The organism is Streptococcus parasanguinis (assembly GCF_023109675.1).
In the GTDB taxonomy this organism is placed as follows: Bacteria; Bacillota; Bacilli; order Lactobacillales; family Streptococcaceae; genus Streptococcus; species Streptococcus parasanguinis_I.
In genome coordinates, this window is sequence record NZ_JALDUR010000011.1 from 1 (window position 1) to 57671 (window position 57671).

The following is a 57671-nucleotide window of genomic DNA, read 5'->3' on the forward strand; positions in this document are numbered from 1 at the left end:
CCGAACACAGCAGTTAAGCCCTAGAACGCCGGAAGTAGTTGGGGGTTGCCCCCTGTGAGATAAGGTAGTCGCTTAGCTTGATTCCGCCATAGCTCAGTTGGTAGTAGCGCATGACTGTTAATCATGATGTCGTAGGTTCGAGTCCTACTGGCGGAGTATAGAATAAAAGAGATCAAGTAATTGGTCTCTTTTTTTACTTTTGATTTTAATGTTAATTAAAGCTCCGTTTAGTTAACGGAGCTTTTCTCTATTTAGTTATTTGGGAAAAATGCTTGATATAAGGCTTTAATTGCTTTTTCTTCTTGATCTTTACTTACAACGAACATAATGGAAACTTCACTAGAACCTTGAGAGATCATTTGAATATTCACTTCATTCTCTGATAGTGCTTTGGCTGCAGTGGCAGTAACCCCTACCTGACTCTTCATTTTCTCCCCAACAATCATAATGATGGAAAGATCATGTTCAATTTCGGCTGTGTCAACTTCGAGTTTTTGCGTTAATTGTTTTAAAATTTCTTGTTCTTTGATTGGAGTCAGTTCACGTGAACGCAAAATGATGGACAAGTCATCGATTCCTGTTGGCATATGTTCCCAACTGATATTTAGATCTTCTAAAATTTGAAGGACTTTTCGACCAAAACCGACTTCACGGTTCATAAGGTATTTTGTAGTGTTAATACTAACGAATCCTGAATCACCTGCAATTCCTACAACAGTCACATGATCATTTGAATGTTCCAAAACAATGCGGGTTCCAGGGTGGTCTGGATTATTAGTATTTTTAATGACTAATGGAATTTTACCTCTGTATGCTGGAACGAGTGCTTCATCATGCAAGACTGAAAAACCAGCATAGGCCAATTCGCGCATTTCTTTGTAGGTTAATTCAGGAATAGAATGTGGGTGTTTAATAATACCTGGATGTGCCGCAAAAATACCATTTACGTCTGTAAAGTTTTCGTATAAGTCTGCTTTTACACCTGCTGCAATGATCGATCCTGTAATGTCAGATCCACCACGAGAAAATGTACAAATGTCACCATCTTGAGTAACACCAAAGAAACCTGGAATGACAATCACTTCACTTGAATCTTTTAGTTCTTCAATTTTATCGTAACTAGATGGTAAAATACGAGCGTTGGATGGTTCTGCAGTGACCGTAATTCCTGCCTCTTTTGGATGGATATATCTTGCTTCTAATCCATTTTGATTGAAATAAGCAGCAATGAGTTTAGCATTGTTATTTTCGCCTGCTGCTAAGAATGCATCGTATGTGAATGGATTCCCTTTTTTAGGTAAATTTGTTAAATCATAGATATCTTCAGCAATTTCTTGAATAATGGAATCTTTGAGACCCAATTCTTCTGTAATGGCACGATAACGTTCAATAATCCACTGTTGTGTTTGTGTGACATCCTTATCTGAAGTATATTCTTTATAATAGCGGATCAGAGCATCTGTTACTTTTGTGTCTTCAGCGTTGCGCTTACCTGGAGCTGATACAACTACAAATCTTCTTTCTGGATCATCTTTAATGATATCAAGTACTTTTTTTAATTGAGAAGCTGATGCTAGAGAACTTCCACCGAATTTAGTTACTTTCATATTTTCTCCTTAATAGTTTCATTAATACATTATACCAAAGTTCAGTTATTGATACAATGTATTTACAGATAGGGCATAAAATAATTGATTCTGTAGAGGAGAGAAATTGTAATTATTCAAATTTTACAATTTTGTTACATCTTATAGATATATTTTACTATTTTACTTTTTTGTGGTATGATATGTTATAATTCAAAAGTTTTAATATCAAAATATTTTATATTTAAACAAAAGGAGTCTGTGATGTTTGAAACAATTTTGTATTCTGTCGAAAACGACCTCGCGACAATCTCTTTAAATCGTCCTGAAGTATCCAATGGTTTTAACATTCCAATGTGTCAGGAAATTTTAGCTGCCCTGGAAGATGCAGAAAAAAATGAGGAAGTAAAATTCATTATTCTATCAGCAGAAGGGAAAATCTTTTCAGTTGGTGGAGATTTGAGCGAAATGAAACGCGCAGTCGATGCGGATGACATCGAGTCTCTTGTTTTAATTGCCGAATTAGTTAATACGATTTCAAAGAAAATCAAGCAATTGCCAAAACCGGTTATTATGGTGGCAGATGGAGCGGTTGCTGGAGCAGCTGCTAACATTGCAGTAGCTGTTGATTTTTGTATTATTAGTGATCGTACTAAATTTATCCAAGCCTTTGTTGGGGTTGGTTTAGCACCAGATGCGGGTGGGTTATTCTTGTTAGGAAAAGCCATTGGCATGTCTCGGGCTACTCATTTAGTAATGACGGGTGAAGCCTTGACTGCTGAAAAAGCATTTGATTATGGCCTAGCTTATCGTGTTTGTGAATCTGAAAAACTCGATAAAACCGTTGAGCAATTGCTTAAAAAATTAAGAAGAGGATCTTCAAATTCTTATGCTGCCATGAAAGAAATGGTTTGGGAAGCATTCTTGAAAGAATGGGACCAATATGCGGGTCTTGAATTGGATTTGCAAAAGAAACTAGCATTTACAGAAGATTTCAAGGAAGGGGTTATTGCCTACTCTGAGAAACGTCGGCCACAATTTAAAGGAAAATAAATTTGTAATTTTTCTATGTTTTGTGAAAAAATGCTTGCAAATTATTTTCATTTTTGATAAAATTTGACTATCAAAGTAAAATTAGGAGGTGGAGTTTTGAATTACCAATTAGTTAACGACTATTTAACATCCATCTTTAATAATGTTTTGGTTATTGAGGAGTCGAGCCTAAGAGCAAGTCGATTCAAAGATGTTTCTATTAAAGAAATGCATACGATCGATGTGATTGGTTCGACACCGAATGCAACCCCGAGTGATATTTCACGGGAGTTGATGGTGACTTTGGGGACTGTCACGACAAGTTTGAATAATCTTGAGCGCAAAGGGTATATCGAAAGAAGAAGATCGGAAGTTGATCGCCGGGTTGTACACTTGAGTTTAACGAAGAACGGTCGTCTACTTTATCGTCTTCATCAGCAATTCCATAAACGGATGGTCAACCAGATTATTGGAGATATGAGTCCCGAAGAGAAGAAAGTGATGCAAAAAGGATTGCAAAATCTGTATCGTTTCTTGGAGGAAATTAAATAATGGTCTTTGCTAAAATTAGTCAAGTTGCTCATTATGCACCTGACCAAGTCGTATCAAATGATGATTTGGCTGAGATCATGGATACAAGTGATGAATGGATCAGTAGTCGGACAGGTATCCTTCGGCGTCACATTTCAAAAGATGAGACGACAAGTGATCTAGCAACAATTGTTGCACAAAGATTATTAGCAAAAGCAAACTTAGATGCTGAGGAAATTGATTTCATCGTTGTTGCTACGATTACTCCAGACAGCTTAATGCCATCAACTGCAGCCCGGGTACAAGCTAATATTGGAGCTTCTCGAGCTTTTGCCTTTGATCTGACTGCAGCATGTAGCGGATTTGTATTTGCATTAGCCACTGCTGAAAAATACATTTCTTCAGGTATGTACCGGCGAGGAATTGTGATCGGTAGTGAGACGCTTTCAAAAGTATTAGACTGGTCAGACCGTTCCACTTCAGTCCTTTTTGGAGATGGAGCTGGTGGTGTCTTGCTTGAAGCAAGCGATCAAAAATCGTTTTTGGCTGAGAATCTTTTTACAGATGGTAGCCGAGGTGCTAGTCTTGAGTCTTGCTATTTGGGTTTGTCTTCTCCTTATTCAGATGAAGTTTCTGATCGAAGGTATCTGACAATGGATGGACGGGCAGTTTTTGATTTTGCCATTCGTGATGTCACGAAAAGTATTCAAAAAATTATAGCAGACGCCTCTATGGAAGCAGAAGAGATTGACTATTTTCTGTTACACCAGGCGAATGACCGAATGTTAGATAAGATGTCAAAAAAACTGGGTGTCTCTAGAGAGAAAATCCCAGCAAATATGATGGAATATGGGAACACTAGTGCTGCTAGTATCCCCATTCTATTATCGGAGTGTGTCGAGAATCATCGAATCAAGATGGATGGAAGTCAAAAAATTCTTCTGACAGGATTCGGTGGAGGTTTGACATGGGGCACACTTCTTGTTACAATCTAGTTAAATATGTGGAAACACATTTTAAAAATTTATATATTATTTTTTAAGGAGGCCTATCATGGCAGTATTTGAAAAAGTACAAGAAATTATCGTTGAAGAACTTGGTAAAGAACCATCAGAAGTAACTCTTGAATCTACATTCGAAGATTTAGAAGCAGATTCATTGGATTTGTTCCAAGTTATCTCTGAAATTGAAGATGCTTTTGACATCCAAATCGAAACTGAAGAAGGATTGTCTACAGTTGGTGACCTTGTCGCTTACGTAGAAGAAAAAACAAAATAATGATAGATGAGAGTATCGAAAGATATTCTCTCTTGTTTAGGTAATAGTTTGAGGCTCAAAGAAACAATCTTTTAAACTCAAACTATTACTTAAGCGAAAAAAGGGGTAGGTATAATGCAAACACGAATTACTGAACTATTGAATATTAAATATCCAATCTTCCAAGGTGGGATGGCATGGGTCGCTGATGGTGACTTGGCTGGTGCAGTATCAAATGCCGGTGGTCTTGGAATCATTGGTGGCGGGAACGCTCCAAAAGAAGTTGTAAAGGCTAACATTGATAAAGTGAAGTCTATTACAGATAAACCTTTTGGTGTAAATATCATGCTTTTGTCCCCATTCGCGGATGACATTGTTGACCTGGTGATTGAAGAAGGTGTAAAAGTTGTTACAACTGGTGCTGGAAATCCTGGGAAATACATGGATCGTTTCCATGAAGCAGGGATCACTGTCATTCCTGTTGTTCCATCTGTTGCCCTTGCAAAACGGATGGAAAAATTAGGTGCCGATGCAGTGATTGCAGAAGGGATGGAAGCTGGAGGTCACATTGGTAAATTGACGACTATGACCTTGGTTCGTCAAGTGGTTGAAGCTGTTTCTATTCCAGTAATTGGTGCTGGAGGTGTCGCTGATGGTGCCGGTGCTGCAGCTGTCTTTATGTTAGGTGCCGAAGCTGTTCAGGTGGGAACTCGTTTCGTGGTTGCTAAAGAATCTAATGCTCACCAAAACTTTAAGAATAAAATCTTGAAAGCGAAAGATATTGATACGGTAGTTTCAGCATCAGTTGTTGGACACCCTGTTCGTGCGATCAAGAATAAATTGGCTTCTGCCTATAACCAAGCTGAAAAAGATTTCTTGGCAGGTAAGAAGACTCAAGAAGAAATTGAAGAATTAGGAGCAGGTGCGCTTCGCAATGCTGTTGTTGATGGAGATGTTGACAATGGGTCTGTAATGGCAGGCCAAATTGCTGGTCTTGTGAGCAAGGAAGAAACTTGTGCTGAAATTCTAGAAGATATCTATTATGGTGCAGCCAAGGTGATTCAAAGAGAGGCTGCTCGTTGGGCAGATGTAAACGTCTAAAAACGTCGAAAGGATTAGGATAGTGACAAAACGTGCGTTCTTATTTGCTGGTCAAGGGGCTCAGAAATTGGGCATGGCGAGCGATTTGTATGCGGCTTATCCCGTTGTTAAAGAGACATTTGATACGGCTAGTCGTATTCTAGGCTATGATTTGCGTGAATTGATTGATTCTAACGAAGAAAAACTGAATCAGACACGCTATACTCAACCAGCTATTTTGACAACGTCAGTAGCCATTTATCGTCTCTTAGTAGAAAATGGTATCACTCCTGATATTGTTGCCGGCCTCTCTTTGGGGGAATATTCTGCCCTGGTTGCGGCTGGAGCTCTTTCGTTTGAAGATGCAGTAGCTTTGGTTGCGAAACGAGGTGAATTCATGGAAACGGCAGCTCCCGCTGGAAGTGGGAAAATGGTTGCTGTTATGAATACAGATCCAAGTTTGATCGAAGAGATTTGTCAACAAGCATCTGAAAAGGGTGTAGTGACACCAGCTAACTACAATACACCCGCACAAATTGTGATTGGTGGTGAGGTTGCAGCTGTGGACTATGCTGTGGAACTATTGCAGGAAGCAGGTGCCAAACGCTTGATCCCTTTGAATGTGTCAGGTCCATTCCACACAGCCTTACTGGAATCTGCTAGTCAAAAATTGGCGGCTGAACTAGAAAAAGTATCATTTAATGATTTTGATCTTCCTTTAGTTGGGAATACAGAAGCTACTATCATGAAGTCAGAAGATGTGAAAGCACTTTTGGCCCGTCAAGTAAAAGAACCGGTTCGTTTCTATGATTCAATTGCTACGATTCAAGACTTTGGTGTAGATGAAGTCATCGAGATCGGACCTGGAAAAGTCTTGTCAGGATTCTTGAAGAAAATTGATAAAACTCTTCCAACTCATAACGTCGAAGATAAGGCTAGTCTAGATGCACTTCTGAATGCTTAAAACGAGGTAAAGATGGAACTTAAAAATAAAAATGTTTTTGTAACAGGTTCAACACGCGGAATTGGATTGGCTGTGGCTCATAAATTTGCGAGTCTCGGTGCCAATGTTGTCCTAAATGGACGTTCTGAAATTTCTGAGGACTTGCTTGCACAGTTTGCTGACTATGGTGTGACTGTTGTTGGTATTTCTGGGGATATTTCGAATGGCGAAGATGCTCAACGTATGGTGGCTGAAGCAATTGAAAAGCTTGGGAGTGTTGATGTTTTGGTCAATAACGCTGGCATCACAAATGACAAGTTGATGTTGAAAATGACTGAAGAAGATTTTGAACGGGTCTTGAAAATCAACTTGACTGGTGCCTTCAATATGACACAAGCTGTCTTAAAACCAATGTCTAAGGCGCGTCAAGGTGCCATTATCAACATGTCCTCTGTTGTTGGTCTAATGGGGAATATTGGTCAAGCGAACTATGCAGCTTCAAAAGCTGGATTGATTGGTTTTACCAAATCCGTTGCGCGTGAAGTTGCGGCTCGTGGCGTTCGTGTGAATGCCATTGCACCTGGTTTCATTGAATCAGATATGACAGACGCTATTCCAGAGAAAATGAAAGATGCCATGCTAGCTCAAGTGCCAATGAAACGAATTGGTCAAGCTGAAGAAGTGGCAGAAGTTGCGGCTTTCTTGGCAGGTCAAGAATATTTAACTGGTCAAACAATTGCCATTGATGGCGGCATGACTATGCAATAATGAATGCTTACTGATCGAAAATCACTTACTTAAATATCCATCCGACAAAAGGAGAATATATATGTCTACAAATCGTGTTGTTGTTACAGGTTACGGTGTAACCTCACCAATCGGAAATACACCAGAGGAGTTCTGGAATAGCCTTCATGAAGGAAAAATTGGAATCAAGCCCATTACGAAATTTGATGCTTCTGAAATTCCAGTCTTTAATGCTGGTGAAATTCAAGATTTCCCATTCGATAAATATTTTGTGAAAAAAGATCAAAATCGTATGGATACTTACTCATTGTATGCAATCTATGCTGCGATGGAAGCTATTGAAAATTCAGGCTTGAATATGGAAGAAGAAGACCGTGATCGAGTAGGCGTGATTGTATCATCTGGTATCGGTGGTTTGCAAGAATTGGAAGATCAAATTATCCGGATGCATGAACGTGGGATGAAGAGAATCCAACCAATGTTTATTCCAAAAGCTCTTTCAAACATGGGTGCTGGAAACATCGCACTTAAGATTGGGGCTCAAGGGGTATGTAAATCCGTAACAACAGCTTGTGCTTCTGCTAATGATGCCATTGGTGAAGCTTTCCGTGAAATTAAATTTGGTATGCATGATGTTGTTTTGGCAGGTGGTGCTGAAGCTTCAATTACCAAGATTGGTATCGGTGGTTTTAATGCCCTTACGGCCCTTTCAACAACGGAAGATCCAGAACGTTCATCTATCCCATTTGACAAAGACCGTAATGGTTTTGTGATGGGTGAAGGTGCAGGGGTTCTTGTCATCGAAAGCTTGGAACATGCCCAAAAACGTGGTGCTAATATTTTAGCTGAAATTGTTGGTTACGGTTCGAACTGTGATGCCTACCATATGACAACACCGACACCAGATGGTTCAGGTGCTGCTAAAGCGATTAAATTAGCGATCAATGAAGCGGGTATCAAGCCTGAAGATGTCGATTATGTCAATGCGCATGGTACATCTACACCTGCTAATGAGAAAGGTGAAAGCGGAGCTATTGTTTCTGTCCTTGGTAAAGAAGTTCCTGTATCATCTACTAAATCATTTACAGGACACTTGTTAGGTGCTGCTGGTGCGGTTGAAGCGATTGCTACCATCGAAGCGATTCGTCACAGCTTTGTACCAAAAACTGCTGGTACTAAAGAATTGTCTGACTATATCGAAGCAAACGTTGTTTATGGTGAAGGTCAAGAAGCGGATATTCAGTACGCTATCTCAAATACCTTTGGTTTTGGAGGACACAATGCTGTTCTGGCCTTTAAACGTTGGGAGGGTTAATTCATGAATATTTCTGAAATCAAAGATTTGTTGGCTCAATTTGATGCGTCAACTTTGCGTGAATTCTCATATAAAAATAATGGCGAAGAATTGAATTTGAGTAAAAACCAAACGAGTTCAGTTGCGGCTACACCGGTTGCTCCTGCAGTTGAAGTGGTAGCAGCTCCTCAAACTCCTGTAGTAGCCCCTGTTGTTGAAGCATCAGCAACTCCAGCTGTAGCGGCTGAACCAGTTGCTGCTCCAGCTCAGGCTGCAGAAGGTGATGTGGTTGAAAGTCCATTGGTTGGGGTGGCTTACTTGTCGCCAGCACCGGATAAACCAGCCTTTGTATCTGTAGGAGACAAAGTTACTAAGGGTCAAACACTCTTGATTATCGAAGCCATGAAAGTGATGAATGAAGTCCCAGCACCAAAAGATGGGGTAGTCACTGAAATTTTGGTAACGAATGAAGAAATGGTTGAATTTGGAAAAGGATTGGTTCGAATCAAATGACAATTGATATTAATGCTATTCGTGAGGCTTTGCCGCATCGTTACCCAATGCTTTTGGTGGATCGCGTTATAGAAACAAGCGAAGATACGATTGTTGCCATTAAAAACGTGACAATTAATGAACCATTTTTTAATGGACATTTTCCACAATATCCTGTTATGCCAGGTGTTCTCATCATGGAAGCTTTGGCACAAACAGCAGGTGTATTAGAGTTGTCAAAACCTGAAAATAAAGGGAAATTAGTCTTTTATGCAGGGATGGACAAGGTGAAGTTTAAAAAACAAGTCGTTCCAGGAGATCAACTGGTGATGACAGCTACTTTTGTCAAACGTCGTGGAACCATTGCTGTTGTTGAAGCGAAAGCAGAGGTAGACGGTAAGCTTGCAGCTTCAGGAACACTTACTTTTGCAATTGGAAATTAAGAAAGGCCTATCTATGTTTCGTAAGATCTTAATCGCCAATCGTGGTGAGATTGCAGTGCGCATTATTCGTGCGGCTCGTGAACTTGGCATCGAGACGGTTGCGGTGTATTCTACTGCTGATAAAGAAGCCTTGCATACCTTACTAGCGGATGAAGCAGTCTGTATTGGCCCTGCTAAATCAACAGAATCTTATTTGAATATGAGTGCTGTCTTGTCTGCAGCTGTCTTAACAGGTGCAGAAGCTATCCACCCTGGTTTTGGATTTTTAAGTGAAAACTCAAAATTTGCAACCATGTGTGAGGAAGTGGGCATTAAATTTATTGGTCCTTCTGCTAAAGTCATGGATTTGATGGGGGATAAGATTAATGCTCGTAAACAGATGATCAAAGCAGGAGTGCCTGTTATTCCTGGATCAGATGGTGAAGTGTATACTGCTGAAGAAGCCCTCGAGATTGCAGAGCGTATTGGTTACCCTGTGATGTTGAAAGCATCTGCAGGAGGCGGTGGTAAGGGAATTCGGAAGGTTGAAAAACCAGAAGATTTGGTTGCTGCTTTTGAATCTGCTTCCTCAGAAGCTCAAGCTGCTTTTGGGAATGGTGCCATGTATATGGAGCGGGTAATTTATCCGGCACGCCACATTGAAGTACAGATTTTAGCGGATCAGCATGGACATGTCATTCACTTAGGTGAACGCGATTGCTCTCTTCAACGAAATAACCAAAAGGTTTTAGAAGAATCCCCTTCAATTGCTATCGGAAAAACTCTTCGTAATCAAATTGGTTCTGCTGCTGTTCGGGCTGCTGAATCAGTTGGGTATGAGAATGCTGGAACGATTGAATTCTTGTATGATGAAGGCAAGGGTGAGTTCTACTTTATGGAAATGAATACCCGTGTGCAAGTAGAGCATCCTGTCACGGAATTTGTAACAGGAGTTGATATCGTTAAGGAACAGATTAAAATCGCAGCTGGACAAGAATTATCCGTTACTCAAGAGGATATTGTCATTAAAGGTCATGCGATTGAATGCCGGATCAATGCGGAAAATCCTTCCTTTAACTTTGCACCAAGCCCAGGTAAGATCACTAATCTCTATCTTCCAAGTGGTGGGGTTGGCTTGCGTGTGGATTCTGCTGTGTATCCTGGTTATACGATTCCACCATACTATGATAGTATGATTGCCAAGATCATTGTCCATGGGGAAAATCGCTTTGATGCACTGATGAAAATGCAGCGTGCTCTTTATGAGTTGGAAATCGATGGTGTCACAACCAATAGCAGTTTCCAGTTGGATTTGATTTCAGATTCACATGTGATCGCTGGTGATTATGACACTGCATTTTTGATGGAACAATTCCTTCCAAATTATAATAAGGAATGATGAAAAAGCCTGGACTTGTGAGGGAAGTATGAACATCATCTTCACAGTTTCAGGCTTTTATAGTAATGCTTCAGATACTGTAGCATATTATAAGGAGTAAGTAATGGCATTATTTTCTAAAAAAGATAAATATATTCGGATCAATCCGAATAGGTCAGCCTGGAAGGAGCCTCAGCCAAAACCTGAAGTTCCTGATGAACTATTTTCACAATGCCCAGGTTGTAAACATACCATTTACCAAAAGGATTTAGGTAGTGAACGAGTATGCCCGAATTGTGGCTATACCTTCCGTATTTCTGCTAAAGAACGCTTGGCGCTGACAGTGGATCCAGCTAGCTTTGAAGAAATGTTTACAGGAATCGAAACAACAGATCCTTTGAATTTCCCAAATTATAAGAAGAAACTAGCAGCAGTTCGGGAAATGACAGGACTGGATGAAGCTGTCCTAACTGGCACTGCCTTGATTAAAGGGCAAAAAGTTGCGCTTGGGATCATGGATTCCAACTTTATCATGGCTTCAATGGGTTCTGTAGTAGGTGAAAAAATTACTCGTTTATTTGAATTTGCGACAAAAGAAAAATTGCCAGTTGTTCTCTTTACCGCTTCCGGTGGTGCTCGGATGCAAGAAGGAATCGTGAGTTTGATGCAAATGGCAAAGATTTCTGCGGCTGTTCAACATCATTCTAAAGAAAAATTATTCTATTTGACAGTATTGACAGATCCGACAACTGGTGGGGTGACAGCCTCATTTGCTATGGAAGGTGATATTATCATGGCAGAGAGTCAGGCCTTGGTCGGGTTTGCCGGTCGTCGCGTGATCGAATCAACTGTGCGTGAAAAAATGCCAGATGATTTCCAAAAAGCAGAATTTCTACAAGAACATGGATTTGTAGACTTGATCGTGGAGAGAAGCCAAATCCGAGCAACAGTTGGACAATTATTGGCCCTTCATGGAGGTAAACATGAGTAAAATAACACAGATTATTAAAGAAGCACGTGACCAAGGAAGATTGACTGCTCTTGATTTTGCTCAAGGAATTTTTGATGATTTTATCGAATTGCATGGAGATCGAAACTTCCGTGATGATGGTGCGGTGATTGGTGGGATTGGACGCTTAGGCGATCAAACGGTTACAGTCGTTGGGATCCAAAAAGGAAAAAATCTTCAGGATAATCTAAAACGTAATTTTGGACAACCACATCCAGAAGGCTATCGAAAAGCTTTGCGCCTCATGAAGCAAGCAGAGAAATTTGGCCGTCCAGTTGTGACCTTTATCAATACAGCGGGTGCTTATCCTGGTGTTGGTGCTGAAGAACGAGGACAAGGTGAAGCCATTGCCCGTAACCTTATGGAAATGAGTGATTTAAAAGTTCCAATTATCGCGATTATCATCGGAGAAGGTGGTTCTGGTGGTGCCTTAGCTCTTGCTGTAGCAGATAAGGTTTGGATGCTTGAGAACTCCATCTATGCAGTCTTGAGTCCAGAAGGTTTCGCCTCTATTCTTTGGAAAGATGGAAGTCGTGCTATGGAAGCAGCAGAGTTGATGAAGATTACTTCTCACGAATTATTAAATATGGAAATTGTCGATAAGGTGATTCCCGAGCATGGATTTTCAAATGGAGAACTACTGGCTCAAGTGAAGAAGGAATTACAGGAAGAGTTAAAGGTTTTACAAGCCTTACCTCTCGAAGAGCTTCTGGAGCAACGCTACCAACGTTTTCGTAAATATTAAAAAACTGAGCTTGCAAATTGCAAGACTCAGTTTTTTTAAACTTTATTTTGGTGCGATGACTTCTGCACCACCCATGTATGGACGAAGAACTTCAGGAATGGTTACAGAACCATCTTCGTTTTGATAGTTTTCAAGAATAGCAGCGACGGTACGTCCAACAGCTAACCCTGAACCGTTCAAAGTGTGAAGAAGTTTGACTTTACCATCTGCTTCGTCACGGTAGCGGATTTGCGCACGACGAGCTTGGAAATCTTCTGTATTGGAACAGCTTGAGATTTCACGGTAGGTATTTTGTGCTGGGATCCATACTTCTAAGTCGTAAGTCTTAGCAGCTGAGAAGCCCATGTCTCCTGTTGAGAGAGCTACTACACGGTATGGAAGATTCAGTTTTTGAAGGATATTTTCAGCATTGACAACCATTTTTTCCAATTCATCATATGATTCTTCTGGTTTAGCAAACTTCACCATTTCAACCTTATGGAATTGGTGCAAACGGATCAATCCACGAGTATCACGACCAGCTGAACCAGCTTCTGAACGGAATGATGGACTCATAGCGGTGAAATAGATTGGAAGGTCTTTCCCATCAAGAATTTCATCGCGGTAGTAGTTTGTCAAAGGAACTTCGGCTGTTGGAATGAGGACATAATTGGTATCGCTAAGTTCAAAAGTGTCTTCCTTGAATTTTGGATACTGACCAGTACCAAACATAGAATCATGGTTGACCATGTAAGGAGGGATGACTTCAGTGTAGCCTTCCTTGCCATGTTCGTCCAACATGAAGTTGTAGATAGCGCGTTCTAAGCGAGCTCCAAGTCCTTTGTAGAAGAGGAAACGAGCACCAGTGACTTTAGCCCCGCGTTCCCAGTCAAGGATATCAAGGTCTTCTCCTAAATCCCAGTGAGCTTTTGGTTCAAAGCCAAATTCGCGCGGTGTTCCCCAACGGCGAACCTCAACGTTGTCATCCTCATCTGCTCCAACAGGGACACTATCAGCTGGGATATTTGGAAGGGTAGTAGTGAATTCAGTTAATTTGGCATCGATTTCAGCCAATTCTGTATCCAATGCTTTGACTTCTGCAGAGAGGGTTTGCATGGCAGCAATCTTATCATCTGCATTTTCCTTGTTGCGTTTAGCTTGTGCGATTTCAGCAGATACGGTGTTACGCTCTGCTTTGAGATTTTCTACTTTGACTAAGATATCTCGACGTTTGGCATCGATTTCTTTCATTTCATTCAAAATAGCTGCATCTACGCCACGTGTTGCCAATTTTTTAGCAACCGCATCAAAGTCTGTACGAATCCGTTTAATATCTAACATAGCTTCTCCTTTAACAAAAAACACACCTATCAGAGTGTTGGAGTGGCAGAGCCACGGTTCCATCCAACTTCACAGGTGTGCACTTGATTCGATATTGTATTTTAAAGAAACGGTAGAATTTCAATTAAGATTTCTATCTGCTCGCAGCAACCGCAGACTTTCTGAAAGAACCTCTTAACTTACTTATCCGTTTGCGTCTATTATACAAGAAAAGATCCTATTTTGCAAATAGATTTTTAATTTTAGCCGTGATGATTTGGATCAACGTAGGAAGTTTGACAATTTTATCATTTCCTAGATGTTCCCGAGCAATTTTTAAAATTTTTCCAGAGTCTTTTGAAGCAAAGAGAAATTTTGATTCTCTGGTATAGATTTCAAAATGGCGGCTAATTTTACGTCCGGATACATTGGCTCCGATTCGCTCGATTTCTTGCCAGGGAATTTGGATGTAGTCTTCAACATTTGCATCCGCATAAAATTCAAAAGCGGCATTCCCGACTAGGATTTTTCCAACCTTTCCCCCCACTCCAAGGTAAGAAACCCCTGTAGTATGGAATTCAACGGTTTTATTCAATGATTGAGCCATGAGATCCTCCTGTATTGCTGTTCACTCCATTATATCATAATAAAAAGAAGGCCGAAACCTTCTTTTTAGTTGATCTTTGCTTACATCAAGCCAGCAACGTGTGCTAATACACCGATTACAAAGAGAGCGATGATGATAGTGATTGGAGATACTTTTTTCTTCAACAACCACATACAAGCAAAAGTAAGAAGCAATCCCATCAAACCAGGAATCAATGAATCCAAGTTTTGTTGGAAAGTTGTAACTTTTTCAGGTGTTTGAGATAGGCCTGAACCAACTTGAGCGAAGGCTTCTTGAATTCCTTTGAAACCTTCAGGAAGTTTATCCCAATGGATATAAGCTTTGTCGTCTAATTTGACAGAAGAAACATTGAAGACGAATTTAATAGATACCCAACGTTCTACCAAGACAGCGAGGATGAACATCCCAAGGATAGAAGCCCCTTTAGTGATGTCTTGCAAGATCCCACCAGACATATCTTTGGTAATTTCAGAACCTGCTTTATAGCCAAGTTCTTGCGTATACCACAAGAAGGCCATACGAATCGCATTCCATGCGATAAAGAAGATGAGTGGGCCAAGGATGTTACCAGACGCAGCAAGTGATGCACCAAGAGCCCCAAGAATTGGACGTACTGTAAACCAGAATACTGGATCTCCGATACCCGCCAAAGGACCCATCATACCAATTTTAACCCCTTGGATGGCAGCATCGTCAATCGCAGCACCGTTTGCTCTTTCTTCTTCAAGAGCAAGTGTTACCCCGATGATAGGAGCGGCAACGTATGGGTGAGTGTTGAAGAATTCCATGTGACGTTCAAGAGCAGCCGCTTGGTCTTCTTTCTTCGTGTAGAGTTTTTTGATAGCTGGGATCAATGAGTAAGCCCAACCCAAGTTTTGCATCCGTTCATAGTTCCAAGAACCTTGCAAGAAGGTTGAACGCCACCAAACTTTTTGACGATCTGATTTAGATAATTGTAATTTTTCAGTCATGATAGTGTCACACCTTTCTTAATAGTCTTCGAGAATGTCGCCGATTGGATCGTTAGAAGTAGCGGCTCCGCCACCTCCATTGCCACCTTTCTTAGAAAGAGTGAGGTAGATCAAGGCAAGGGCAACACCAATTGCTCCAAGAGCAATCAAGGTCAATTGGCTAACGGCAGCAAGGGCAAAACCGATGGCAAAGAATGGCCATACTTCACGACTCGCCATCATGTTGATAACCATGGCATAACCAACGGCTACAACCATACCACCACCGATTTGCATTCCATCAGAGAGCCATTTTGGCATTTGTTCAAGAGCAGTTTTGACAGTTTCAGCAGGAATCATCAACAAGAGGGCTGCAGGAATGGCGATACGAAGACCTTGAAGAAGAAGGGCCACAAAGTGAGCGCGTTCTACACCTTTGATATCCCCTTTTCTAGCAGCAGCGTCGGCAGTGTGAACCAAACCAACGGAAAGGGTACGGACGATCATGGTCAAGAAAAGACCAGCAACTGCAAGTGGAATAGCGACACCTTGAGCGACAGCGATTCCTTTTGTACTGAAGTCTCCCCCAAGTACCATGATGATGGCAGCAGCGACAGATGCAAGGGCAGCATCGGGTGCAACTGCGGCACCAATGTTTGCCCAGCCAAGTGCAATAAATTGAAGTGAACCACCAAGCATAATGCCAGCAGTCAAATTACCTGTTACCAAACCGATTAAGGTACAAGCAACAAGGGGTTGGTGGAATTGGAATTGGTCAAGGATACCTTCAAGACCTGCTAAGAAGGCAACAACGACCACTAATACCATAGAAATAATAGACATGTTTAAAATCCTTTCGTAAGTAATCGATTATTGAACGTTAGCTTTGTTAATTAAGTCAAACAAATCTTTCTTAGAGTCATTTGGCACTTTACGGACGTCAAATTCTACTCCAAGATCACGCATTTTTTCAAATGTAGCCACGTCATCTTTATCCATTGATAACACATTGTTCACCATGGTTTTACCAGTTGAGTGGGCCATTGAACCAACGTTCAAGGTTTTAATCGGAACACCACCTTCGATGGCGCGAAGAGCATCTTGAGGTGTTTCAAATAAGATCAAAGCATGGGTATTTCCAAAACGTGGATCTTTTGCAACGTCGATCAATTTTTGAATTGGGACAACGTTTGCTTTCACACCATTCGGTGCCGCTTGTTTGATCAATTCCTTACGGAGTTCATCTTTAGCAACAGAATCTGAAGCAACAATGATCCGATCGGCTTTTGAATCAGGTGTCCAAGCAGTTGCGACTTGTCCATGAAGAAGACGTGTATCTAAGCGGGCAAGGTTAATCTTGAGTTTTCCATCTCCGATAACCGTTCCTTCTGGAATAGCAGCTTGGGCTACAGGAGCAGCAGTGGCTGTACTAGCTTCTTCAACAGGATTCAATTCTTCTGGAAGGGCTTTGACACCGTCTTTTGCTTCCTTGATGATGTTTGCAGCGACTTGATCAACGCCGGCATTTGCATCCATCAAACGTTCTGTATAAGCTTGAATCAACATTGGAAGGTTCAATCCTGTGATGATCGCAAATTTACGATCTGGATTTTCTCCCATGACGCGACTTGCTTGGTTAAATGGAGAACCACTCCAAAGGTCAGCCAAAACCAAGACTTCATCTTCTGCATCAAATGCGGCAACAGCTGCATTAAATTTAGCATAGAGATCATCCGGGCCTTCACTTGGCATGAACGTAACCACTTGAACTTTCTCTTGATCCCCAAAGATCATCGAGCCGGATTGGTGGATTCCAGCTGCAAATTCACCGTGGCTAGCAATAATGATACCAATACTCATTATTGACATTCCTCCTTATAAAATTTGTTTGACTTTCAGTTTAAGAAAACTTTAAGCTACTTTATTATAAATCGTTTCCACACTTAAGTCAATTTTTCTATCAAAATCTCGATGTAAAAACATTGATTTATTATATTAAATTATCGTTAGATAGAAAAAGAATGCTCTTGAATGGCTCTTGTTTATTAGTTGATGATGGCAGAAGAAAGCAATGATATGTAGGTTTCATAGGATTTGAATTTCAATAAAAATATTCCAATAATCGATCTATATCCGCAAAAATAAAAAATAAATATATAACAAATTGTATATGAGAGTGATTGAGAGCACTCAAAAAGACTAGCCCAGTTGGGCTAGTCCTGTAGGTTCAGTTGTTTAGTTTGTAAAGTCAAGTACCATACGTCCTTGAATGGTTCCGGCTTCCATTTCGTCAAAGACTTTGACAGCATCTTCTACTGGACGTTTTTGAACGACAGGGACTACCAAGCCTTCTGCACCAAATTGGAAGGCTTCTTCCAAGTCTTTACGAGTTCCTACAAGAGAACCAATGACTTGGATACCATCTAATACCGTTTTCACAATGCTGAGGTCCATCATTTCAGAAGGAAGACCAACTGCGACCACGCGGCCACCTGCACGAACAGAATCTACTGCTTGGTTGAAAGCTACTTTAGAAACAGCTGTTACGACAGCAGAGTGAGCTCCACCATTTGTTTTTTCTTGGATCAATCCTGGAACATCTTCGACTTCACGACCGTTGATGACAAAATCTGCACCAACTTCTTTCGCCAATTCTAGTTTATCATTGTTGATATCGACAGCGATGACATGTGCGTTGAAGACTTTCTTAGCATATTGAACAGCCAAGTTTCCTAGTCCACCAGCTCCATAGATAACGATCCATTGTCCTGGTTCAGCTTTGGCTTCTTTGATAGCTTTGTAAGTGGTAACACCTGCACACGTAATAGAAGAAGCTTGGGCTGGATCTAATCCTTCAGGTACTTTCACTGCGTAATCTGCAGTAACGATACATTGTTCAGCCATTCCTCCATCAACAGAGTAACCAGCATTTTTTACAGTACGACAGAGAGTTTCACGACCAGTTGTACAGTATTCACAAGTTCCACATCCTTCGAAGAACCATGCGACACTGACACGATCCCCAACCTTTAGGCTCTTAACATCTGGAGCAACTTCTTTAACAATACCGATTCCTTCGTGTCCAAGAACACGGCCTGGAACTTTACCAAAGTCTCCGTGAGCAACGTGCAAGTCAGTGTGGCAGACACCACAGTATTCGATTTGAACAAGAGCTTCCCCTGTTTCAAGTGGACGCATGTCTTTGTTTGCAACGATTTCAACACCAGTACCTTCTGGATTTACAACAACAGCTTTCATTTTGTTCCTCCTTAAGTGAACGAGAAGCGGTTTAGAATTTTTGAAAGCGCTTCTTTAATAACTATGTTAATAATATCACAAACTAGATGGCAAGGCAATGAAAAAAATGAAAAAATAGGAGGGTATTGATTAACCGATTAAGTATTTAGGATAGAAAAAGACATGAGGGATAGCTCATGTCTGTTCCTATTATAAGAATAATTGAATGAGTTGGCGCGCGACACCGTCCTCATTATTGGTAAAATCTGTGACGGAATCCGCGTAAGGAAGTAGGACAGAGCTCGCGTTTTTCATGGCGTATCCATGACCAGCGAGAGCTAGCATGTCGGTATCGTTGTGCTCGTCTCCAAAGGCAATCAAATCCTTCTGATCCATATTGAGTTTATCTAGAAGGTAGGTCAGAGCAGAAGCTTTGGTCACATTTTTTGGATTGCATTCCAGAATATTTAAGGGACCACCCCAAGTATTGATAGACAGATTGTAATCATAATGGCGATTCATTTCATCTGCCAGAGCATATTTGTCTTCCGCTTTCGTTTGAAAGAGGATACAGTTTGGGTCGCTCGTTACCCGCTCGGGATTGAATTGATTTTCTGGTTGGAAAGATTCAATACCGAATAATTTAGGGTCTGCAACGTGCTCATTTGGATCGGTAATAAAGAATTTATTGCGGTATTCGCCAGCGATAAAGTCCGCTTGGATGGTGTCTCGGTTAGCGACCATATCTAGCAGGTATTTTTTATCTAAAGTCAAACATTGTTCATCCCCCCATTTTTTCTCAGGTAGATGCGTAAGGGAGCCGTTAAAATTGATCATTGGAGTATCTAGCTCTAGTTGTTTGTAGTAGGTGTGTGCCATACGATAGGGGCGGCCTGTTGTAATAATGACTTTATGGCCAAGAGCACTAATTTTTTTAATCGTATCAATGGTAAAGTCGCTCAATTTGCTTTCGGAATTTAAGAGGGTGCCGTCTAAATCTAGAGCGATCATCTTTTTATGCATAATTCGGTTCCTTTCGAGAAGAATGAGACCATTATATCAGAAAAATCGGAAAAGCGCTCAAAAATCAAGAAGAGAAGTAGGATTTCTTGAAAGACGAAAGATCTTTTGGTACAATAGAAATAACGTTCGCAAATTGATTGGGAGCGAGAATGATGAAAAAGGAGTTTATTCTGAAATGGATAAGTTTTTTAAACTTTCAGAACATGGAACCACTGTTCGAACAGAGGTTCTTGCTGGTTTGACAACCTTTTTTGCGATGAGTTATATTCTCTTCGTAAACCCTCAAATGTTGTCACAAACAGGTATGCCAGCTCAAGGGGTCTTCCTTGCAACGATTATTGGATCCGTTGTCGGAACCTTGATGATGGCTTTTTATGCCAATTTACCGTATGCACAAGCACCAGGAATGGGCTTGAATGCCTTCTTTACCTTTACCGTTGTATTTGGTATGGGCTACTCATGGCAGGAAGCTTTGGGGATGGTCTTCATTTGTGGAGTGATTTCATTGATTATCACATTGACAAATGTTCGGAAGATGATCATCGAATCGATTCCGACAGCTCTTCGCTCTGCTATTTCAGCGGGGATTGGGATTTTCTTGGCCTATGTTGGGATTAAGAATGCAGGATTTTTGAAATTCACGATTGACCCTCATACCTATACAGTGGTCGGGGAAGGAGCAGATAAGGCGAATGCAACGATCTCAGCCAATGCATCTGCTGTTCCTGGATTGGTTGATTTTAACAATCCGGCTGTCCTCTTGGCTCTTGTTGGTCTTGCGATTACTATTTTCTTTGTTGTCAAAGGGATTAAGGGAGGGATTATCCTTTCTATCTTAGCAACGACTGTGCTTGGAATTCTCATCCATGTGGTTGATATCACTAAAATTGACTTTGCAAGTAACCATCTAGGAGCTGCCTTTAATGATTTAGGCACGATCTTTGGTCAAGCTTTGGGATCAAAAGGATTGGGTTCTTTGATTTCCAATACGTCTCGTTTGCCTGAGACCTTAATGGCAATTTTAGCCTTCTCCTTGACTGATATTTTTGATACAATTGGAACTTTAATCGGTACGGGTGAAAAAGTTGGGATTGTTGCGACAAATGGGGAAAACCATCAATCAGCGAAATTAGATAAGGCCCTCTATTCAGACCTTGTAGCGACTTCAGTCGGAGCCATTGCAGGAACTTCAAACGTAACGACTTATGTTGAATCTGCAGCTGGTATTGGAGCTGGTGGACGCACTGGTTTGACAGCCTTGGTTGTGGTAATCTGTTTTGCTATTTCAAGTCTCTTTAGTCCTTTGTTGGCGATTGTACCGACCGCTGCTACAGCTCCAATTTTGATTGTTGTTGGGATCATGATGTTGAGTGGCTTGAAAAATATCCATTGGGAAGATATGTCAGAAGCAGTTCCTGCCTTCTTCACCTCTATCTTTATGGGCTTCAGCTACTCGATTACACAAGGGATCGCTGCTGGATTTATCACCTATAGCTTAGTGAAAGTGGTTAAAGGAGAAGCCAAAGAAGTGCACAGCATGATTTGGATCCTAGATGTTCTCTTTATTTTAAACTACGTTAGCATGGCCTTGAATTAAGTATCAGAAAAGTGCCAAAAAGGAATGGGAGTTGTCTCCCATTCCTTTTTAGATGGATCGAGGGAATTAATGGGGGAGTTTCCTGTTTTCTTTGATTCCTTTTTCTCAAAAACAAACCGGAGTCGAACAATTTCTAAAAGAAAGAGCAGATTTTTAAAAAGTTTGGTATAATAGAGAAATGATTAGTCACAATGAAACGGAGCTGATCGCTCTAGGAAAACAGCTAGGAAAACTCTTAGAAAAGCAAGACGTGATTATCTTATCAGGTGATCTAGGAGCAGGAAAAACGACCTTTACCAAAGGAATTGCAAAGGGGTTAGGGATTGATCAGATGATTAAAAGCCCGACCTATACCATTGTTCGTGAATACGAAGGTCGCTTGCCTTTATACCATTTGGATGTTTACCGGATTGGGAATGATCCAGATTCTATTGATTTAGATGATTTTCTATTTGGAGATGGGGCGACCATTATTGAATGGGGAGAGCTGATTGAGCCCAGTCTCTCGGATGCTTATCTAAAAATTTTTATCCGAAAATTAGAAGATGGGCGAGAGTTGGCTTTTGAAGCTCATGGAGCGCGTGCAGAAGCTTTACTGACATCCTTTGAGCAGGTGGAAAAAACGGATGACTAAGGAAAAGGAAGTGACAGTAGAAATTCGGCAAGCTGACAGTGCAGATGCGGCTCTTGTCGTTGTTTTCTTAAATCAAGTTGGGAAAGAGTCAGATTACATGACACTAGATGAAGCTGGAATTGGCATGTCTCCAGCAGACATGGAACAATTTCTGATGGTGCAAGAGATGGCGGAAAACCGGATTTGCCTCTTGTTATTTCTAGATCAGGAACTGGCAGCTTTGTTAAATATCACTGCAGCTTCTCAACGGTCCATTCAGCATATTGGTGATGTCTTTATTGTGGTTCAAAAAGCTTATTGGAATCAAGGACTTGGACAGATCTTGTTGGAAGAAGGAATTGAGTGGGCGCACTCGACCGGTGTTCTTAGGAAACTAGTCTTGAATGTCCAAGTGCGCAACGAACGAGCAGTTCACCTGTATAAAAAGTTAGGTTTTGAGATCGAAGGTTGCCAAGCTCGTGGAGCTTGTTCAGCTGAAGGAGAATTCTTAGATGTTTACCTTATGGGGAAACTGATAGATTAGAGAGAGATTCTATATGGTTAAAAAAATTATTTTAATGTTTTTGAGCTTATTGACGGTAACAGTGATTGGGATTGGGGCTTATGGCCTTACCATCCTAAACCAAACGACTGGGACTCTCAGTAAGACCTATAAAGGCTTTGGAAATGAGACCAATGTCATTGCAGAAAACAAGCCGATGACTATCCTTTTGATGGGGGTTGATACAGGTAGCGGTTCTCGGGAAGATCCTTGGGCCGGAAATAGTGATACCATGATTTTGGTGACTGTTAATCCTCAAACAAAAGAAACAACCATGACGAGTTTGGAAAGAGATATCCTAACCAATATTACTTCAGATGGCGAAACGGTCCAAGCAAAATTGAATTCGGCTTATGCTCAAGGTGGTGCCAAGTTAGCCATTAAGACCATTCAAGATCTTTTGAATATCCATATTGACCGCTATGTCATGATCAATATGAAGGGATTGGTTCAATTAGTGGATAAGGTTGGTGGTATCACGGTTAACAATCCATTCGACTTCGATATCTCGATCGAGGAAAATGAGCCAGAATATACGGCTAAGATCGCACCAGGACGTCAGGAGATTAATGGGGACCAAGCTCTCGTTTATTCACGCATGCGCTACCAAGACCCAGAAGGAGACTACGGACGTCAAAAACGCCAACGTGAAGTGATCAAAAAGATTGTTGAGAAAGTTTTAAGCCTCAATAGTTTGAGTCACTACAAAGGAATCATTGAGTCTGTTAGTGACAATATGCAAACCAACATAGCGCTTGACAGTAATAGCCTTCTTCAATTGCTAGGATATAAAGATGCCCTTTCAACGATTCATCAGTACCAGCTGAAAGGAGAAGATGCCACCTTAGCAGATGGCGGAAGTTATCAGATTGTCACTTCAAAACATCTCTTGAAAATTCAAAATATCATCCGCAAAGCTTTGGGACTAAAAGAAATCAAAACATTGAAAACCAATGCTTACCTATTAGATGGAGATGAAGAGTTGAAGAATGCTTCTTCTCAAAGTGATACGCCAGCGGCATCATCTGAGGAAGCACCTGTTTACCAAGAGTTTAACCAACTACCAGTTGTACCATCGACCCAGGATACGGGAGTGGTGACGCCTCAAAGTTCTGTTGCACCAGTGACACCAGTTGCTCCAGCAGCTACAGAGTCGAGCAGTGTGACACCTACGGTACCTTCAGAATAAGAAAAAAACGATTGAGTTTTCTCAATCGTTTTTATTTGGTTGCCAGATGTCTTGAATTTCTTTTAGAGAGGCTGTTGCTTGTTGACTAAATAGTTTGGTTTTGTATTGGAAATCCGTTACCAATTCTTGAAGATTGGTTTTTTGGTCTTGGATAATATCCAGATTGCGTTGGATTTTTGCTAGGTTATCTTGAATTCCCTTAACCAAATGGCTGGATTCAGTCACCTCTGTTTTGATTTCTTTGCGGTTTTTTACTAAGTGGTAGCTAATGCTAGCTCCTGTTGCAAACCAAAAGAGATTTTTGAGTTTCATATGGCCTCCTTTTTAACTGTTTTTGATGGTTTCTGCAAGAACTGCTAGTTGTTCAAAATTAGGCTCGTGTTCAGTAAATGAAATGGCAAGCTCATCTTGATCGGAATAGCGGGGGATAATGTGGACATGTGTGTGAAATACGGTTTGTCCAGAAACTTCTTCCATGTTGCTGATGATATTCATTCCCTTAGCTTGGGTAGCAGCTTCTACTTTTTTTGCAACTTTAGAAACACGTGCAAATAGTTGAGCTGTGGCGGTTTCGTCCATCTCTAAGAGGTTGCGAGCGTGTTTTTTTGGAACCATTAACGTATGACCTGGTGTAACCTGAGAGATGTCCAAAAATGCGAGGACTTCCTCGTCCTCATAGACTTTGGAGGAAGGAATGTCGCCAGCTATAATCTTACAAAAAATACAATCGTCAACCATAAATACACCTCTTTTAGACTAAATTTTGTTATAATATAAGAACATTATACCAGAAATCGGAGAAAATATGTTAGAAATCAACAAGTTGACAGGGGGCTATGTCAACATCCCTGTCCTGAAAGAGGTGAGTTTTTCAGTTCCGGATGGCCAACTGATTGGTTTGATTGGACTAAATGGAGCTGGGAAGTCAACCACGATTAATGAAATTATTGGTCTCCTGCATCCTTATGCTGGGGAAGTACGGATTGACGGCTTGAGTCTTCCAGAAGCTCCAACTGACTATCGTAAAAAAATTGGCTATATTCCAGAAACCCCTAGCCTATATGAAGAATTAACCTTGAGAGAGCATATCGAAACCGTAGCTATGGCCTATGATTTAGACATGGATCAGGTCATGGTGCGCGTCCAGCCTTTGTTGGAACGATTTCGTTTGGCTGAAAAATTAGATTGGTTCCCGACCCAGTTTTCAAAAGGGATGAAGCAAAAGGTCATGATTATTTGCGCCTATGCAGTGGATCCAAGTCTTTATATTGTCGATGAACCCTTTTTGGGATTGGATCCTGTTGCGATTGCAGATTTGATTCAGTTATTGGCAGATGAGAAAGCAAAAGGAAAATCGATTTTGATGAGTACCCACGTTCTGGATTCGGCTGAAAAGATGTGTGATGGTTTTGTGATCCTCCATAAGGGTCAGGTCCGAGCAAAAGGGACCTTGGACGAGCTGCGTTCAACTTTTGGGGATGAGAAAGCAAGTCTAAATGATATCTACATGACCTTGACAGAAGAGGAAACAGCATGAAAGAGTTGATGAAAAAACGGCAAGAAACGTTTCGAACTCAATGTGTAAAATATAGCCGCTATGTTCTCAATGATCATTTCGTTCTCTTTATGTTGATTTTCATAGGATTTTTGGCGGTTCAATACAGCCAATTCTTGCAAGATCTACCCAAAGATACAAGCCTGATCCGCTGGAGTCTCATGATTGGCTTGCTCCTCTTGGTTCCGATTGGCTCCATTGCGACCTACTTAGAGAAGCCCGATGCTTTATTCCTTTTGGTAAAGGAAGAGGAAGTGAAACGTTATGTCAAAGGGCAGGCCAAGAAGTCTTTTGTGTTTTGGTTTTTGATTCAAAGTTTTGTCCTTCTATTATTTGTGCCTCTTCTTCTGGCAACAGGGCTGGATAAACTTGCTATTGTAGCTTATATCCTTGTCTTAGGGGTGGCTAAAGGGGCTGTTTTTAGCTGGAAGGAAGCGCGTTTCTACCAGGATGAAAATTTAAATTGGCCCTTGGCTATTGCTCGTGAGAATGCAAGGAAACAATTGATTCTTCGCTTCTTTGCCTTGTTTACAACGGTGAAAGGTATTACTAACAGTGTCAAAAGAAGAGCGTACTTGGATGGTTTCTTAGGGCTTCTTCCCAAAACACATAGCAATACTTGGCTGCACTTATATATGCGCTCCTTCCTACGGAATGGAGATCTTTTCTCTATGACTCTACGACTCTTGGCTCTTTCCATTCTCGCTATCATCTTTATTCCCCAACCCCTCGTAGTGATTGCCCTTGTAGCCTTGCTCAATTACTTGGTTATTTTTCAATTACTGGGGCTTTACAGTGCTTTTGATTACCAACCCTTGACCCTCCTTTTCCCGATGAAAAAGGGCAGTAAAAAGGCAGGGTTGAACAAAACGATTCAGCTGGTCATGGGGATGATAACGGTGATAGAAGGGGGAATTGGCCTGGTCTTTATTTCAGATAAAGTCCTGTTGTTAGGCTTATTGGCTTATACAGTTGCTTTAATCCTACTCTATCTTCCATTTAAGATGGCGCGCTTGGTTGACGAAAGTCGTTAAAATTAGTAAAATAGATTGGAAACTTTTTACGGAGGAAAAGATGGACTCGAATGAAAAAGAGCTAAGCCTCACCCCAATTCCTGGGAAGAGTGGGAAGGCCTACATGGGGACCTACCCAGATGGTGGGCGCGTTTTTGTAAAAATGAATACGACCCCAATCCTTGCGGGTCTAGCAAAAGAACAGATTGCTCCTCAATTGTTATGGAGTCGACGATTGCCAGATGGAAATGTGATGAGTGCCCAAGAATGGTTGAATGGGGAAATTCTCACGCCAAATGGGATGTCGAAAAAACAAGTGGTCAATATTTTAACGAGATTGCACCGTTCTAGACCTTTGATGACCCAATTGAAAAAACTTGGCTATCCTGTGGAATCTCCATTAGAATTGCTCAATTCTTGGAGCAACCGGTTGCCAATTGCCCTACGTCAGAACCACTATATCCAATCAGTCGTAAAGAATTTACGGAAGACAGTGCCTGCCTTTCGGGAGGATTATGCGACGATCGTCCACGGGGATGTCCGTCATAGTAACTGGATTGAGACAGAGAGCGGCTTGATTTATCTAGTCGATTGGGACTCTGTTCGTTTGACAGACCGGATGTTGGATGTGGCGCATATCTTGAGTCACTATATCCCAGATTCTAATTGGCGCGATTGGTTAGGCTATTATGGCTACAAGTACAATCAAAAAGTATTTGATAAACTCTATTGGTTTGGTCAATACTCTTTCTTGTGCCAAATTGCTAAATACTATGAAAATAATGATTTAGAAAATGTCAATCGCGAGATCTATGCTCTGCGCAATTTCCGGTTGAAATATGGAAAGGAAATATGAGAGTTAGAAATCGCAAGGGAGCGACTGAATTATTAGAAGCGAATCCACAATATGTGGTCCTAAATCCAGAAGATGCTAAGGGAAAATGGCATGGGATTTTCGGAAATGACCACCCCATCCATATTGAAGTGGGAAGTGGAAAAGGAGCCTTTATTACTGGGATGGCTAAGGCCAATCCAGAGATCAACTACATCGGAATTGATATTCAAAAATCGGTCTTGAGCTATGCTTTAGATAAGGTCTTAGAAGCTGATGTTCCTAACATTAAATTGCTTTGGGTAGATGGGGATAGCTTGACCAACTATTTTGAAGATGGTGAAATTGATCAACTCTATCTGAATTTTTCAGATCCATGGCCAAAGAAACGTCATGAAAAACGTCGCTTGACTTACAAGACCTTCCTAGACACCTTTAAACAAATTCTTCCAGAACATGGGGAGATTCACTTTAAAACAGACAACCGAGGTTTGTTTGAATACAGTTTGGTGAGCTTTTCGCAATATGGAATGACTTTGAAGGGAGTCTGGTTGGACCTTCATGCTAGTGATTTCGAGGGGAATGTCATGACCGAATATGAGAAGAAGTTCTCAAGTAAAGGTCAGCTCATTTACCGTGTAGAAGCACAGTTTTAGCATATTCCTTGCAATCGTTGGGGAATCGTGCTATAATACACTAAATGAATAGAAAAGGAGAGGCGGGGAAATATCTTCGCCTCTTATCTATGAGGAGGTGGCAACCATCGCAACGATTGTTGACTTAGTAACAGAAGTGATTCAGCCAGCTATAAAGGAACCATTTGAATTGGTCGATGTTGAATATGGCAAAATGGGTGGTGACTACGTCTTAAGCATTTTCGTAGACAAACCAGAAGGAATCACACTGAATGATACAGCGGATTTGACAGAAATCATCAGTCCGCTATTGGATCAAATCAAACCAGACCCATTTCCAGAACAGTACTTTTTAGAAGTCACCAGTCCTGGCTTGGAGAGACCTTTGAAAACCAAGGAAGCACTCGAGGGAGCTGTTGGTAAGTACGTCAATATCAGCTTGTACAAGGCTGTTGAAAAGCAAAAGGTCTTTGAGGGGAACCTAATAGGTTTTGAAGAGGATGTTTTGACCATTGAGTATATGGATAAAACACGAAAGAAAACAGTGGATATTCCTTATAACCTTGTGTCCAAAGCAAGGTTGGCTGTAAAATTGTAACAGAATGAAAGAAAGGATGCCTTTATAGAAGAGGCAAGAAAAACATGAGTAAAGAAATGCTAGAAGCCTTCCGCATTTTGGAAGAAGACAAAGGGATCAAAAAAGAAGATATCATTGAAGCCGTCACAGAATCATTGCGTTCAGCTTATCGCCGTCGTTATGGACAATCAGAAAGTGCAGCGATTGAATTCAATGAAAAAACTGGAGATTTCCGTGTTTATACGGTTCGTGAAGTGGTGGATGAAGTCTTTGATAGCCGTTTAGAAATCAGCTTGAAGGATGCCTTGGCCATTAGCTCTGCTTATGAGTTGGGGGACAAGATCAAGTTTGAAGAAGCACCAGCTGAATTTGGTCGTGTAGCAGCTCAATCTGCTAAACAAACGATCATGGAAAAAATGCGTAAGCAAACGCGCACCATCACCTATAACACTTATAAAGAACATGAAAATGAAATCATGAGTGGAACGGTGGAGCGCTTTGACAATCGGTTTATCTATGTCAATCTTGGTTCGATCGAAGCTCAATTGTCTAAGCAAGACCAAATTCCAGGAGAAGTATTCCAATCTCATGATCGAATTGAAGTATTTGTCTACAAGGTAGAAGATAATCCACGTGGTGTCAATGTCTTTGTTAGCCGAAGCCACCCTGAAATGATCAAACGTTTGATGGAACAAGAAATTCCTGAAGTCTACGATGGAACTGTTGAGATTATGAGTGTAGCGCGTGAAGCTGGAGATCGTACAAAAGTTGCGGTTCGTAGCCATAACCCAAACGTAGATGCGATTGGGACTATCGTTGGTCGTGGTGGATCGAATATTAAAAAGATTACCAGCAAGTTCCACCCAGCTCGATACGATCAAAAATTAGACCGTATGGTTCCGACAGAAGAAAATATCGATGTCATCGAATGGGTTCCAGATCCAGCTGAATTTATCTACAATGCGATCGCTCCTGCAGAAGTGGACCAAGTTATTTTTGATGATGAAGATAGCAAACATGCTCTCGTTGTGGTTCCAGATAATAAATTATCTCTTGCCATCGGTCGTCGTGGTCAAAATGTTCGTTTGGCAGCTCATTTGACTGGTTACCGCATCGATATCAAATCTGCTAGTGAGTTCGAAGAAATGGAAGCAGCTCAAGAAACTTTTGAAGATGAAGTAGAAAGTGGCGAAGAGCAAGTCGATTAAGAGAGGAAGGGAAAATGGTAAAAACAAGAAAAATCCCTTTAAGAAAATCTGTCGTTTCAAATGAAATTATTGATAAGCGCGATTTGCTCCGCATTGTCAAAAATAAAGAAGGACAAGTCTTTATCGATCCAACTGGCAAAGCCAATGGTCGAGGTGCTTACATCAAGCTAGACAATGAAGAAGCGGCACTTGCTAAGAAAAAGAAAGTTTTTAATCGTAGCTTTAATATGGAAGTGGAAGAAGCTTTCTATGATGAATTGATCGCTTATGTAGATCATAAGGTGAAGAGAAGAGAGTTAGGCCTTGAATAAGCAAAAGATAAGTAATTTGTTGGGCTTGGCGCAAAGAGCTGGAAAACTTATTTCTGGAGAAGAACTCGTGATCAAAGCCATCCAGGAAGAAAAAGCAAAATTAGTTTTTCTGGCGAATGATGCAGCTAGTAACCTGACAAAAAAGGTGACAGATAAAGGTCACTATTATGAGGTTCAAGTATCTACCGTGTTTTCAACACTAGAATTAAGCACTGCAATTGGACGTGCCCGTAAGGTCGTCGCTGTTGTAGATGCTGGATTTTCAAAGAAAATGAGGTCTCTTATGGAATAGAAGAGGAGGACAGCAATTGTCTAAGAAAAGATTATACGAAATTGCCAAAGTATTGGGCAAGGAGAGTAAGGAAGTCGTCACTCGTGCGAAAGAATTAGGTTTTGACGTCAAGAGTCATGCATCTAGTGTCGATACTGATGTTGCTGAAAAGTTGATCAAGAGCTTTTCAGCGAAAAAAGAAACAGTCGAAAAGAAAGTAGCAGAAGTGGCTGCCAAGACAACGGCTGTCGTAGAGAAAAAAGAAGCAGCGCCCGTCAAAAAAGAAGGAGCAACTGAGACAAAATCAGTAATGCCAGCTGCTAAACCAAAGAGTCGTAACTTTAAAGCGGAACGAGAAGCGCGTGCAAAAGAGCAGGCTGAACGTAGGAAACAACAAGACAATCGTCCAAAACGTGATCGCAAGGACAATCAGCGTCATGGTGACAACCGAAATCAACGACCACAAGAGCGAAATGAACAGCGAAATCAAGGTTCTGAGCGTCGCAATAACCGACCAGATCAAAGACGTGGTGAACAAGCCCAAGTGGCACCAAAAGTTGATTTCAAAGCGCGTGCAGCAGCACTGAAAGCTGAACAAAATGCTGAGTACGCACGTGGAAGTGAAGATCGCTACAAACAACAAGCTGCAAAAGCAGAACAAGAACGTCAACAGCGCCGGAAACGGGTAGAAGCGCCAGAAGTGAAAGCACCTGTACAGGAGCCAGCTGTTGAGAACCATACAAAACCAGCTGTTGCTGTTGCTCCAGCTCAAGTCGATACACGTCGGAAGAAACAAGCGCGACCAGATAAGAAACGCGATGATTTTGATCGTGAAGAAGATGGTCCAAGAAAACAACAAAGGAATCGAAATAGTCAAAATCAAGTGAGAAATCAGAGAAATAGTAACTGGAATAACAATAAGAAAAATAAAAAAGGAAAGAACAACCGTAATGATGCTCCAAAACCAGTAACAGAGCGTAAATTCCATGAATTACCAAGTGAATTTGAGTATACGGATGGAATGACGGTTGCAGAAATCGCAAAACGCATCAAGCGTGAACCAGCTGAAATCGTCAAGAAACTCTTTATGATGGGAGTCATGGCGACTCAAAACCAATCGCTGGATGGAGATACGATTGAACTCTTGATGGTGGATTATGGAATTGAAGCCAAGAAAAAGGTTGAAGTGGACAATGCCGATATCGAACGCTTCTTCGTTGAAGATGGTTATTTGAATCCAGATGAGTTGGTAGAGCGTCCACCAGTTGTCACCATCATGGGACACGTTGACCACGGTAAAACTACCCTTTTGGATACCCTTCGTAATTCACGTGTAGCAACAGGTGAAGCGGGAGGAATCACTCAGCACATCGGTGCTTATCAAATCGTGGAAAATGGCAAGAAGATTACCTTCTTGGATACACCTGGACACGCTGCCTTTACTTCTATGCGGGCACGTGGTGCATCTGTTACCGATATTACCATCTTGGTCGTAGCAGCAGATGACGGGGTGATGCCTCAAACAATCGAAGCTATTAACCACTCAAAAGCGGCTAATGTCCCAATCATTGTGGCTATTAACAAGATTGATAAACCAGGTGCCAACCCAGAACGTGTCATCGGTGAATTGGCAGAGCATGGAGTTATGTCAACTGCCTGGGGTGGAGATTCTGAGTTTGTAGAAATCTCAGCCAAGTTCAACCAAAATATCGATGAACTCTTGGAAACGGTCCTTCTTGTGGCTGAAATCCAAGAACTCAAGGCAGATCCAACTGTTCGTGCCATCGGTACGGTTATCGAAGCTCGTTTGGATAAAGGTAAAGGTGCGGTCGCAACCCTTCTGGTTCAACAAGGTACTTTGAATGTCCAAGACCCAATCGTTGTTGGTAATACTTTCGGACGTGTCCGTGCCATGACCAATGACCTTGGACGTCGTGTGAAGGTTGCAGGACCATCTACTCCGGTTTCTATCACTGGTTTGAACGAAGCGCCAATGGCAGGTGACCACTTCGCGGTTTACGAAGATGAAAAATCTGCGCGTGCGGCGGGTGAAGAACGTGCCAAACGTGCTCTGATGAAACAACGTCAAGCAACCAACCGCGTCAGCCTTGAAAATCTCTTTGATACCTTGAAGGCTGGGGAAGTGAAATCTGTTAATGTCATCATTAAAGCCGATGTACAAGGTTCGGTTGAAGCCCTTGCTGCTTCCCTTCAAAAGATTGAAGTAGAAGGTGTGAAAGTGACCATCGTTCACTCAGCAGTTGGTGCCATCAACGAATCAGACGTGACCCTTGCAGAAGCTTCAAATGCCTTCATCATCGGATTTAACGTCCGCCCTACGCCACAAGCACGTCAACAAGCTGAAGCTGATGAGGTAGAAATCCGTCTTCACTCAATTATCTACAAAGTGATTGAAGAAATGGAAGATGCCATGAAGGGTATGTTGGATCCTGAGTTCGAAGAGAAAGTCATCGGGGAAGCAGTTATTCGTGAAACCTTTAAGGTCTCTAAAGTGGGTACCATCGGTGGATTTATGGTCCTCAGTGGTAAGGTCACTCGTGATTCCAAGGTTCGTGTCATTCGTGACGGTGTCGTGATATATGACGGTGCTCTTGCAAGCTTGAAACACTTCAAAGATGATGTCAAAGAAGTGACAAATGGTCGTGAAGGTGGATTGATGATTGAAGGCTACAATGATATCAAGACAGACGATACCATTGAAGCCTACATCATGGAAGAAATTAAAAAATAAGAGGCTGACTAGGAAAAAAGAGGGTTCCCTCTGATTTCCTAGTTTTTAAACACAGAGCAGAAAGGAGTTCCTATGGCAAGTCATTTTCGGACAGACCGAGTAGGGATGGAAATTAAGCGGGAAGTCAACGAGATTTTACAAAAGAAAGTCCGTGACCCGCGTGTTCAAGGCGTCACCATTACGGATGTTCAAATGCTAGGTGATTTGTCTATGGCCAAAGTGTATTATTCAATTATGAGTGATTTGGCTTCAGACAATCAAAAGGCTCAGACAGGCCTTGAAAAAGCAACAGGAACCATCAAGCGTGAATTAGGTCGGAATCTGAAATTATACAAGATTCCGGATCTTACTTTTGTGAAAGACGAATCCATCGAATACGGTAACAAGATCGATGAGATGTTACGCAATTTGAACAAAGACTAGAGAGGCTGGAAATTTTCCACGCCCAGATTGAAAGACAAAGTCTTCTTAGAAACTTTCCTTAGGTGAGTACGGACGTCAGCGAACTTCTTCGAAGTTCCATGACTAATTATTGAGCCTAAGGTCTCAATAATTCCGAGTACCTGAAACTATTAAGTTTCAGGTACTTTTCTCACGACGAAAAGTTTCAGTAGATGATTGAATCACTCTAACGAGTAACATTTCTTTTTATAAAATTTATTAGATTTATAAAAAAGAATAGTTTGTCTACAGTCTCGGGTTGGAAATTTCCAACCTCTTTTTTGGCTCTTAAAATGAGGAAAATAAAACAGAAAGAAAAAAACGGTTTCAAAAAATAATAGAAATTTACAGAAATCTCTTGTGTGATTGGAAATTATCCTTTACAATAGGAGAGGAGTTTTATTTCTGATCTCATATTTGGAGGAATGATCATGTCCATTAACTGGCAGGAAATTTTGTTTAACTTTTTGGGAGGGTTGGGTCTCTTTCTCTATAGTATTAAAACCATGGGAGAAGGACTGCAACAAGCCGCAGGGGACCGTCTTCGCTACTATATTGATAAATATACTAGCAATCCCTTTCTTGGAGTCTTAGTAGGGATTGTTGTGACAGCCCTTATTCAGTCTAGTACTGGGGTAACGGTGATTACCGTTGGTCTGGTCAGTGCGGGTCTCTTGACCCTGCGTCAAGCCATTGGGATCATCATGGGGGCTAATATTGGGACCACGGTCACCTCGTTCATTATTGGATTTAAACTGGGAACTTATGCCCTTCCAATTATGTTTCTCGGAACGGTTCTACTTTTCTTTACCAAGAATCGAATGGCCAATAATATTGGTCGCATTCTCTTTGGGGTTGGAGGAATTTTCTACGCTTTAAACCTGATTAGTGCGGGAATGAGTCCTTTGAAAGATTTGCCAGAATTTAGTCAGTACATGATCACTCTTGGAAAAAATCCAATTCTGGGTGTTTTAGCAGGAGCCATCATCACCGTTTTGATTCAAGCTTCCTCAGCTACCATTGGGATTCTACAAGGTTTGTATTCAGGTGGTTTCCTAGATCTTCGCGGTTCTTTACCTATTCTTTTTGGGGACAACATCGGAACAACCTTGACAGTTATTATTGCAGCGATGGGGGCCAATGTTTCTGCTAAGCGTGTTGCAGCAACCCACGTGCTCTTTAACTTGATCGGTACAATCCTTTGTTTGATCTTGTTAACACCTTTTACAGCCATGATTGAATACTTCCAAGGGCTCTTGCACTTGTCACCAGAAATGACCATTGCTTTTTCTCACGGAGCTTTCAACGTGACCAATACCATCATTCAATTCCCATTCATTGGAGCTTTGGCATACTTTGTAACCAAACTGATTCCTGGTGAGGATGAGGTTGTTAAATATGAACCGCTCTATTTGGATGAAAACTTGATCACTCAAGCGCCTTCGATTGCTCTAGGAAATGCAAAAAAAGAGTTGCTTCATTTAGGTGGATATGCAGACAAAGCTTTTAATCTCTCTTATGATTATATTGTTCATCAAAATGAAAAAACAGCTGAAAAGGGACATAAGACAGAAGAAGCCATTAATACCATTGATGATGATTTGACTCGCTACTTGATTCGTTTGTCGAGTGAAGCCTTGAGTCCGAGAGAAAGTGAAGTTCTCACCAATATCTTAGATTCCTCACGGGATTTGGAGCGGATTGGAGATCACGCGGAAGCCTTGATCAATCTGACCGATTATTTAATTCGTAAGAAAGTCGTCTTTTCAGAAGCGGCCTTGGCTGAATTGGAAGATATTTACAACCAAACTCATGAATTTGTAGAGGATGCCTTAAAAGCTGTTGAGAACAATGATGTGAGTCTTGCAAACCAATTGGTAGCACGTCACGAGGCAATTGAAAAGTTGGAGAAAAGACTTCGGAAAACCCATATTCGTCGTTTGAACCAAGGCGAATGTACACCTCAAGCCGGAGTGAACTTTATTGATATCATTTCTCACTATACACGTGTTGCAGACCATGCCATGAATCTCGCTGAGAAAGTACAAATCGAGCAAATTTAAGGAACGTCAAACAGAGTAAGTAGGAAGCTTACTCTGTTTTTTTGTTGGATTCTATTCAAAAATAGGTCTAGACCATTTACAAATGAAAGTGAAAGCGTTATAATATGTATGAATATAAATGGAACACAGTTCCTACAATGGAAAGGACGATTTTATGTCTACATATATTAAAGCAGATCAATTTTATTATCCACATGGGGTTCGCCGAGGAGGCTATTTGGAGCTTGTTGATGGCAAGTTTGGAAAACATGTGGAAAGCTTACCAGAAGGTGCGGATGTGTTGGATTATTCAGGGTACAGTATTGCGCCTGGCCTCGTAGATACCCATATTCACGGATTTGGTGGGGTAGATGTGATGGATAACAATATCGAAGGCACTCTCCATACCATGAGTGAAGGGCTCTTGAGTACAGGGGTTACGAGCTTTTTGCCTACGACCTTGACTTCCTCTTACGAACAACTTTTGGCAGTAACTGAAAATATCGGTGCACGATACAAAGAAGCAACAGGAGCTAAGATTCGCGGGATTTATTTTGAAGGCCCTTATTTTACAGAAAAATACAAGGGAGCTCAAAACCCATCTTATATGAAGGATCCAAGTATGGAAGAATTCCGGGCTTGGCAAAAAGCTGCCAATGGTCTGTTGAATAAGATTGCCCTTGCTCCCGAGCGTGAAGGGGTGGAAGAATTTGTTCGGACCATTACAGGAGAAGGAGTGACTGTCGCTCTGGGACACTCCAATGCTACTTTTGAAGAAGCTAAAAAAGCGGTTGATGCAGGTGCGAGTGTCTGGGTGCATGCCTACAATGGTATGCGTGGTTTGACACACCGTGAACTCGGTATGGTTGGTGCTATGTATGAGTTGCCTCATACTACAGCAGAGTTGATCTGTGATGGCCATCACGTGGATCCTTTAGCGTGTGATATCCTGATGAAACAAAAAGGAAAAGAAAATGTTGCCTTGATTACTGACTGTATGACAGCTGGGGGATTAGAAGACGGGGATTATATGCTTGGGGAATTCCCAGTCGTGGTTGCTGAAGGGACTGCTCGCTTGAAATCAACTGGTAATCTAGCTGGCTCAATCTTGAAATTGAAAGATGGATTAAAAAATGTTGTAGAGTGGGGGATTGCTAACCCTTACGAAGCAGTGATGATGGCCAGCCTCAATCCGGCAAAATCAGTCCATATTGATGATGTTTGTGGTCAAATTCGAGAAGGATATGACGCGGACTTCATCGTGCTTGATCAAAATTTGGATCTGGTTGCGACCTATCTCGATGGGGTCAAACGTTACCAAGCTACCAATTAGATTCAAGAATCGAAGATAGAATACTTCCTCTCTAAGTCATACCTAGAGAGGTTTTTGTTTACCGATGGTAGTGCAATTTTGTGAATGCTGTCTTTTCATGCTATAATGGGAATTGAAATGTGAGGTAGCTTATGAAGGCAATTGATATACGTTTTTTATTGATGGGAATTTTTTTCTTGCTCTATGGGATTGTAAGAAAAAATATCTTTATTGTGATTGTTGGTGGGGCATTTTTACTCTATAGTTTTTATAGCAAGAAGATGGAGCCAACCAAGAAGAATATTTTTAAGCCAGAGCTCAAGCTTCGAGGGCCTAAGAAACCGAAATCGAAGAAAGGAAAGAAAAAATGAACAATTATCGTTTAAATAATGGGGTGGAGATTCCTGTATTAGGATTTGGAACCTGGAAAGCAGCAGATGGAGAAGAAGCCTATCAAGCTGTCTTAGCTGCTTTAAAAGCAGGTTACCGCCATATCGATACAGCTGCGATTTATCAGAATGAAGAGAGTGTGGGTCGGGCCATTAAAGACAGTGGTCTTGCGCGCGAAGACCTGTTTATTACCACCAAACTTTGGAATACTCATCACACCTATGAAGACGCTCAAGCTGCTTTGGAAGAGTCTCTTGAGAAACTAGGCTTGGACTATGTAGATCTTTATTTGATTCATTGGCCAAATCCAAAACCTCTTCGAGAAAATGATGCTTGGAAACAACGAAATGCTGAGGTTTGGCGGGCAATGGAAGATATGCTAGCTGCTGGCAAGGTTCGAGCTATTGGTATTAGCAATTTTCTGCCTCATCATTTGGAAGCCCTCCTTGAAACAGCTCGGGTCATCCCAGCTGTGAACCAAATTCGTCTAGCACCTGGGGTTTACCAAAGCGAAGCCATTGCTGCAAGTCGCAAGCATGGCATTTTACTAGAGGCTTGGGGACCTTTTGGCCAGGGAGAATTGTTCCAAAATGAACAAGTAAAAGAAATGGCTACTAAATATGGAAAGACTGTCGCTCAACTAGCTCTGGCTTGGAGTTTACAAGAAGGTTTCCTTCCATTGCCAAAATCGGTTACACCTGAGCGGATTGCGAGTAATTTAAATTGCTTTGATTTTGAATTGACGGCAGATGATATGGAACTCCTTCGCCATCTTCCGGTTGAAGCAGGTGCACCAGATCCAGACACCAAGGATTTTTAAGAAAGAATATCTATTCATTAATGAAAACCGAGGACAGTTTCGTTCTCGGTTTTTAAAATCCTTTCAATGATTAAATAATTTTAAAACTCCAATAAAAACAGATGTTCTATAATACTTTCCCATGCAACTTCAAAATTTTCCGAACGAAAATAAATTAATAGTTAGTAACATTCGTAAATGTTACATTTGTGTTACATTTTGTTTTTTGAATGAATTTTCAGATAATTTTGCGTTATAATAATTACTATTAAAATAAAAGGGGAGTTTCTATGAATAGACAAGAACGTTTTTCATTAAGAAAATACAAATTTGGTGTAGCCTCAGTTTTATTAGGGGCTGTTTTGGTATTTGGATCTGCACAAGCGAGTGCTGAAGAACAGGCGGCCAGCCAAACGAGTGCTGGAACACAGCTTGTAGCCACTACTCAACAGGCACCTGCTGAAGAAGAGCATTCACAAGCAACAGAAGCAAGTACAGCAGTTGCTAGTGAGAAAGTAGCAGTTGCAAAAGAAGCAACAGTTGCTGAAAAGACAACGAATGCAACAGAAGCAGCTCATGTTGAAAAAACAGAAGCTCCGAAAGAAGCAGCTACTGTTCCAGAAACAAAACAGGAAGTAGCGGAAAAACCTGTAGAAAAAGCAACAGAAGTGGCTACTGCGACAAGTTCGGAAACAACGAATCGCCATGAGGCAGCTGAAAAACCTCAAAGCATCGAAAGTGACGAAATTATTACAGTTCCCCAAACCTGGAAGCAAGGCTATAAAGGGGAAGGGCTGGTTGTCGCCGTCATTGACTCTGGCTTGGATGTGAACCACGAGGTTCTTCGGATTACCGATCCTTCAAAAGCTAAGTTTAAAAACCAAGAAGAAATCGAAGCTGCTAAGAAAGCAGCAGGAATTGATTACGGTAAATGGTACAACGACAAGGTTGTCTATGCCTATGACTATTTTGATGGGACCGACAATATCAAAGAGGCCGAAAGAGATTCTCATGGGATGCACGTTACAGGGATTGCAACAGGGAATCCTGATAAAGAAGCAGGAAACGGAGAAAAGATCTATGGTGTAGCACCAGAAGCGCAAGTTATGTTTATGCGTGTCTTTTCAGATCGTCAAAAAACAACGGGTTCTGCTCTTTATGTAAAAGCAATTGATGATGCTGTAGCTCTTGGTGCAGATACCATCAATATGAGTCTTGGATCTTCTACTGGTTCTACGGTCAATGCAGGTTCAGATATCATTGACGCCATCAAACGGGCGCGTGCTAAAGGTGTATCTGTCCTAATCTCTGCAGGAAATAGCAATACTTTTGGGAATGGCTATTCAAGACCAGCTGCAGAAAATCCAGATTACGGCTTGGTCGGAAACCCATCAACAGTAGAGGACTCTATTTCTGTTGCTTCAATCAATAATAAAATCATTACCACAGAGGTTTTCGAAGTCAAAGGTTTGGAAGGTAATGCAGAAGTAGATAACGGGAAGTTTGACTACAGTAAATCTGCAACAGATACAGACTTTGAAAAAGGTAAAGAATATGAGTATGTATCAGTTGGTCTTGGGAAAGAAGATGATTTCAAAGATCTAGATCTTACCGGTAAATTGGCGCTTATCCAACGCGGGGAAATTCCATTCTCAGAAAAGATTGCCAATGCCCTCCATCATGGTGCAGTAGGGGCCATGGTTTACAATAATGTAGAAGGATCTAATCTTGGAATGGCAATTGATGGAGATGCTAAGAAAATTCCATCTGTCTTCATTTCAAAACGCTATGGGGAAGCTCTGAAAGCTGGATCTTACAAAGTTGTCTTTAACAATACCATGGCTAACCGTCCATCTCCAGAAGCAGACCAATTGTCTGATTTCTCAAGCTGGGGAGTGACAACCGATGGTCAGTTGAAACCAGATGTCACAGCACCTGGTGGGAATATCTTTTCTTCTTTAAATGACAATACCTACGGGGATATGAGTGGTACAAGTATGGCCTCTCCTCACGTAGCAGGTGTGGCAGCCTTGGTTAAAGAATACCTTGTGAAGAACCATCCAGAATTGACTCCAGAACAAGTTTCTGCAACTGTGAAAGCCTTGATTATGTCTACAGCTAAACCACATGTTGACAAAGAAACTGGTGTCTATACTTCTCCACGTCAACAAGGTGCAGGGGTTGTCGATACAGCCGCAGCCGTTTCAACAGACTTGTATGTGACTGGTGAAAACAACTATCCAAGCGTCACTCTTGGTAATGTTGGAGATAGCTTTACCTTTGATGTCACAGTCCACAATATTTCAGATACCGATCGTACCTTGAAAATGTTGGTCAATACAGACACAGATGAAGTAAAAGATGGTAAATTTACCCTTCGTCCACGTAAATTGACTGAAACAGCTTGGCCTGAAGTAACTGTGAAAGCTCATAGCTCTGAAACGGTTACAGTGAAAGTCGATACAAGTAAATTCACAGAAGAGTTGAGCAAAGAAATGCCGAACGGCTATTTCCTTGAAGGATTTGTTCGCTTTGTAGATCCGGCAGATGATGGGGATGTGGTCAGCTTGCCGTTTATGGGATTCAAGGGAGAATTCCAAAACCTTCCAGCTGTTGAAAAACCAATCTATGATTTGGTTCGCGAAGGAAAAGATGGCTTCTACTATCATGTTCCAAAAGATTTGAATATCTCCTCTAGTGCCAATGTTTCTGCGCTTGTTACCCTTCAAAATGATCTTCTCCTCACACAAGGAAAACGAGATGGTCGTCGGATGACAGTTCTTGGTATTGAAGAAAATGCGGAAGGTACACATTCTCTTCAATTAGATGAAAATGGAAATGTTCGCATCGCTATTTCGCCAAATGAAGATGGGAATAAAGACCTCGTTGAATACAAGACAGTTGCCCTTAGAAACATTGAAAACCTTCGTGCAACTGTTTATGCAGCAAGTGATACGGAACATAAAAATCCATTGTGGGAAGGAACTCCATCTGACCATCGTAAGAACTTCTTCAACGGAGACCAAAAGAACCCACGCAGCTACACACTAGATAATACTGCTTGGAATGGTACCGATGCAAATGGGAAAGCAGTAGCAGATGGTGTATATGATTATGTCATTCGTTACACACCAATGGTTCCTGGAGCTGAAGAGCAATCAACGACCTTCAAGGTTCGGGTCGATACTCAAAAACCAGTGATCACATCTGGATATATCCGTTTCAAAGATGGGGCTCAACAGTTTGTAGCACGTAAAGCCAAAGATGTTGGCGAAGGTGGTATCTTAACTGAAAAACTCGTCTACGTGACTCCATTCGATGATCAGGGGACAATGGTCCAAACCAGTGAAGATAAGAATGGTACACGTGCGCTTGAAAATTACCATGTGATCAAGGCCAATGCAGATGGTAGCTTCGATCTTCCTGAAAACATCGATAAGAAGAATATCTACTACTATGTAGAAGACTTTGCGGGGAACGTAGACTATGTTTCACTAGCAGATTTAGTTCGGGATCAAAATAGTGGTCGGGTTCAAATTGCAGTTCGTGACGTTAAAACGAACAAAGATTTGGATACTATGTATGTTTACCGAATCAAAGATAGCAATGGCCAATACGTATCAGTTGATAAGACAAAAGATATTAACTTCTTGAACTTTGGTCATTATACTGCAGAAATCTTTACGTATGATCGTACAGAAGTGAAATTTGTCAGCAGCTTGACGCAAGAGTTCGATTTGACAGAAGAGAATAGTTTCCAAACGATCACATTCCTTGCCAATACTTTAGAATATGCACCAGTTAGCATCAACTTTGATCAACCGGTTTCAAAAGCAGCTACGATCGTATTAAAAGGGGCAGATGGTGAAAACTTTGTCTTGCCTGCTGAAAAATATGGTAAAAATGGCTTTGGTAAATCTGTAGCAACTGGTCAATATACCTTGGTTGCAACTCTTCCTACAGGCTATGAACTAGCTGAGAAAGTACCAGTGATCTCAGTTGTCGCAGGACGCAACAATAATTATCGTATTGGAGTGATCTCAAAAGTGGATCTCTTGGCTGCTTTGAACAAGCAAGCAGATGTTACAAAGACAGCGCAATACTTCAATGCCAGTGCAGATAAGAAGGAAGCCTATGATCAAGCCTTGCAAGCTGCCCAAGCAGCCTTGACCAACAAGGTTAGTCAAGAGCAAGTCAACCAAGCTCTAGCTAGTCTTGAAGCTGCCAGCCAAGCTTTGGATGGGAAAGATTCAAACGTTGCGGCCTTGAAAGAAGCCATGCAGGCTTACGATGCTACGACTAAAACTGGTCGTTATGCCAATGCCAAAGAAAAAGTACGTCGCGACTACGATCGTGCTTTCCAAACAGTTGCCTTGCTTGCAGTTGATCCAACTGTGAAACAAGAACAAATCAATCAAGCACTTGCTGAGCTTAGCCGTGCAGAAGGAAAATTAAACGGGAAAGCAACTGATTTTTCAAGTCTTGAAAAATACATCAAGGAAGAATTGAAGTTCCAAGAAAAGAATGCTAAATTCATCTATGCTGGAAATGAAGAAAAAGAAGCTTACCTAGTAGCCTTCAAGGATGCACAAACTATCCTTTCAAATCCAGGAGCAAGCCAACAAGATGTGAAAGATGCTTTGACAGCCTTGAAGAATGCCAAGAAAAAACTTCATGGTAAAAAACCAAAAGCTGCAAGACGTCCATAAGAAAAACAACATTGTTTGTTAGCCTAAAATCCGTATGAAACGATTGTTTCATGCGGATTTTAATTTACAAGTCACTAAAAATCTGCTATAATACTAGTCAAGAAAGAAGGGCTTATGGCGTTTTTCTAGCGAGCTTGGGATAGTGAGAGCCAAGTAGAGCAAAGTAAGCAAGTGGCGCTTTCTCTCAGTAAAAAGCTGAGTAAAGTAAGATAAAATGAAGTAATAAATTAGGGTGGAACCGCGTTTCTGACGCCCCTAGGTCACAGACTTAGGAGCGAAGACACGGTTCTTTTTGTATCCTGAGTCACAAGAAACTTTATGAAAAAGGAGTATGCAATGTCTAAAAAACTAACCTTTCACTGCGTTAGTGGCAGAGACCTCCATACAGTCGGACTGCCCCACGCTCAGCACTAGGGTGCCTGAGCTAAACGCAGTACTAACTCGTCTTGCCTCGTATGATCGACGAGGCAGACTCGTGTCGCAAGAAATCATTTAAATCAAGGAGTATTTAATGTCTAAGAAATTAACATTTCAAGAAATTATTTTGACTTTGCAACAATACTGGAATGACCAGGGTTGTATGCTCATGCAGGCTTATGATAATGAAAAAGGTGCGGGAACAATGAGTCCATATACTTTCCTCCGTGCCATTGGTCCTGAGCCATGGAATGCGGCTTATGTAGAGCCATCTCGTCGTCCAGCGGACGGTCGTTACGGGGAAAACCCAAACCGTCTTTACCAACACCACCAATTCCAAGTGGTCATGAAACCATCACCATCAAACATCCAAGAACTCTACCTTGAGTCATTGGAAAAATTGGGGATCAATCCTTTGGAGCACGATATCCGTTTCGTTGAAGATAACTGGGAAAACCCATCGACTGGTTCAGCTGGTCTAGGTTGGGAAGTTTGGCTTGACGGTATGGAAATCACTCAGTTCACCTACTTCCAACAAGTTGGTGGATTGGCAACTGGTCCGGTAACTTCTGAGGTCACTTACGGATTGGAACGTTTGGCTTCTTACATCCAAGAAGTCGATTCTGTTTACGATATTGAGTGGGCTCCAGGCGTTAAATACGGAGAAATCTTCCTTCAACCAGAATATGAACACTCAAAATACAGCTTTGAAGTTTCTGACCAAGATATGCTTCTTGAAAACTTCGAAAAATTTGAAAAAGAAGCAGGACGTGCTTTGGAATTGGGCCTTGTTCACCCAGCCTATGACTACGTTTTGAAATGTTCACACACCTTCAACTTGCTTGATGCACGTGGAGCTGTATCCGTTACAGAACGTGCCGGCTATATTGCCCGCATCCGTAACTTGGCTCGTGTCGTAGCCAAAACCTTCGTCGCAGAACGTAAAAAACTTGGTTACCCACTTCTCGACGAAGCCACACGCGCAAAACTCCTAGCAGAAGAGGAAGAATAAAAAGAGTTACAAGAATGGAAAATGGGCAAACAAAGTGAGCCCATATGGAACCCAGAGGCAAGTCGGAGACTTGCTAAAGGGATAGGCACCGCCGTACTGCTATATGGGGATTTTTGAAACGTGAGGTTCAAAAATCAGTTGGCTAAATCCACTTTGATGAGACCGTTGGAAATCGATGTCAAGAAGACAGAAGATTTCCCTACAGCCTCACAAAGTTAGTTAGCGACGTCCCCGGTACCTAAGGTGCCTATCAAAAAGAAGAATTTTGTAAAGGAAAAAACATGACAAAAAACTTATTAGTAGAACTTGGACTTGAAGAGTTACCAGCCTACGTTGTCACACCAAGTGAAAAACAACTCGGTGAAAAAATGGCAGCCTTCTTGGATGACAACCGACTTTCATACGAAGACATTCAAACCTTCTCAACACCACGCCGTTTGGCTGTCCGTGTGATTGGTTTAGCAGATCAACAATCGGATTTGACTGAAGATTTTAAAGGACCTTCTAAGAAAATCGCCTTGGATGCAGATGGAAACTTCTCAAAAGCGGCTCAAGGATTCGTCCGTGGAAAAGGCTTGACGGTTGATGATATCGAATTCCGTGAAGTCAAGGGTGAAGAGTACGTTTATGTTACGAAGCACGAAGCTGGAAAACCAGCTAAAGAAGTCTTGGCTGGCCTTCCAGAGGTGCTTGCTTCATTGACCTTCCCTGTTAGCATGCACTGGGCTAACAACACCTTTGAATACATTCGCCCAGTTCACACCTTGATCGTTCTTTTGGGCGACGAAGCACTCGACCTTGATTTCTTGGATATTAAGTCGGGTCGTGTGAGTCGTGGGCACCGTTTCCTTGGACATGAAGTAGAAATTACCAATGCGGATTCGTATGAAGAAGACCTTCGCACGGTTTACGTGATTGCGGATAGCAAAGAACGTGAAAACATGATTCGTGAGCAAATTAAGGCTATCGAAGCAGAACAAGGTGTTCAAGTTCAAATCGAAGAAGGACTTTTGAACGAAGTCTTGAACTTGGTCGAATACCCAACTGCCTTTATGGGAAGTTTTGACACTAAATATTTGGATGTTCCAGAAGAAGTTTTGGTGACCTCAATGGAAACGCACCAACGGTACTTTGTTGTACGTGACCTGGATGGTCAGCTGAAACCAAACTTCATCTCCGTCCGTAATGGGAACGCTGAGCACCTGGAAAATGTTATCCGAGGAAATGAAAAAGTCTTGGTGGCGCGTCTTGAAGATGGTGAATTCTTCTGGCGTGAAGACCAAAAACTTAAGATTGAAGACCTCGTTGCTAAATTGGCGAACGTGACCTTCCATGAAAAAATTGGTTCTCTTTCAGAACACATGGCGCGTGCGGGTGTTATTGCAGCGTCACTAGCTGAGCAAGCTGGTTTGACTGCTGAAGAAACGGCAGCCGTTGCTCGTGCAGCTGAAATCTACAAATTTGACCTCTTGACGGGTATGGTCGGAGAGTTCGATGAATTGCAAGGAATCATGGGTGAAAAATACGCCCTCCTCGCTGGTGAAGATGCTGCGGTTGCGACAGCTATCCGTGAGCACTACCTTCCTGATTCAGCAGATGGTGCCCTTCCAGAGACTAAGGTTGGTGCCATTCTTGCCCTTGCAGATAAATTGGATACCCTCCTTTCCTTCTTCTCAGTTGGCTTGATTCCATCAGGTTCCAATGACCCTTATGCGCTTCGTCGTGCGACTCAAGGAATTGTGCGTATCTTGGATGCCTTTGGTTGGCATATCCCTATGGATGAGTTGATTGACAGCCTTTACGGACTTTCATTTGATAGCCTTTCCTATGACAATCAAGCAGAAGTGCTCAACTTCATCAAGGCGCGCGTGGACAAGATGATGGGACGCACACCAAAAGATATCAAAGACGCTGTTCTTGCTGGTTCAAACTTTGTCGTGGCAGATATGTTGGAAGCGGCTGAAGCTCTTTCAGAAGCTGCGAAGACGGATGGTTACAAGGCAGCTGTTGAATCCCTCTCACGTGCTTTCAACTTGGCAGAAAAAGCAGATGCTTCAGTAGCAGTCGATGCAAGTCTCTTTGAAAATGATCAAGAAAAAGCCCTTTCTAAAGCGATTGAAGAGCTTGAATTGACTGGTTCAGCTAGTGACAAATTGGCTCAACTCTTTGCTCTTAGCCCAGTCATTGATGCTTTCTTTGACAATACTATGGTAATGGCAGAAGATGGGGCTATTAAAAACAACCGTTTGGCCCTTCTTGCAGGCCTTGTAGCGAAAGCTAACGCTGTTGCAGCCTTCAACCAATTGAACACAAAATAATGACCTGATGACAGGTAGAAAGTAGGTTTTATTATGACACCTGAAAAAATCGCTCGTATCAATGAGCTTGCTAAAAAGAAAAAAACAGAAGGTTTGACTCCAGAAGAAACAGTGGAGCAAGCAAAACTTCGTGAAGAATACATTGAGGGCTATCGTCGTTCGGTTCGTCACCACATCGAAGGGATCAAAATTGTGGATGAAGAAGGAAATGATGTAACACCTGAGAAACTACGCCAAGTGCAACGTGAAAAAGGTTTGCATGGCCGTAGCCTCGATGACCCTAATTCATAAGCAAAAGAGTGCTGGAAGAGACTTCAGCACTCTTTTTAATCTATAAAATTCAGAATATTCTGGACTAGATTGACCAATTTTTAAAAACATGGTATAGTAGATTGTATGAAAATTTGAAGTATACTTTTCTGAAAATGTACAGAAAAAGAATTGGAGTAATTATATGTCAAAAAAACATCATCCTGGTCAAGAAACCGAAAATGGGATGGTTCGTGGTCTGCAAAATCGGCATGTTCAGCTGATCGCTATTGCAGGAACCATCGGGACAGGACTCTTTCTTGGAGCCGGTCGTTCCCTTTCTTTGACAGGTCCTTCTATTATTTTAGTCTATATGCTGACTGGCGCCTTCATGTACTTGATGATGCGGGCGATCGGAGAAATGCTCTATATGGACCCTGATCAACACACCTTTATCAACTTTATCACCAAGTATCTAGGAAAAGGTTGGGGTTATTTTTCAGGATGGTCCTATTGGGTCTCCTTGGTATTTTTGGGAATGGCAGAGATCACCGCTGTTTCCAACTATGTCCAGCTTTGGTTTCCAAATTGGCCAGCCTGGCAGATTCAAATTATCTTTTTAGCGCTCTTAAGTTGTGTAAACTTGATCGCTGTGAAGGTTTTTGGAGAGGTTGAATTCTGGTTTGGAATGATCAAGATTGTCACTATTTTAGCCTTGATCGCAACAGGAATCTTTATGGTGACGACGAATTTTGAAACACCAGCTGGACACGCTAGCTTAAGTAACATTACCAATGGTTTTCAAATGTTTCCAAATGGTTGGGTCAAGTTCGTCATGGCCTTCCAAATGGTCTTCTTTGCTTACCAAGCAATCGAATTTGTTGGAATTACTACTTCTGAAACCGCTAATCCCCGCCAAGTATTGCCAAAAGCTATTAAAGAAATTCCAATCCGGATTGTAATCTTTTATGTAGGAGCTTTGTTGGCGATTATGGCTATTTTCCCTTGGCAACAGCTTCCTGTCAATAAGTCACCGTTTGTAACGGTCTTTCAGATGGTAGGAATCAAGTGGGCAGCTGGATTGATTAATTTTGTTGTACTGACAGCTGCTGCATCTTCCTTGAATTCCACCCTCTATTCAACAGGGCGTCACTTGTACCAGATTGCAAAAGAAACACCAAACAGCAAAGTGATGAATCGTTTGAAACTGAATAGCTTATCTCGTATGGGGATTCCAAGTCGCGCGATTATTTTTTCTGCGATTGTGGTTGCTGTTTCTGCCTTTATCAATGTCTTGCCAGGTGTCTCAGATGCCTTTGCCTTGATTACGGCCTCTTCTTCTGGTGTCTACATTGCTATTTACATTTTGACTATGCTTGCCCATCTTAAGTACCGTAAATCGAAAGAATTTATGCCAGATGGTTTTGTCATGCCAGCCTATAAAGTGTTGAATCCATTGACCATTGTTTTCTTCCTCTTCGTATTCGTTTGTCTCTTTTTGCAAGAATCAACATACATTGGAGCGATTGGAGCAACCATCTGGATCATTCTTTTTGGGATTTACAGCAATTGGAAACATAGTAAATAAACCGCAAGAGAGTGGGACAGAAATCGGTAATTCGTTAGAATTCGATTTCGTCGTCCCACCTCCGCACAGTTGAGTAGGGCTGTAAAAGCTGATGAAATCAGCGTAGTAGAGCCCACTCAACTACTGCGTCTTGCTCGACAATCCAAAAACAATAAAGATGCTAGGACTTTTGTCCCAGACTCTTTATTATTTCAGAGCTAGTTTGCTTTTTTAAGAAATTTCTTGGAGTGATTAAAAGAAAAACAGAGATGGAAGAAATTATTTTTCTTCCATCTCTGTTTTTTGTCCTTGAATGGCTTTTTTGAACCACCAAAGTGAGCCGACTAGGATCAGGGCAGCAAGCCAAAAAATCCAAGCCTCAATAGTGGTTAGAAAAAAGTAGAGAGCGATAGCATCGACCAATAAAAGTGGGATGAGAATCTGTTTTCTTATTTTCATAAGAATATTGTATCATAAATCCTAGAGGAAACAAGTGAAATCAAGCCTTTCTAGGTATTTTGTAGGATCCGAAAAGGGCAGATAGGATTAGTTAGTGAATTTTCTTTCAGGAGTGCATCTTGGTTCCATTTGTGGTAAAATAGTAAAGATATGAGTAAAGAATTTCATCATGTAACGGTTTTGCTTCATGAAACGATCGATATGCTGGATGTTAAGCCAGATGGGATCTATGTAGACGCCACATTGGGTGGGGCAGGCCACAGCGAATATTTGTTAACAAAATTAAATGAATCGGGCCATCTTTATGCCTTTGACCAAGATCAGCATGCGATTGAGAATGCTAAGATTCGTTTGGCACCTTTCATCGAGAAAGGCATGGTGACCTTCATTAAGGATAACTTTCGTCATTTGAAGGAACGTCTAAACGAATTGGGTGTGACTGAAATTGATGGAATCTGTTATGACCTAGGTGTGTCTAGTCCTCAGTTAGATGAACGGGAACGCGGATTTTCTTACAAGAAAGATGCGCCACTGGACATGCGGATGAATCAAGAAGCTTCCTTGACAGCCTATGAGGTCGTAAATAGCTACGATTACCATGATCTAGTCCGTATTTTTTTCAAATATGGAGAGGACAAATTTTCCAAGCAAATTGCGCGGAAAATTGAGCAAGCACGAGCAATTAAACCGATTGAAACGACGACTGAATTAGCAGAGATTATTAAATCTGCTAAACCAGCTAAGGAGCTCAAGAAAAAGGGCCATCCTGCTAAACAGATTTTCCAAGCCATTCGTATCGAAGTCAATGATGAACTGGGAGCTGCAGATGAATCAATTCAGCAAGCCATGGATTTGTTGGCCCTCGATGGTCGTATTTCTGTGATTACCTTTCATTCGTTAGAGGATCGATTGACCAAACAATTGTTTAAAGAAGCTTCGACAGTTGAGGTTCCAAAGGGGCTTCCCTTTATTCCAGATGATTTGAAACCAAAGATGGAGTTAGTCAACCGGAAACCTATTTTGCCAAGTGATGAAGAGCTTGAGGATAATAATCGATCCCATTCAGCAAAACTACGGGTTGCTCGAAAAATACACAAGTAAGAGGAATTGATATGGCAGCAAGAGATGAGAGAACAAGAACACAGGTACTGCAAGATCGCTTTCGCCGTTTCTCTAGAGTAGAAAAGGCTTTTTATGGGTCGATTGTCCTAACAGCTGTGATTTTAGCCATTAGTATCGTCTTTATGCAGACACGAATTTTACAAGTACAGAGTGAGTTGACTGATTTGAATACGGAACTAGAAGCCAAAAAGACGGAATTGGCAGATGTTCGTCAAGAGGTCAATGAATTAACACGTTATGACCGCTTATCACAGTTGGCTAGCTCCCAAGGAATGAAGCTGCAAAAAGAAAATCGAAAAACAGTGAGTGCAAGTAGTGATGAATAAATTTAAAAAATTTTTAATCAGGTATTCGATAAAGAAACGTCGCTTGCCGGATCAGAATCGAAAACAAGTTGGGAAAAATCTCAGTGTACTGGCGATTTTCCTCTTTTTTCTCTTTCTGATTAATTTTGCAATGATTATTGGGACTGACAAAAAATTCGGTGTGACCTTATCGGATCAAGCAAAAAAAGTCCATGAGGAGACGGTTATTGTTCCTGCAAAACGTGGAACGATCTATGACCGAAATGGAGCAGTAATTGCTGAAGATGCGACGACCTATAACGTTTATGCTGTTATTGATAAAAAGTACAAATCAGCAACCGGAAAAATCCTCTATGTAGAAGAGAGCCAATTTAAAAAAGTAGCAGAAATCTTTAAGCAGTACTTAGGGATGGATGAGGATTACGTCATTCAACAGTTGTCGCAAAAGAAATTGAAACAAGTTTCTTTTGGATCGAACGGAAACGGCATTACTTATAGTAATATGACAGCTATCCGTGAGGCCATGGAAGCAGCGAAGATTGAAGGGGTTGCCTTTACAACTAGTCCAAATCGAAGCTATAAAAATGGAGTTTTTGCCTCTCAATTTATAGGGCAGGCCTCTCTTCAAGAAGATAAAGAGGGGAATAAAACCTTGAAGGGGCAATCAGGAATGGAGAAATCCCTCGATCGTATTCTCGCTGGTCAAAATGGGGTTATCACCTATGACAAAGACCGAAACGGGAATATCGTTCCTGGTTCAGATAAGGTTTCTGTCAAAACAGAAGATGGGAAGGATGTATACACAACCCTTTCTGCGGAACTTCAAACCTATCTCGAAACCCGAATGGATGTTTTCCAAGAAAAAGTAAAAGGAAAGTATGTTAGTGCGACTCTTGTGAGTGCAAAAACTGGAGAAATCCTGGCGACAACGCAACGTCCATCCTATAATGCGGATACCAAACAAGGGTTGGATCTGAAAAACTTGAAAACCTGGAATACCATCCTTTATCAAGGTCAATATGAACCGGGTTCAACGATGAAGGTCATGTTATTAGCTTCGGCGATTGATCATGGAACCTTCCCAGCCTATAATGAAGTATACTACAGTAACGAACTACAAGTAAAAGATGCGACGATTCGTGACTGGGATGTCAATATGGGCTTGATGGATGGACGCTATATGAACATTGCTCAGGGCTTTGCCTATTCTAGTAATATTGGGATGACCAAGCTAGAGCAGAAGATGGGAAATAACGTCTGGATGAATTACCTCCACCGCTTCAAATTTGGTCTCTCTACCCGTTTTGGCATGGGCGATGAGAGTTTTGGAAGCCTTCCGGGTGATAACTATGTTACTCAAGCTATGTCTGCCTTTGGACAAGGGATATCTGTCACCCAAACGCAGATGTTGCGGGCCTTTAGTGCCATCGCTAATGATGGGCAAATGTTGGAGCCGAGGTTTATTAGTGCTATTTACGATAAAAAATCAGACACAGCCCGCAAATCAAAAAAAGAAGTTGTTGGAAAACCAGTTTCAGGATCAGCTGCACAACAGACACGGAACTATATGATCACCGTCGGAACAGATCCAGAGTATGGAACCTTGTACAGTGATGGACCCATCATTCAGGTACCCGGTCAAAACGTTGCGGTGAAATCAGGGACTGCCCAAATGGCGACAGATCAAGGATACTTGCAAGGAGAAAATGATTATATCAACTCGGTTGTAGCCATGACACCTGCAGAAGATCCTGAATTCATTATGTATGTGACGGTCCAACAACCAGAAGTGAAATTCTCAGCGACCAGCTGGGAAGAGCTGGTTAATCCTATTTTGGAAGATGCAGTTGCTTTAAAAGACGAATTGCATTTGACATCAGAGGCACCAACTTTGGATGATGTGACCAAAGAAACGACCTACAAAATCCCTTCAGTAGAAACTCTCTCTAAGGAGTTGAATCTGAAACAAAATCTGAGCCCAGGTGCTTATTCAGAGGAATTGCGTCGCAATTTGGTGCAACCAATTGTCCTAGGAACTGGGAAAAATATCCGCAAGATGTCTGTGGATGTAGGCTCTAAAGTCAAAGCCAATCAGCAAGTATTGTTATTGACAGAAGACTTTGATGCGGTTCCGGATATGTATGGTTGGACAAAGAAAAATGCGGACATCTTTGGAGAATGGACTGGAATTGAGATTACCTATAAAGGTAGTGGAAAGAAAGTAACCAAACAAAGTGTCAAAATGAACACCTCACTCAATAAAACTAAAAAGATTACGTTAACATTAGGAGACTAAGATGTATATTGCTACGATCCTTGTATCGTTTCTATTAACAGTGGCTGCTATTCCAGCCTTTATTCGATTTTACCATCGTGCTCATATTTCCGGGCAACAAATGCACGAAGATGTGAAACAACACAAAGCGAAAGCTGGCACTCCGACAATGGGTGGAGTTGTATTTCTCATTACAGCCGTTCTAGTTAGTTTTGTCGTTACCGTATTGACTGGAAATTTCACGCGCCCTGTTCAACTGATTCTATTTATCTTGATTCTATATGGAATTGTTGGATTTTTGGATGACTTTTTAAAAGTCTTTCGTAAGATTAATGAAGGTCTCAATCCAAAACAAAAATTGGCCCTTCAACTTGTTGGTGGAATCATCTTCTATATTTTTTCTGAACGCCACGGTGCAGGAAGCCTTTTAAATGTCTTTGGTTACGATCTTTACTTGGGCCATTTCTACATTCTCTTTGCTTTGTTTTGGTTGGTTGGATTTTCAAACGCGGTCAATTTGACAGATGGGATTGATGGATTAGCCAGCATCTCCGTTGCTATTAGCCTGAGTGCCTATTCCTTTATTGCCTATATGCAAGGAAAATGGGACATTCTCTTTGTGACTTTGAGTATGATTGGGGCCTTGCTTGGATTCTTTGTCTTCAACCACAAGCCGGCTAAAATCTTTATGGGCGATGTCGGTAGTCTTGCTCTTGGAGGGATGCTTGCAGCCTTGTCAATGGCTCTGCATGTCGAGTGGACGTTGCTCTTGATTGGTCTGGTCTATGTCATTGAAACAGGTTCAGTGATGCTACAAGTGACCTATTTCAAATGGACCAAGAAACGGTACGGGGAAGGACGTCGGATTTTCCGAATGACTCCTTTCCACCATCATTTAGAACTGGGTGGCCTTTTTGGCAATGGGCAAAACTGGTCAGAATGGAAAGTGGATGCCTTTATGTGGAGCATTGCCTTGGTGACAAGTGTCGTGACTCTAGTTCTTCTCTACCTATAAAACGACGGTGGGCTTTCCCATCGTTTTTTTACTGACTCAGAGAGACTTCGCTGGTTAGGAAAAATGACTCATAAGAGAGGCAAGAAGACAGCTTTTCTGATATAATAATAGAGATCATGAAAGGAACTGAGAAAATGAAATTTACAGAGTTTAATTTTAAGCCCTATATTCAAGAGGCACTGAAAGAAATAAATTTTAGAGAAGCAACCGAAGTACAGGAAAAACTAATTCCGATTGTCCTAGATGGAAATGATTTGGTTGGAGAGTCAAAGACAGGTTCTGGGAAGACCCATACTTTCCTCTTGCCGATTTTTCAAACCTTAAATGAAGACAGTGAGCAAGTTGAAGCGGTCATCACGGCTCCTAGTCGGGAGTTGGCAACGCAAATTTACCATGCTGCTCGTCAAATCGCTAGTCATTCTGACAAAGAAATTCGGATTGTAAATTATGTTGGAGGAACGGATAAAAACCGTCAGATTGAAAAATTGCAGGTCAAACAGCCGCATATCGTGATTGGAACTCCAGGTCGGATCTATGATCTAGTTGCATCCGGTGATCTGGCTATTCATAAGGCTCATACCTTTGTGGTAGATGAGGCAGATATGACACTGGATATGGGATTTTTGTCTACCGTAGATAAGATTGCTTCAAGACTACCTCAACAACTGCAGTTTTTGGTGTTTTCAGCTACCATTCCACAAAAATTACAGCCTTTCTTGAAAAAATATCTCTCAAACCCTGTTATGGAGCAAATTAAGACCAAGACGGTGATTTCAGATACCATCGATAATTGGCTGGTTTCGACCAAGGGTCGGGATAAAAATGAGCAAATTTACCAATTGACCAAGACCTTGCAACCTTATTTGGCCATGATTTTCGTTAATACAAAAACGAGAGCAGATGATCTCCATGCCTATCTAGTAGCTCAGGGACTCAAAGTGGCGAAGATTCACGGAGATATCCCACCACGTGAACGGAAACGGATCATGAATCAGGTTAAAAATCTTGATTTTGAGTACATTGTAGCGACAGATTTGGCGGCGCGTGGAATTGATATCGAAGGGGTAAGTCATGTCATCAACGATGCCATTCCTCAAGATCTTTCTTTCTTTGTTCACCGTGTCGGCCGGACAGGCCGCAATGGCCTGCCAGGTGTCGCTATTACTCTTTATCAACCAAGTGATGATTCAGATATCCGTGAACTAGAAAAAATGGGCATTCGTTTCGTACCGAAAGTGTTGAAAAATGGGGTTATTGAAGATACCTATGATCGGGATAGACGGGCGAATCGTGAGAAGAAGCAAGAGAAACTTGATATCGAAATGATTGGTCTGGTGAAGAAGAAAAAGAAAAAAATCAAACCAGGCTACAAGAAAAAAATCAAATGGGCAGTTGATGAAAAGCGGAGAAAAGCTAAGCGAGCGGAAAATCGAGCGCGTGGTCGGGCAGAAAGAAAGGCCAAACGCCAAACTTTCTGATCCCTTGTTTCAAATGCTTAAAAGAAAACATAGATTTTCTTTAGGAACTCCATAAAGAAAAACTATTGGGAACTTGTCTAAAATTATGATAGACTAAATTTGTATAGTCTATCATTTTTCTATTTCTGTAGCAATTTTTGGAATTCCAATAGTGAATATGATAGAATGTTTATGTTCGAGAAAGGAAGTAACAAAAATGTTTACAACTAATCTTTTAACTGCCAACTGGTATGCTGACTTTTTAAAACACGTTCCAGATAGCAAGCTGTTTAGTTTGAGAGCCGTATTGGATGCATTTCCGGCTGTCATAGGGAAATTGCCTGTGACGATTTTATTAGCCCTAGGAGGCGCATTTTTTGGGATTATTTTTGCCATGATTTTTGCTCTGGTCAAAATTAATCGTGTACGAATTCTTTACCCGATTCAAGCTGTTTTTGTCAGTTTTTTACGGGGGACTCCTTTGTTGGTTCAGTTGATGTTGACCTATTATGGGATTCCTCTTATTTTAAAAGCGATCAATCAGTCTTATGGAACAGCTTTTAATATTAATGCCATTCCAGCTGAGTTATTTGCAATTGTGGCTCTTGCCTTTAATGAGGCGGCTTATGCGAGTGAGACCATCCGGGCAGCCATTTTATCAGTGGATCCTGGTGAAATTGAGGCAGCGCGTAGTCTTGGAATGACCAACCGTCAAGTTTATCGCCGGATTATTATTCCCAATGCAGCAGTCGTTGCAACTCCAACCTTAATCAATTCTCTCATTGGCTTGACCAAGGGGACCTCGCTAGCCTTTAGTGCCAGTGTAGTTGAAATTTTTGCTCAAGCACGGATTATTGGGGGGAGCGATTTGAAGTACTTTGAACGCTTTATCACGGTATCGATTGTTTACTGGATTGTGAATATTCTCATTGAAATACTAGGCCGTCACATTGAACGTCGACTGGATATTGAGACTCCCGTAGCAATTGATTTACCAGATCAGGAGGTCCGGATCTAATGATTTATATTTCAGAATTATCAAAGACATTTTCAGGTCAAAAGGTTTTAAATAATCTAAGTTTGGAAATTCAAAAAGGGGAAGTCGTGGCCCTAATCGGGTCTTCGGGAGCTGGTAAATCAACCTTCTTACGCAGTTTAAACTATTTGGAAGCACCAGATAGTGGTAGAATTAAGATTGATGATTTCGAAGTTGATTTTGAGCACATTACTCAAGATCAAATCTTAACCTTAAGAAGAAAATTGGCCATGGTGTTCCAACAGTTTAATTTGTTTGGTAGAAAAACAGCCCTTGAAAATGTGAAAGAAGGGCTCATTGTTGTTAAGGGGTTATCCGATCAAGAAGCAACGAAAATTGCTCGAGAAGAACTGGCAAAAGTCGGTTTATCGGATCGTGAAAATCACTATCCTCGTCACCTCTCAGGTGGACAAAAACAACGGGTGGCTTTGGCCCGTGCCTTGGCCATGAAACCAGAGGTTCTTTTGTTGGATGAACCGACTTCAGCCTTGGATCCAGAATTGGTTGGAGAAGTTGAAAAATCCATTGCCAATGCGGCAAAATCAGGACAAACCATGGTACTGGTCAGCCATGATATGTCTTTTGTAGCGCAAGTAGCAGATAAGGTATTATTTCTGGATAAAGGACGGATTATTGAATCTGGAACACCAGAGGAAATCATGCAACATCCAAAAGAAGAACGGACAAAAGAATTCTTTGCTAGTTACAAACGGACCTATGTTTGATATAATAGAGGAGAGGTAAGACTCAGCTGGCGATGCTAGCTGGGTTTGTTTTCTGAAAATGTAAAAATATTTGGAGTCGTGATGTTAAATAAATTATTGTCCTTATATTTACAAAGTTTAGTGACGACAACGATTTTAGTTGGGATCGCTTCTTGTATTTGGATTGGCTACCGTGCCCTTAAGAAGAAAGATAAAACAGCCAAGCAACGACAAGCCCATTTGTATGATATCCTCTTAATTGATATCATGACGATTCCTATTTTAACCTTTGCGGTCATAGGGATTTTGTTTATCTTTCAAGCACGATAATTGCAAAAAGACCGTGTTAGAATTATAATGGTTACAACAAAACAGAAAGAGGTTGTGTATGTTTGATACAGTGATTATTGGAGCAGGTCCTGCAGGGATGACTGCTGCCCTTTATGCAGCACGAAGCAATTTAAAAGTCGCATTAATTGAGAGAGGGATTCCAGGCGGTCAAATGAACAATACGTCTGACATTGAAAACTATCCTGGCTATGCGAATATTAGTGGCCCAGACTTGGCTGAAAAAATGTTCGAGCCTTTGGAAAATCTTGGTGTGGAACATTTGTTTGGTCAGGTAGAGCGCATCGAAGACCACGGAGCAACCAAAAAGATTGTCACAGATGATGGGGAATTTGAAGCTAAAACTCTTGTGATTGCCACAGGGTCTAACCACCGTTCATTGAATGTCCCTGGTGAAGAAGAGCTGAATAGTAGAGGGGTTTCCTACTGTGCTGTTTGTGATGGAGCTTTCTTTAGAGACGAGGATCTCTTGGTCGTTGGTGGAGGTGATTCTGCGGTAGAAGAAGCTGTCTTTTTGACTCAGTTTGCAAAAACAGTGACGATTGCTCACCGAAGAGACCAGCTTCGTGCCCAAAAAGTTCTTCAAGACCGTGCCTTTGCCAATGATAAAATTCATTTTGCTTGGAATACGGTTGTTGAAGAAATTAAGGGTGAACAAAAAGTAACGTCTGTCCTTTTAAAAGATGTGAAGACAGGAGAGGTTAGAGAGCAAGCCTTCGGTGGTGTCTTTATCTATGTCGGTTTAGATCCTGTCAGTGATTTTGCGACAGAACTTGGTATTTTAGATGAAAATGGCTGGGTGGTCACGGATGATCATATGAGAACCACAGTCCCAGGTATTTTTGCGGTTGGCGATGTTCGTCAAAAAGATTTGCGTCAAGTGACGACAGCAGTCGGAGACGGTGCGATTGCTGGCCAAGAAGTTT

The 57671-nt window shown here is 41.4% G+C and carries 55 protein-coding genes, 1 tRNA gene and 2 pseudogenes (1 of these 58 running past the window's edge); 47 read left to right on the plus strand and 11 right to left on the minus strand.

Translation table 11 applies throughout. From position 1 onward, the window contains the following. Positions 1–82 precede the first annotated feature (82 nt). Positions 83–156, plus strand: a tRNA-Asn gene (locus M1G14_RS08015). Between the two features lie 95 nt (positions 157–251). On the opposite strand, the gene M1G14_RS08020 is transcribed toward M1G14_RS08015, so the two are convergent. After that, a complete protein-coding gene (locus M1G14_RS08020; protein ID WP_049522749.1) occupies positions 252–1607 on the minus strand; it encodes an aspartate kinase in 1356 nt (451 codons plus the stop codon). A 240-nt stretch (positions 1608–1847) separates the two neighbouring features. Here M1G14_RS08020 and M1G14_RS08025 point away from each other — a divergent pair, with 240 nt between their 5' ends. The 13 genes from M1G14_RS08025 to M1G14_RS08085 all read left to right on the plus strand — a co-directional run bounded on the left by M1G14_RS08025 (position 1848) and on the right by M1G14_RS08085 (position 12516). Next, positions 1848–2639 carry an enoyl-CoA hydratase gene (locus M1G14_RS08025; protein WP_049482583.1) on the plus strand — a complete coding sequence of 264 codons (792 nt, stop codon included), beginning with the start codon at positions 1848–1850 and terminating at the stop codon, positions 2637–2639. 96 nt (positions 2640–2735) lie between these two features. Beyond that, the gene (fabT, locus tag M1G14_RS08030) at positions 2736–3170 is read left to right on the plus strand and encodes a fatty acid biosynthesis transcriptional regulator FabT (protein ID WP_003003993.1); all 435 of its coding nucleotides are present in this window, start codon (positions 2736–2738) and stop codon (positions 3168–3170) included. Continuing rightward, positions 3170–4144 (plus strand): beta-ketoacyl-ACP synthase III, encoded by a 975-nt coding sequence (locus tag M1G14_RS08035; RefSeq protein ID WP_049490993.1) that lies wholly within the window; start codon positions 3170–3172, stop codon positions 4142–4144. Before fabT ends, M1G14_RS08035 begins: the two co-directional genes overlap by 1 nt. A 58-nt stretch (positions 4145–4202) precedes the next feature. Further along, the gene (locus tag M1G14_RS08040; protein WP_003003892.1) at positions 4203–4427 is read left to right on the plus strand and encodes an acyl carrier protein; all 225 of its coding nucleotides are present in this window, start codon (positions 4203–4205) and stop codon (positions 4425–4427) included. A gap of 114 nt (positions 4428–4541) precedes the next feature. Further along, a complete protein-coding gene (gene fabK / locus M1G14_RS08045; RefSeq protein WP_049522748.1) occupies positions 4542–5507 on the plus strand; it encodes an enoyl-[acyl-carrier-protein] reductase FabK in 966 nt (321 codons plus the stop codon). Between the two features lie 22 nt (positions 5508–5529). Beyond that, the gene (fabD, locus tag M1G14_RS08050; protein ID WP_247926499.1) at positions 5530–6450 is read left to right on the plus strand and encodes an ACP S-malonyltransferase; all 921 of its coding nucleotides are present in this window, start codon (positions 5530–5532) and stop codon (positions 6448–6450) included. Between the two features lie 12 nt (positions 6451–6462). Further along, positions 6463–7197, plus strand: coding sequence for a 3-oxoacyl-[acyl-carrier-protein] reductase (fabG, locus tag M1G14_RS08055; RefSeq protein WP_003010456.1), 735 nt, complete (start codon positions 6463–6465; stop codon positions 7195–7197). Between the two features lie 61 nt (positions 7198–7258). Continuing rightward, on the plus strand, positions 7259–8491 hold the full coding sequence (fabF, locus tag M1G14_RS08060) for a beta-ketoacyl-ACP synthase II (protein WP_003010454.1): 1233 nt from the start codon (positions 7259–7261) through the stop codon (positions 8489–8491). A gap of 3 nt (positions 8492–8494) precedes the next feature. After that, positions 8495–8983, plus strand: coding sequence for an acetyl-CoA carboxylase biotin carboxyl carrier protein (gene accB / locus M1G14_RS08065; protein WP_049490989.1), 489 nt, complete (start codon positions 8495–8497; stop codon positions 8981–8983). After that, the gene (gene fabZ, locus M1G14_RS08070) at positions 8980–9405 is read left to right on the plus strand and encodes a 3-hydroxyacyl-ACP dehydratase FabZ (RefSeq protein WP_049490988.1); all 426 of its coding nucleotides are present in this window, start codon (positions 8980–8982) and stop codon (positions 9403–9405) included. The genes accB and fabZ overlap by 4 nt, the downstream gene beginning before the upstream one ends. A gap of 13 nt (positions 9406–9418) precedes the next feature. Continuing rightward, positions 9419–10783 carry an acetyl-CoA carboxylase biotin carboxylase subunit gene (locus M1G14_RS08075; RefSeq protein WP_003003860.1) on the plus strand — a complete coding sequence of 455 codons (1365 nt, stop codon included), beginning with the start codon at positions 9419–9421 and terminating at the stop codon, positions 10781–10783. Positions 10784–10886: 103 nt separating this feature from the next. Then, a complete protein-coding gene (accD, locus tag M1G14_RS08080; protein WP_247926500.1) occupies positions 10887–11753 on the plus strand; it encodes an acetyl-CoA carboxylase, carboxyltransferase subunit beta in 867 nt (288 codons plus the stop codon). Further along, entirely contained in the window at positions 11746–12516 is a 771-nt protein-coding gene (locus tag M1G14_RS08085) for an acetyl-CoA carboxylase carboxyl transferase subunit alpha (protein WP_021154504.1), read from the plus strand. The genes accD and M1G14_RS08085 overlap by 8 nt, the downstream gene beginning before the upstream one ends. 42 nt (positions 12517–12558) lie before the next feature. On the opposite strand, the gene serS is transcribed toward M1G14_RS08085, so the two are convergent. The 7 genes from serS to M1G14_RS08120 form a co-directional block, all read right to left on the minus strand. Beyond that, positions 12559–13836, minus strand: a complete 1278-nt coding sequence (gene serS / locus M1G14_RS08090; RefSeq protein ID WP_003018473.1) for a serine--tRNA ligase — start codon at positions 13834–13836, stop codon at positions 12559–12561. Positions 13837–14053: 217 nt separating this feature from the next. Next, positions 14054–14422, minus strand: coding sequence for a DUF956 family protein (locus M1G14_RS08095; RefSeq protein WP_023920226.1), 369 nt, complete (start codon positions 14420–14422; stop codon positions 14054–14056). A gap of 80 nt (positions 14423–14502) precedes the next feature. Next, positions 14503–15414 (minus strand): PTS system mannose/fructose/sorbose family transporter subunit IID, encoded by a 912-nt coding sequence (locus M1G14_RS08100; protein WP_031575187.1) that lies wholly within the window; start codon positions 15412–15414, stop codon positions 14503–14505. An 18-nt stretch (positions 15415–15432) separates the two neighbouring features. Further along, a complete protein-coding gene (locus tag M1G14_RS08105) occupies positions 15433–16236 on the minus strand; it encodes a PTS mannose/fructose/sorbose transporter subunit IIC (RefSeq protein ID WP_048789380.1) in 804 nt (267 codons plus the stop codon). A 27-nt stretch (positions 16237–16263) separates the two neighbouring features. Further along, a complete protein-coding gene (locus tag M1G14_RS08110) occupies positions 16264–17253 on the minus strand; it encodes a PTS sugar transporter subunit IIB (protein ID WP_003003964.1) in 990 nt (329 codons plus the stop codon). Positions 17254–17628: 375 nt separating this feature from the next. Beyond that, the gene (gene adhP, locus M1G14_RS08115; protein ID WP_045760245.1) at positions 17629–18651 is read right to left on the minus strand and encodes an alcohol dehydrogenase AdhP; all 1023 of its coding nucleotides are present in this window, start codon (positions 18649–18651) and stop codon (positions 17629–17631) included. Positions 18652–18840: 189 nt separating this feature from the next. Further along, on the minus strand, positions 18841–19653 hold the full coding sequence (locus M1G14_RS08120) for a Cof-type HAD-IIB family hydrolase (RefSeq protein ID WP_049474385.1): 813 nt from the start codon (positions 19651–19653) through the stop codon (positions 18841–18843). Positions 19654–19828: 175 nt separating this feature from the next. Between M1G14_RS08120 and M1G14_RS08125 the strand changes: the two genes are divergently transcribed. The 4 genes from M1G14_RS08125 to lytR all read left to right on the plus strand — a co-directional run bounded on the left by M1G14_RS08125 (position 19829) and on the right by lytR (position 23614). Next, positions 19829–21250, plus strand: coding sequence for an NCS2 family permease (locus tag M1G14_RS08125; RefSeq protein ID WP_247926501.1), 1422 nt, complete (start codon positions 19829–19831; stop codon positions 21248–21250). A 178-nt stretch (positions 21251–21428) separates the two neighbouring features. Beyond that, entirely contained in the window at positions 21429–21884 is a 456-nt protein-coding gene (tsaE, locus tag M1G14_RS08130; protein ID WP_003010422.1) for a tRNA (adenosine(37)-N6)-threonylcarbamoyltransferase complex ATPase subunit type 1 TsaE, read from the plus strand. After that, positions 21877–22407, plus strand: coding sequence for a GNAT family N-acetyltransferase (locus M1G14_RS08135; RefSeq protein ID WP_003010420.1), 531 nt, complete (start codon positions 21877–21879; stop codon positions 22405–22407). The genes tsaE and M1G14_RS08135 overlap by 8 nt, the downstream gene beginning before the upstream one ends. A 13-nt stretch (positions 22408–22420) precedes the next feature. Continuing rightward, on the plus strand, positions 22421–23614 hold the full coding sequence (lytR, locus tag M1G14_RS08140) for a glycopolymer--peptidoglycan transferase LytR (protein ID WP_003010418.1): 1194 nt from the start codon (positions 22421–22423) through the stop codon (positions 23612–23614). A gap of 21 nt (positions 23615–23635) precedes the next feature. Here the strand turns inward: lytR and M1G14_RS08145 are convergent, their stop codons facing one another. Then, positions 23636–23926 carry a hypothetical protein gene (locus tag M1G14_RS08145; protein WP_003010416.1) on the minus strand — a complete coding sequence of 97 codons (291 nt, stop codon included), beginning with the start codon at positions 23924–23926 and terminating at the stop codon, positions 23636–23638. Positions 23927–23938: 12 nt separating this feature from the next. Beyond that, positions 23939–24352: an HIT family protein gene (locus tag M1G14_RS08150; RefSeq protein WP_247926502.1), complete on the minus strand. Its 414-nt coding sequence runs from the start codon at positions 24350–24352 to the stop codon at positions 23939–23941. Between the two features lie 67 nt (positions 24353–24419). Here M1G14_RS08150 and M1G14_RS08155 point away from each other — a divergent pair, with 67 nt between their 5' ends. From M1G14_RS08155 to M1G14_RS08245, 20 genes and pseudogenes are all read left to right on the plus strand, one after another. After that, complete coding sequence (locus M1G14_RS08155) at positions 24420–25151, plus strand: ABC transporter ATP-binding protein (RefSeq protein ID WP_045760251.1); 732 nt, start codon at positions 24420–24422, stop codon at positions 25149–25151. Next, positions 25148–26203, plus strand: coding sequence for an ABC transporter permease (locus M1G14_RS08160; protein ID WP_045760252.1), 1056 nt, complete (start codon positions 25148–25150; stop codon positions 26201–26203). Before M1G14_RS08155 ends, M1G14_RS08160 begins: the two co-directional genes overlap by 4 nt. 40 nt (positions 26204–26243) lie before the next feature. Further along, positions 26244–27038: a cell cycle regulator CcrZ gene (ccrZ, locus tag M1G14_RS08165; protein WP_003003852.1), complete on the plus strand. Its 795-nt coding sequence runs from the start codon at positions 26244–26246 to the stop codon at positions 27036–27038. Continuing rightward, positions 27035–27670, plus strand: a complete 636-nt coding sequence (gene trmB, locus M1G14_RS08170) for a tRNA (guanosine(46)-N7)-methyltransferase TrmB (protein WP_247926503.1) — start codon at positions 27035–27037, stop codon at positions 27668–27670. The genes ccrZ and trmB overlap by 4 nt, the downstream gene beginning before the upstream one ends. A gap of 97 nt (positions 27671–27767) precedes the next feature. Continuing rightward, complete coding sequence (rimP, locus tag M1G14_RS08175) at positions 27768–28247, plus strand: ribosome maturation factor RimP (protein ID WP_070449014.1); 480 nt, start codon at positions 27768–27770, stop codon at positions 28245–28247. 44 nt (positions 28248–28291) lie between these two features. Further along, positions 28292–29434: a transcription termination factor NusA gene (gene nusA / locus M1G14_RS08180; protein WP_070664896.1), complete on the plus strand. Its 1143-nt coding sequence runs from the start codon at positions 28292–28294 to the stop codon at positions 29432–29434. Between the two features lie 14 nt (positions 29435–29448). Then, a complete protein-coding gene (gene rnpM / locus M1G14_RS08185; protein WP_003010401.1) occupies positions 29449–29745 on the plus strand; it encodes an RNase P modulator RnpM in 297 nt (98 codons plus the stop codon). Beyond that, entirely contained in the window at positions 29738–30037 is a 300-nt protein-coding gene (locus M1G14_RS08190; protein WP_003010399.1) for a YlxQ-related RNA-binding protein, read from the plus strand. Before rnpM ends, M1G14_RS08190 begins: the two co-directional genes overlap by 8 nt. A gap of 16 nt (positions 30038–30053) precedes the next feature. Next, positions 30054–30177 (plus strand): annotated as a pseudogene (locus M1G14_RS10990) (translation initiation factor IF-2 N-terminal domain-containing protein); the annotation flags it as partial. 98 nt (positions 30178–30275) lie between these two features. Beyond that, positions 30276–32768: pseudogene (gene infB / locus M1G14_RS08195) on the plus strand (translation initiation factor IF-2); the annotation flags it as partial. Between the two features lie 72 nt (positions 32769–32840). Beyond that, positions 32841–33191 carry a 30S ribosome-binding factor RbfA gene (gene rbfA, locus M1G14_RS08200; protein ID WP_003003976.1) on the plus strand — a complete coding sequence of 117 codons (351 nt, stop codon included), beginning with the start codon at positions 32841–32843 and terminating at the stop codon, positions 33189–33191. 449 nt (positions 33192–33640) lie between these two features. Further along, complete coding sequence (locus M1G14_RS08205; protein ID WP_247926505.1) at positions 33641–35272, plus strand: Na/Pi cotransporter family protein; 1632 nt, start codon at positions 33641–33643, stop codon at positions 35270–35272. Between the two features lie 154 nt (positions 35273–35426). Next, entirely contained in the window at positions 35427–36584 is a 1158-nt protein-coding gene (gene nagA, locus M1G14_RS08210; RefSeq protein ID WP_070590019.1) for an N-acetylglucosamine-6-phosphate deacetylase, read from the plus strand. Between the two features lie 131 nt (positions 36585–36715). Beyond that, positions 36716–36934, plus strand: coding sequence for a hypothetical protein (locus tag M1G14_RS08215; protein WP_003018530.1), 219 nt, complete (start codon positions 36716–36718; stop codon positions 36932–36934). Then, positions 36931–37773 (plus strand): aldo/keto reductase, encoded by an 843-nt coding sequence (locus tag M1G14_RS08220; protein ID WP_247926506.1) that lies wholly within the window; start codon positions 36931–36933, stop codon positions 37771–37773. The genes M1G14_RS08215 and M1G14_RS08220 overlap by 4 nt, the downstream gene beginning before the upstream one ends. Positions 37774–38042: 269 nt before the next feature. Next, complete coding sequence (locus M1G14_RS08225) at positions 38043–42461, plus strand: S8 family serine peptidase (protein WP_247926507.1); 4419 nt, start codon at positions 38043–38045, stop codon at positions 42459–42461. A 511-nt stretch (positions 42462–42972) separates the two neighbouring features. After that, positions 42973–43890, plus strand: coding sequence for a glycine--tRNA ligase subunit alpha (glyQ, locus tag M1G14_RS08230; RefSeq protein ID WP_002886077.1), 918 nt, complete (start codon positions 42973–42975; stop codon positions 43888–43890). Between the two features lie 281 nt (positions 43891–44171). Beyond that, positions 44172–46208, plus strand: a complete 2037-nt coding sequence (gene glyS, locus M1G14_RS08235; protein ID WP_049474373.1) for a glycine--tRNA ligase subunit beta — start codon at positions 44172–44174, stop codon at positions 46206–46208. Between the two features lie 33 nt (positions 46209–46241). Next, positions 46242–46499: a DUF896 family protein gene (locus tag M1G14_RS08240; RefSeq protein ID WP_003010384.1), complete on the plus strand. Its 258-nt coding sequence runs from the start codon at positions 46242–46244 to the stop codon at positions 46497–46499. Positions 46500–46662: 163 nt separating this feature from the next. Next, positions 46663–48045 carry an amino acid permease gene (locus M1G14_RS08245; protein ID WP_049474372.1) on the plus strand — a complete coding sequence of 461 codons (1383 nt, stop codon included), beginning with the start codon at positions 46663–46665 and terminating at the stop codon, positions 48043–48045. Between the two features lie 258 nt (positions 48046–48303). On the opposite strand, the gene M1G14_RS08250 is transcribed toward M1G14_RS08245, so the two are convergent. Continuing rightward, positions 48304–48483, minus strand: a complete 180-nt coding sequence (locus M1G14_RS08250) for a hypothetical protein (protein ID WP_042759811.1) — start codon at positions 48481–48483, stop codon at positions 48304–48306. A gap of 150 nt (positions 48484–48633) precedes the next feature. Here M1G14_RS08250 and rsmH point away from each other — a divergent pair, with 150 nt between their 5' ends. From rsmH to trxB, 9 genes are all read left to right on the plus strand, one after another. Next, positions 48634–49584, plus strand: a complete 951-nt coding sequence (rsmH, locus tag M1G14_RS08255; protein ID WP_024054758.1) for a 16S rRNA (cytosine(1402)-N(4))-methyltransferase RsmH — start codon at positions 48634–48636, stop codon at positions 49582–49584. Between the two features lie 11 nt (positions 49585–49595). Continuing rightward, positions 49596–49931, plus strand: coding sequence for a cell division protein FtsL (ftsL, locus tag M1G14_RS08260; protein WP_003003929.1), 336 nt, complete (start codon positions 49596–49598; stop codon positions 49929–49931). Further along, entirely contained in the window at positions 49924–52206 is a 2283-nt protein-coding gene (gene pbp2x / locus M1G14_RS08265; RefSeq protein WP_247926508.1) for a penicillin-binding protein PBP2X, read from the plus strand. The genes ftsL and pbp2x overlap by 8 nt, the downstream gene beginning before the upstream one ends. A 1-nt stretch (position 52207) precedes the next feature. Beyond that, entirely contained in the window at positions 52208–53200 is a 993-nt protein-coding gene (mraY, locus tag M1G14_RS08270) for a phospho-N-acetylmuramoyl-pentapeptide-transferase (RefSeq protein ID WP_009732320.1), read from the plus strand. Between the two features lie 134 nt (positions 53201–53334). Then, positions 53335–54678: a DEAD/DEAH box helicase gene (locus M1G14_RS08275; RefSeq protein WP_150905416.1), complete on the plus strand. Its 1344-nt coding sequence runs from the start codon at positions 53335–53337 to the stop codon at positions 54676–54678. Positions 54679–54874: 196 nt separating this feature from the next. Further along, complete coding sequence (locus M1G14_RS08280; RefSeq protein WP_049498839.1) at positions 54875–55675, plus strand: amino acid ABC transporter permease; 801 nt, start codon at positions 54875–54877, stop codon at positions 55673–55675. Continuing rightward, positions 55675–56418 carry an amino acid ABC transporter ATP-binding protein gene (locus tag M1G14_RS08285; RefSeq protein ID WP_003003991.1) on the plus strand — a complete coding sequence of 248 codons (744 nt, stop codon included), beginning with the start codon at positions 55675–55677 and terminating at the stop codon, positions 56416–56418. The genes M1G14_RS08280 and M1G14_RS08285 overlap by 1 nt, the downstream gene beginning before the upstream one ends. An 81-nt stretch (positions 56419–56499) precedes the next feature. Further along, positions 56500–56727, plus strand: coding sequence for a DUF4059 family protein (locus tag M1G14_RS08290; protein WP_003003995.1), 228 nt, complete (start codon positions 56500–56502; stop codon positions 56725–56727). Positions 56728–56785: 58 nt separating this feature from the next. Beyond that, positions 56786–57671, plus strand: the 5' portion of a protein-coding gene (gene trxB / locus M1G14_RS08295) for a thioredoxin-disulfide reductase (protein WP_247926509.1). The gene runs 26 nt beyond the window's last position; the window shows 886 of its 912 coding nt (coding positions 1–886); its start codon is at positions 56786–56788; its stop codon lies off the right edge, out of view.

Coding starts and splice junctions, on each gene's coding strand:
- accD (WP_247926500.1), top strand. CDS start 10,887: ATGGCATTATTTTCTAAAAAAGATAAATATATTCGGATCAATCCGAAT.
- M1G14_RS08290 (WP_003003995.1), top strand. CDS start 56,500: ATGTTAAATAAATTATTGTCCTTATATTTACAAAGTTTAGTGACGACA.
- M1G14_RS08220 (WP_247926506.1), top strand. CDS start 36,931: ATGAACAATTATCGTTTAAATAATGGGGTGGAGATTCCTGTATTAGGA.
- M1G14_RS08035 (WP_049490993.1), top strand. CDS start 3,170: ATGGTCTTTGCTAAAATTAGTCAAGTTGCTCATTATGCACCTGACCAA.
- mraY (WP_009732320.1), top strand. CDS start 52,208: ATGTATATTGCTACGATCCTTGTATCGTTTCTATTAACAGTGGCTGCT.
- fabK (WP_049522748.1), top strand. CDS start 4,542: ATGCAAACACGAATTACTGAACTATTGAATATTAAATATCCAATCTTC.
- lytR (WP_003010418.1), top strand. CDS start 22,421: ATGGTTAAAAAAATTATTTTAATGTTTTTGAGCTTATTGACGGTAACA.
- M1G14_RS08160 (WP_045760252.1), top strand. CDS start 25,148: ATGAAAGAGTTGATGAAAAAACGGCAAGAAACGTTTCGAACTCAATGT.
- M1G14_RS08040 (WP_003003892.1), top strand. CDS start 4,203: ATGGCAGTATTTGAAAAAGTACAAGAAATTATCGTTGAAGAACTTGGT.
- M1G14_RS08095 (WP_023920226.1), bottom strand. CDS start 14,422: ATGGCTCAATCATTGAATAAAACCGTTGAATTCCATACTACAGGGGTT.
- M1G14_RS08100 (WP_031575187.1), bottom strand. CDS start 15,414: ATGACTGAAAAATTACAATTATCTAAATCAGATCGTCAAAAAGTTTGG.
- M1G14_RS08075 (WP_003003860.1), top strand. CDS start 9,419: ATGTTTCGTAAGATCTTAATCGCCAATCGTGGTGAGATTGCAGTGCGC.
- accB (WP_049490989.1), top strand. CDS start 8,495: ATGAATATTTCTGAAATCAAAGATTTGTTGGCTCAATTTGATGCGTCA.
- M1G14_RS08085 (WP_021154504.1), top strand. CDS start 11,746: ATGAGTAAAATAACACAGATTATTAAAGAAGCACGTGACCAAGGAAGA.
- ccrZ (WP_003003852.1), top strand. CDS start 26,244: ATGGACTCGAATGAAAAAGAGCTAAGCCTCACCCCAATTCCTGGGAAG.
- adhP (WP_045760245.1), bottom strand. CDS start 18,651: ATGAAAGCTGTTGTTGTAAATCCAGAAGGTACTGGTGTTGAAATCGTT.
- fabZ (WP_049490988.1), top strand. CDS start 8,980: ATGACAATTGATATTAATGCTATTCGTGAGGCTTTGCCGCATCGTTAC.
- tsaE (WP_003010422.1), top strand. CDS start 21,429: ATGATTAGTCACAATGAAACGGAGCTGATCGCTCTAGGAAAACAGCTA.
- nagA (WP_070590019.1), top strand. CDS start 35,427: ATGTCTACATATATTAAAGCAGATCAATTTTATTATCCACATGGGGTT.
- M1G14_RS08105 (WP_048789380.1), bottom strand. CDS start 16,236: ATGTCTATTATTTCTATGGTATTAGTGGTCGTTGTTGCCTTCTTAGCA.
- fabG (WP_003010456.1), top strand. CDS start 6,463: ATGGAACTTAAAAATAAAAATGTTTTTGTAACAGGTTCAACACGCGGA.
- M1G14_RS08280 (WP_049498839.1), top strand. CDS start 54,875: ATGTTTACAACTAATCTTTTAACTGCCAACTGGTATGCTGACTTTTTA.
- glyS (WP_049474373.1), top strand. CDS start 44,172: ATGACAAAAAACTTATTAGTAGAACTTGGACTTGAAGAGTTACCAGCC.
- M1G14_RS08120 (WP_049474385.1), bottom strand. CDS start 19,653: ATGCATAAAAAGATGATCGCTCTAGATTTAGACGGCACCCTCTTAAAT.
- trmB (WP_247926503.1), top strand. CDS start 27,035: ATGAGAGTTAGAAATCGCAAGGGAGCGACTGAATTATTAGAAGCGAAT.
- fabF (WP_003010454.1), top strand. CDS start 7,259: ATGTCTACAAATCGTGTTGTTGTTACAGGTTACGGTGTAACCTCACCA.
- M1G14_RS08285 (WP_003003991.1), top strand. CDS start 55,675: ATGATTTATATTTCAGAATTATCAAAGACATTTTCAGGTCAAAAGGTT.
- M1G14_RS08150 (WP_247926502.1), bottom strand. CDS start 24,352: ATGGTTGACGATTGTATTTTTTGTAAGATTATAGCTGGCGACATTCCT.
- M1G14_RS08240 (WP_003010384.1), top strand. CDS start 46,242: ATGACACCTGAAAAAATCGCTCGTATCAATGAGCTTGCTAAAAAGAAA.
- M1G14_RS08205 (WP_247926505.1), top strand. CDS start 33,641: ATGTCCATTAACTGGCAGGAAATTTTGTTTAACTTTTTGGGAGGGTTG.
- ftsL (WP_003003929.1), top strand. CDS start 49,596: ATGGCAGCAAGAGATGAGAGAACAAGAACACAGGTACTGCAAGATCGC.
- M1G14_RS08145 (WP_003010416.1), bottom strand. CDS start 23,926: ATGAAACTCAAAAATCTCTTTTGGTTTGCAACAGGAGCTAGCATTAGC.
- rbfA (WP_003003976.1), top strand. CDS start 32,841: ATGGCAAGTCATTTTCGGACAGACCGAGTAGGGATGGAAATTAAGCGG.
- M1G14_RS08125 (WP_247926501.1), top strand. CDS start 19,829: ATGGATAAGTTTTTTAAACTTTCAGAACATGGAACCACTGTTCGAACA.
- M1G14_RS08250 (WP_042759811.1), bottom strand. CDS start 48,483: ATGAAAATAAGAAAACAGATTCTCATCCCACTTTTATTGGTCGATGCT.
- M1G14_RS08135 (WP_003010420.1), top strand. CDS start 21,877: ATGACTAAGGAAAAGGAAGTGACAGTAGAAATTCGGCAAGCTGACAGT.
- M1G14_RS08275 (WP_150905416.1), top strand. CDS start 53,335: ATGAAATTTACAGAGTTTAATTTTAAGCCCTATATTCAAGAGGCACTG.
- serS (WP_003018473.1), bottom strand. CDS start 13,836: ATGTTAGATATTAAACGGATTCGTACAGACTTTGATGCGGTTGCTAAA.
- rsmH (WP_024054758.1), top strand. CDS start 48,634: ATGAGTAAAGAATTTCATCATGTAACGGTTTTGCTTCATGAAACGATC.
- M1G14_RS08020 (WP_049522749.1), bottom strand. CDS start 1,607: ATGAAAGTAACTAAATTCGGTGGAAGTTCTCTAGCATCAGCTTCTCAA.
- nusA (WP_070664896.1), top strand. CDS start 28,292: ATGAGTAAAGAAATGCTAGAAGCCTTCCGCATTTTGGAAGAAGACAAA.
- rnpM (WP_003010401.1), top strand. CDS start 29,449: ATGGTAAAAACAAGAAAAATCCCTTTAAGAAAATCTGTCGTTTCAAAT.
- M1G14_RS08245 (WP_049474372.1), top strand. CDS start 46,663: ATGTCAAAAAAACATCATCCTGGTCAAGAAACCGAAAATGGGATGGTT.
- glyQ (WP_002886077.1), top strand. CDS start 42,973: ATGTCTAAGAAATTAACATTTCAAGAAATTATTTTGACTTTGCAACAA.
- M1G14_RS08225 (WP_247926507.1), top strand. CDS start 38,043: ATGAATAGACAAGAACGTTTTTCATTAAGAAAATACAAATTTGGTGTA.
- M1G14_RS08155 (WP_045760251.1), top strand. CDS start 24,420: ATGTTAGAAATCAACAAGTTGACAGGGGGCTATGTCAACATCCCTGTC.
- M1G14_RS08110 (WP_003003964.1), bottom strand. CDS start 17,253: ATGAGTATTGGTATCATTATTGCTAGCCACGGTGAATTTGCAGCTGGA.
- pbp2x (WP_247926508.1), top strand. CDS start 49,924: ATGAATAAATTTAAAAAATTTTTAATCAGGTATTCGATAAAGAAACGT.
- M1G14_RS08215 (WP_003018530.1), top strand. CDS start 36,716: ATGAAGGCAATTGATATACGTTTTTTATTGATGGGAATTTTTTTCTTG.